Here is a 57671-nt window from a genome sequence, read left to right as displayed (position 1 = left end):
TGGCGCGACTGGAACCGGAGAGGGCGATACGTCTTGCATGAGCCGAGCGCAGGGTGCGGACGATGTTGATACGCGAGGGGTTGCCCTCGTTGCTGATGCCGGCGCGTACGGTCTTGAAGGTTTCTGCACCGGTGAGGTGGCGCTTGACCAGGTTGGGCAGCTCCAGATCCTCGAACATGAAGTCGAGGAATTCCTCCTGAGTGATCTGGAACACGAACTCGTCCATGCCTTCGCCGGAGTTGCTCGCCTTGCCGCTGCCACGGCCACCGCCGCCACCCTGAGGGCGCGGGATGCGTTCGCCAGTGGTGAATTCCTTGTTGCCCGGGTGAACGGTGGTCTGCCTGCCGCCGCGGCCGTGATGCAGCACCGGCTCATCGATATCGCGACCGGGAATGCTGATCTGCTCGCCGTGCTCCATGTCGGTGATGGAGCGCCGGCTGACGGCCTCCTCTACCGCCTTCTTGATGTGCTCACGGTAGCGCCGCAGAAAACGCTGGCGGTTCACCGTGCTCTTGTTTTTGCCGTTGAGGCGTCGGTCGATCACGTAGCTCATGACGTCTCCCTAGCCCGCCCGTAGCCACAGGCGGGCAGCGAATGACCCGGCACGCGGCGCGCGCCGGACAGGGCTTACTGAGACTTGCGAACCCGCAGGTACCACTCCGATAGCAGGCGTACCTGCTTCTCGGTGTAGCCGCGCTCGACCATGCGTTTGACGAAGTCGTTGTGCTTCTGCTGATCCTCCTTGCTGCCCTTGGCGTTGAAGCTGATGACCGGGAGCAGGTCCTCGGTGTTGGAGAACATCTTCTTCTCGATCACCACCCGCAGTTTCTCGTAGCTGAGCCAGGTGGGGTTCTTGCCATTGTTGTTGGCGCGGGCGCGCAGCACGAAGTTGACGATCTCGTTGCGGAAGTCCTTCGGGTTGCTGATGCCGGCCGGCTTCTCGATCTTCTCCAGCTCCTCGTTGAGGGCGACGCGGTTGAGGATCTCGCCGGTTTCCGGATCGCGGTATTCCTGATCCTGAATCCAGAAGTCGGCGTACAGCACGTAGCGGTCGAAGATGTTCTGCCCGTACTCGCTGTAGGACTCCAGGTAAGCGGTCTGGATTTCCTTGCCGATGAACTCGATGTAGCGCGGTGCCAGGTATTCCTTGATGTAGCGCAGGTAGCGCTCGCGTACTTCGGCAGGGAACTGTTCCTGCTCGATCTGCTGCTCCAGCACGTAGAGCAGGTGTACCGGGTTGGCGGCCACTTCGTGCGGGTCGAAGTTGAACACCTTGGACAGAATCTTGAAGGCGAAGCGGGTCGACAGACCGTTCATGCCCTCGTCGACGCCGGCGCTGTCACGGTACTCCTGGATCGATTTAGCTTTCGGGTCGGTGTCCTTGAGATTCTCGCCGTCGTAGACGCGCATCTTCGAGTAGATGTTGGAGTTCTCCGGCTCTTTCAGGCGTGACAGGGTGGAGAACTGGGCAAGCATCTTCAGGGTGTCCGGCGCGCAATGGGCCTTGGCCAGCGAGCTGTTGATCAACAGCTTGTCGTAGATCTTGATCTCGTCAGTCACGCGCAGGCAGTAGGGCACCTTGACGATGTAGATACGGTCGATGAACGCCTCGTTGTTCTTGTTGTTACGGAAGCTGTGCCACTCGGACTCGTTGGAGTGGGCCAGCAGGATGCCGCTGTAGGGGATCGCGCCGAGGCCTTCGGTGCTGTTGTAGTTGCCTTCCTGGGTGGCGGTCAGCAGCGGGTGTAGCACCTTGATCGGCGCCTTGAACATCTCGACGAATTCCATCAGGCCCTGGTTGGCCCGGCACAGCGCGCCCGAGTAGCTGTAGGCATCGGCGTCGTTCTGCGGGTATTCCTCCAGCTTGCGGATGTCCACCTTGCCGACCAGGGCGGAGATATCCTGGTTGTTCTCGTCGCCCGGCTCGGTCTTGGCCACGGCGATCTGGTTGAGGATCGACGGGTAGAGTTTGACCACGCGGAACTGGCTGATGTCGCCGCCGAACTCCTGCAGGCGCTTGGTGGCCCACGGCGACATGATCGAGCTGACGTAACGGCGCGGGATGCCGTAGTCCTCTTCGAGAATGGCGCCGTCTTCAGTGGCGTTGAACAGCCCCAGCGGCGACTCGAATACCGGTGAGCCCTTGATGGCGTAGAAGGGCACCTTCTCCATCAGTTGCTTGAGCTTCTCGGCCAGCGAGGATTTACCGCCACCCACCGGGCCGAGCAGATAAAGGATCTGCTTCTTCTCTTCCAGGCCCTGCGCAGCGTGGCGGAAGTAGGAGACGATCTGGTCGATGCACTCCTCCATGCCGTGGAAGTCGGCAAAGGCCGGATAGCGGCGGATGACCTTGTTGGAGAAGATGCGTGACAGCCGAGAGTCGCTGGAGGTGTCCAGCAACTCAGGTTCACCAATGGCCATCAGCAGGCGTTCGGCCGCAGTGGCGTAGGCGCTGCGATCCTGTTTGCACAGTTCGAGGTACTCCTGCAGCGAGTACTCCTCCTGGCGGGTCGCCTCGAAACGTTGTTGGAAGTGACTGAAAATGCTCATGACTTCACCTCGCTCGATGCTGAAAGCTGGCTCGGGATCGGTCGTGCGTGCAGGTGCTGGGTAACCCCGGCTTGGATACAAGTCGGGAAGAATCCCCCAAAACCCAAAAGTCGTTACCGATGGCCCGATGCCGGTTTGCCGGCTCTACCTTCAGTGGGATGGCCTGAGTAACAGAATAGTTCGTTCTGCAGAGCGTCAAGGGCGGGACAACGATAACGGGATGTTACCGTGCGTCGGGAAATGGCGGCAGGCCAGGGCGGGCGCGGCCTGCCGGCTGAAGAAATTTATTCTTCGCTGCTTTGCGCGGTTTCGCTCGGGTAAGTGGCGTGCCACAACTCGAAACCACCATCGAGGCTATACACCTCGGAAAAACCCTGGCCGACCAGGTAGGCCGCGGCGCCCTGGCTGGAGTTGCCGTGGTAGCAGGAAACGATCAGTGGCGCGTCGAGGTCGGCCTGAGAGATGAAGTCATGCAGCGAGTGGTTGTCCAGGTGGCGCGAGCCGCTGATATGACCATTGGCGAAGCTCTGTGGGTCGCGAATGTCGACCACGACGGCGCCCTGGGTGCGCAGTTCTTGCGCCTGTTGCGGGGAGATACGCTTGAATTCGCTCATGTTCGGGGACCTTTACCAGGTGGGTGGCGGGCTTATTCTTTGGGACAGGTGCAGCGGTGAAGTGCGCCGCTATCGACATCGAGCAGGGTCATCGCGCCGCCCCAGACGCAGCCGGTATCCAGCGCGTAGAGGCCTGGTTCCGGGCAGTTGCCCTCCAGTGCTGCCCAGTGGCCGAAGATGATCTTCTCGCCGCGCATCTTGCGCTGTGGGTAGCTGAACCAGGGTGCGAAGCCGGACGGTGCGCTGCCGACGCCTTCCTTGCTCTTGAGGTCCAGGGTGCCGTCGGCCTTGCAGAAGCGCATGCGGGTGAAATAGTTGGTGATCACCCGCAGGCGGGTCACACCGTGCAGTTCCTTGTTCCACTTGGCCGGCTCGTTACCGTACATGCCATCGAGAAACAGCGGCAGACGAGCATCGTCACGCAGTGCTTCTTCGACTTCAGCGGCGCGGCGCAGCGCTTTGCTCAGCGTCCAGTGCGGCGGGATGCCGGCATGCACCAGGGTCACCTTGCGCTCGGCGTCGTGGTGCACCAGTTTCTGCATGCGCAGCCAGTCGAGCAGGTCGTTGCGATCCGGCGCATCGAGAATCTCGCGCAGGGTATCGCCCTTCTTCAGGCGCTCGATGTTGTGCGCCACCGCCAGCAAGTGCAGGTCGTGGTTGCCCAGCACGCAGGTGACCGCCTGGCGGATGGAGTAGAGAAAACGCAGGGTTTCCAGCGACTGCGGGCCGCGGTTGACCAGGTCGCCCACCAGCCACAGTTGGTCATGCGCGGGATCGAAAGACACTTGCTCGAGCAGGCACTGGAGCGGTTTGAGGCAACCCTGCAAGTCGCCGACGGCATACACCGCCATCAGTGAAGAGCCCCTGGCACAGCCAGACGGAACGGCGTGATGGTCGCATCGAAGCGTTTGCCGTCTTCGGCGAGCATCTGGTAGCTGCCCTGCATGGTGCCGACCTGGGTGGTCATGACCGTTCCGCTGCTGTAGGTGTGGCTGGCGCCGGGCTCGATATGCGGTTGCTGGCCGATCACGCCGGCGCCGCGCACTTCCTGCACGCGACCGTCGCCGTCGGTGATGATCCAGTGGCGCGACAACAGCTGGGCTGGCAGCTCGCCGTTGTTGACGATGGTCACGGTGTAGGAAAACGCGTAGCGGTTCTCCGCCGGCTGCGACTGCGCGGCCAGGTAGCGGGTAGTGACGCTGACGTCGATCTGATAACGAGGGTCGGACATGCGAATGATCCGTTGGGCGTGATTGCAGTTCAGTCCTGCGCAGCAGAGGGCTGTAGAGCCAGTTGGTCGGCCAGGCGGACAAAGGCGGCCAGATCCAGTTGCTCGGGGCGCAGGCTGCCGTCGACACCCGCAGCCTCGATGGCCTCGGCCGGCATCAACTGCTTGAGCGTGTTGCGCAGGGTCTTGCGGCGCTGGTTGAAGGCCTCGCGCACGACGCGCTCGAGCAGACGGTGGTCTTTGGCTGGATGCGGCAGGGTCTCATGCGGCACCAGGCGCACGATGGCCGAGTCGACCTTGGGCGGCGGGTTGAAGGCGCCGGGGCCGACGTTGAACAGGTGTTCCACGCGGCAGTGGTACTGCACCATGATCGACAGGCGGCCCCAGTCGCCGCCGCCCGGGCCTGCGGCCATGCGCTCGACCACTTCTTTTTGCAGCATGAAGTGCATGTCGCGAATCAGCGGCGCGTTGTCCAGCAGGTGAAAAATCAGCGGCGTGGAGATGTTGTAGGGCAGGTTGCCGACCACGCGCAGGCTGCGTGGCGGCGCGTCGAGGCGGGCGAAGTCGAATTTCAGTGCGTCGCCCTGATTCAGGCGAAAACGCGGATTGTCGCCGAACTTGTTTTGCAGGATGGGGATCAGATCGAGGTCGAGCTCGATCACGTCGAGCTGCGCGCCGCTGCCGAGCAAACCCTCGGTAATGGCGCCCTGGCCTGGGCCGATCTCCAGCAGGCGTTCATCTTCCTTGGCGCGAATGGCGCGCAGGATGCGGTCGATCACCCCGGCATCATGCAGGAAGTTCTGGCCGAAGCGCTTGCGCGCGCGGTGTTGGTATTCGGACATGTACGGCTCCGCGCAACGCCCCGAGTCGTGTTGCTCGAGGCTGGATGCAAAAAAGAAAGTCGCACAGTCTACCAGCGAATGGCGTCGCGGGCGCGGGCCGTGGCCTCAGCGGCTCATGTCGTGCCGCTGGCGGCCATCTGGTAGGCGGTCTCCAGCGCCACTTGCAGGCTACCGATATCGACCTTGCCAGTGCCGGCCAGGTCCATCGCGGTGCCATGATCTACCGAGGTGCGGATGATCGGCAGACCCAGGGTGACATTCAACGCGGCGCCGAAGCCCTTGAACTTGAGCACTGGCAGGCCCTGGTCGTGGTACATGGCCAATACCGCATCGGCCTGTTCGAGATACTTCGGGGTGAACAGGGTGTCGGCCGGCAGCGGGCCGATCAGGTTCATGCCTTCCGTGCGCAGACGTTCCAGCGTCGGCTCGATGATCTCGATTTCCTCGCGACCCAGATGGCCGCCTTCGCCGGCGTGCGGATTGAGGCCGCAGACCAGAATGCGCGGCTGGGCGATACCGAACTTGGTTTGCAGGTCTGCATGGAGGATGCGGGTGACGCGTTCCAGACGCTCGGCGGTGATGGCGGCTGCGACATCCTTCAAGGGCAGGTGGGTGGTGACCAGCGCCACGCGCAAGCCGCGGGTCGCCAGCATCATCACAACCTGCTCGGTATGGGTCAGCTCGGCGAGAAACTCGGTGTGGCCGGAGAAGGCGATTCCCGCTTCGTTGATCACACCTTTGTGTACGGGGGCGGTGATCATTCCGGCAAAGGTGCCGTCCAGGCAGCCTAGGCCTGCGCGGGTGAGGGTTTCCAGTACGTAGGCGGCGTTGGCGGGTGTCAGTTTGCCTGGGGTTGCCGGGGCAGCCAGCGGCGTATCCCAGACATAAAGAGCGCCCGCTGCTGCGGGCTTTTCTGGCCAGTGCTGCGGGCCGACGGTCAGCAACTCGATAGTCAGCCCCAATTGCTTTGCGCGGTCCGCCAGTAGCTCGCGACTGGCGATGGCGACCAGTGGCGCAGGCTGGGCCTGTTGGGCCAGCAGCAGGCAGAGATCGGGGCCGATGCCGGCGGGCTCGCCTGGGGTGATGGCAAAGCATTGCTGCGAAGTCATGGTCGCTCTCTGTGTGGGCGCGGGGGCGTCAGTTTACGCTGCCGGGCCAATAACGAAAAAGCCCGGCACAGGGCCGGGCTTTCGTACGCGATGACGCTGTTACAGCTTGGTCTCGACGTAGGCTTCGTCGCGGATCTGGCGCAGCCAGGCCTGCAGTTCCTCGTCGTACTTGCGGTTGCGCAGCACGTTAACGGCTTGTTGCTCACGGAACTGTGCGCTGCTGTCAGTGGCGCGGCGGCCCATGACTTCCAGCACGTGCCAGCCGTAAGGGCTCTTGAACGGCTTGGACAGCTCACCGCTTGGGGTGTTGTTCATCACCTCGCGGAATTCGGGCACCAAGGCGTTCGGGTCGATCCAGTTCAGGTCGCCGCCGTTGAGCGCAGAGCCTGGGTCTTCGGAGAAACTCTTCGCCAGCTCGGCGAAATCCTCGCCATCGACGATACGCTGATACAGACGCTCGACCAGACGACGAGTTTCTTCTTCGCTGCGAATTTCGCTGGGCTTGATCAGGATGTGGCGCACGTGCACTTCGTCGCGCACCTGGGTGTCGCCGCCGCGCTTTTCGATCAGTTTGAGGATGATGAAACCGCCCGGCGTACGCACCGGCTCGGTAACCTCTCCCGGGTTCAGTTGGCTGATCATGTTGTCGAACGGCGGAGGCAACTGACCCGCTTTACGCCAGCCCATTTCACCGCCTTCCAGGGCGTTCTCGCTGGCAGAGCGAGAGACGGCTAGTTGGGCGAAGTCCGCGCCTTGCTGCAGTTGCTGATAAACCTCCTGCGCCTGACGGTCGGCCGTCTGGATTTCGCTGGAGGACGCACCTTCGGAAACCGGAATCAGGATGTTGGCCAGACGGAATTCTTCCGACAGCTGCATCTTGCCCAGGTCGGAAGCGAGGAAGTTCTGCACTTCCTGATCGGTAACCTGAATGCGTTCGGCAACGCGGCGCTGGCGCACACGGCTGATGACCATCTCGCGACGCACCTGATCACGCGCATCGGCATAGGACAGGCCGTCGCGTGCCAGTGCTTCACGGAACTGCTCCAGGCTCATGCCATTGCGCTGAGCGATGGTGCCCATGGCCTGGTTCAGTTCTTCGTCTGTGATGCGAATGCCGGAGCGGTCGCCGATCTGCAGCTGGATGTTCTCGATGATCAGGCGCTCGAGCACCTGCTGGCTGAGTACGTTGCCAGGAGGTAGGGAGCCGCCGCGCTTGTCGATGGTTTGCTGCACTTCACGCAGGCGAGCGTCGAGTTGGCTCTGCATAACCACGTCGTTGTCGACGATGGCCACGACGCGATCCAGTGGGCGAACCTGGGCCTGAGCCGTTGCCGCCAGCAGTGCTGCGCCCAACAGCAAGGGGCGCAGGCGATCAGAAAGCTTGGTCTTCACGTTCACGGTAACCTTGAATGCCTTGGTCGAGGAAAGTTTCCACCTTGTTGCCAACAACGCCGCCGAGGCCCTTGAGGACGATCTGCAGGAAGATGCCGCGGTCCGGCTCGTCGTTGCGCGATGGGTCGAGGCTGACTTCGTCGTAATCGATCCAGTAGCGGTTGATCAGGCGCAGCTTCCAGCAGCAGCTGTCGTATTCGAAACCACCGAAGGCTTCGAGAGTACGGTTGCGGCCATAGTCGTACTGCCAGCGCGAGATCAGGCTCCACTGCGGAGCCAGCGGCCAGATGACGGAGAAGTCATGCTGGTCGATCTTGTAGTAGTTCTTGATGTAGTTGGGGTTCGCCGAGCCGTCGGCAAGGGTCTCGTTACCGTAGTCCGGGTTGGTGGTCCAGGTACCGCTGTCACGGTCATAGCGCACGGTGTCGTTACGATAGCGATAGCCGAAGTTGACGATCTTGCCCGGATTGGCTTCTGGCTGGTAGTGGAACATCGCGCTGCCCGAGCGGGTGGCGTGCTGGTCCGGATCCCAGTTGAAGGTGGACGAGAAGCGCCAGTCGCGGTTGAAGCGATACAGGTACGCTAACGCATAAGGCGACACGTCCGCGGTGGCTTCCTGGCGGGTGCGGTAATCGATGCCTGGCAGTTGTACCTTGCGGTCTTCGAAGTAGAAGGCCTGACCAATGCTGAAACGCTGACGCTCGAAGCCGTTCGGCTCGATCCAGCGGCTGGTCACACCCAGCGACAACTTGTTCTCGTCGCCGATGCGATCTTTGCCGCTGAAGCGGTTCTCGCGCCACAGCGAGGCGTAGCTGAAGGTCGGTTCGCCAGTATCGAATACCGGGATATCGGTCTGGTCTTCTTCCGGAACATAGAGGTAGAAGGCGCGCGGTTCCAGGGTCTGACGGAAATCTTTACCGAACAGCTGGGTGTTGCGGTCGAAGTATAGGCCGCTGTCGAGGCTGAACAGGCCGACGCCACGACTCTGCGTACCCTTGTACTCCTGCTCGGCAAGAAGGGTGTTCTTGCCCTGCTGATCCAGGCTGAGGTCGTAGTTGGTCTGCAGGTACTTGACCTGCGGCTTGATGTAGCCCCAGGACCAGTCCAGCGGCAGGCTAACACCAGGCTCGAGGTGCAGACGCTCGCCATCAGCTCTTGCCAGGCCAGCCAGTCGTTCGTCGTACCAGAGGTCTTGCGGGCGCCCCGTCACACCGTCTTTGTCGACGAAGAAGCCTGAGCGCAGGTTGCGATCGAAACGCACGTATTCGGTGCCATAGGTGAAGTCCAGACCGCCCGGATTGAAGGGCAGCTTGCCGTCCAAGGTGATCTGCGGCAGGCGGTCGTATGGCGTTACATCGGTGATATTGGCCAGCTTGTATGCATGCAGGTTCAAGCGTGCGGTGTAGCTATCGCCGCGATAGGTCAGGGTGCCGCGCTGGTTTACATAGGTTTGGGTTTCGATGCCCAGATCGGTATTCAGATCCTGGAAGTAGTAGGGGTCGCTGATGTCGGTGTAGTCGACTTCGGCGAGCAGACGAGAGTTCAGGCCCTGTTTGTGTTGCCAGCTGTACATCCAGCGCTGGTCTTCGTACTCGGACTGAAGCTTGCGCTCGTCTTCGCTATCGTTCAGCCATGCGCCGCCGACCTGGCCTTCGCTGCTCTCGGTCAGATAGCGGAACTCACCTTCCATCAGCAGGCCGCGTTTGGCCATATAGGTCGGATACAGCGTGGCGTCGTAGTTCGGCGCCAGGTTGAAGTAGTACGGTGTTTGTAGCGAGAAACCGTTGCTGCTCGACGTGCCGATGCTCGGCGGCAGAAAGCCGGACTGGCGACGGTCGTCGATCGGGAAGTAGATGTACGGGGTGTAGAACACCGGAATGTCCTTGACCCGCAGCGTCACGTTGGTGGCGGTGCCGAAGCCAGTCGCCGGGTTCAAGGTGACGTTGTTGCCCTTCAGGTGCCAGGCGTTGTCGCCCGGCTCGCAACGGGTGTAGGTGCCATCCTTGAGGCGGATGATCGCGGTCTCTTCGCGCTTGGCGTAGAGCGCGCTACCGCGCACGTGGGCCTGGTGCATCACGTATTCGGCATTGTCGATACGGGCTTCACCATTATCCAGCTGCAGTTCGGCGCGGTCGCCGACCACCAGCATGCCCTTGTCACGCAGGCGTACGTTGCCGACCAGTTCGCCACGGTTTTCCGTCTGGTGCAGGCTGGCTTCGTCGGCCTCGACTTGCATGCCGGATTGGCGCAGGACGACATCACCGGCGAGGGTAGCGATCTGCTTTTCCTGCTCGAAGCGCGAGGCTTTGGCAGAAACGAACATCGGCGACTCGTCCAGCGGCGTGGTGTCATCCATGCCCGGACGCAGCGGCTCGACATAGGCGCCTGCGCAGTAAGGGCCAGCCTCGGCCAACTGCGCGGCAGTCAACTTATCGCGCGGGACCCAGTCCAAGTGACTGTAATCGGGGCTGCGCGAGGTGAGGGCACGGCCCTTGCTCTCGGTGACCAGCACCGGGGCAGCATCCTGCTTGGCTACCGCCTCGCTGGTGGTGCCACCCGAGCTGACAGCATCGCGGCTGTGCACCGGGCGCGGAGGCAGGGCGCTGGCCGCCGATTTCGGCGCGCAGGCCCAGCCGCCCGTGGGCGATGCCTGGCAATCGTATTGCTCGGCGGCAAAGGACTGTAGGCTGAACGCGGGCTGTAAGGCCAGGAGGCTGCCGGTGACCAGCAGCGGGAATTTCTTGCGGAACGCGGGGTATTTTACTGCCATCTTGTTAGTCCGGGCTTCCTGCGCGCTATCGGCCCAGGGGCCGCACGCCTCTCGATGGGCTGAAAAAGATGCTGGATAATAAAGCATGACCCGCGCAACGGCTAGCGCCGTCGGAGACCCCTTGATGTCTGAACACGATGTACGTCTGCAACAGCTGCAAACCTGGCTCGCCGAGCAACTGCCCCTCCTGTTCGCAGCACGCGACTGGGGAGCGGTCCCGGAGGCCGAGCTCACTCCCGCCAGCAGCGACGCCAGCTTTCGCCGCTATTTTCGTTGGCAGGCCGGTGAGCGCAGCCTGATTCTGATGGATGCGCCACCGCCTCAGGAGAACTGCGAACCGTTCGTCCGTATTGCGGCCCTGCTGGCCAGTGCAGGTGTGCATGTGCCACAGGTATTGGCTGCCGATCTTGAGCAGGGCTTCCTGATTCTCGATGACTTGGGCCGCCAGACCTATCTGGACGTGATCAACGAGCACAACGCCGACCAATTGTTCGACGATGCTATCGAGGCCTTGCTGCAGCAGCAGCGCTTGCCGCTCGACAGCCATCTGCCGCATTACGATGAGGCGTTGCTGCGCCGTGAGTTGCAGTTGTTTCCCGAGTGGTACGTGCAGCGTCATCTGGGATACAGATTTACCGCCGAGCAGGAGGCCGCCTGGCAGCGCATCAGCAGGCTGTTGATCGACAGCGCCCTGGAACAACCCAAGGTAGTGGTGCATCGCGACTTCATGCCGCGCAACCTGATGCAGAGCGCGCCGAACCCCGGCGTGCTGGATTTTCAGGATGCCGTCAATGGCCCGGTCACCTACGACATCACCTGTTTGTTCAAGGATGCATTCCTCAGTTGGCCCGAGGCGCGCGTGCAGGACTGGCTGCGCGGGTATTGGGAGCGCGCCAAGGCGGTGGGTATTCCGGTGCAGGCATCGCTCGACGACTTTCTGCGGGCCAGCGACCTGATGGGCGTGCAGCGCCACCTCAAGGTCATCGGCATCTTCGCGCGCATCTGTCACCGCGATGGCAAGCCCAAGTACCTGGGCGACGTACCGCGTTTCTTCTCTTATATAGACGCCGTTTTGGCACGTCGGCCGGAGCTCGCCGAGCTGGGTGAGCTGTTCGCCAGCCTGGTGCAAGATCAAGGGGCACGTGCATGAAGGCGATGATCCTCGCGGCGGGCAAGGGCGAGCGCATGCGGCCATTGACCCTGCATACGCCCAAGCCGCTGGTAAAGGCGGCGGGTGTGCCGTTGATCGAGTACCACATCCGGGCGTTGGCGGCTGCGGGCTTCACCGAGCTGGTGATCAACCATGCCTGGCTAGGCCAGCAGATCGAGGATTACCTGGGCGATGGTGGGCGCTTTGGCGTGCGTATCGTCTATTCCGCCGAAGGCGAGCCGCTGGAGACCGGTGGCGGCATCTTCAAGGCGCTGCCGCTGCTGGGTGCTGAGCCGTTTCTGGTGGTCAATGGCGATGTCTTCACCGACTACGCTTTCGCCGCGCTGCGCCAGTCGCTCGTCGGTCTGGCGCATCTGGTGCTGGTGGATAACCCGGCCCATCACCCGCAGGGCGATTTCATTCTCGCGGCAGGTCAGGTCCATGACGGCGAGGCGACAGGCGAGCGGCTGACCTACAGCGGTCTCGCCGTGCTGCATCCGCGTCTGTTCGCCGGCTCTGCGCCGGGCGCCTTCAAGCTGGCGCCGCTGCTGCGTGAGGCCATGGCGGCAGGGCAGGTCAGTGGTGAGCACTATGGTGGCTGTTGGGTCGACGTCGGTACGCACGAGCGCCTGGCTGAAGTCGAACGCTTGCTGCAGGAGGCACGTTAGGTGTTGTGGCCGGCCACCATGCTCGGGGCGGCGGCCGGGCTCGCTCTGGCCAGCATTCCGGGTGCACTGCTTGGCGGTCTACTTGGGCAGGTGCTGGACCGTCGCCTGCGCCTGCACGGCTGGGACAATCTGCGTGAGCGTCTGGGCGGTCGTGCTGCGCCGACGGATGACGACTTGTTGTTTCTGATGCTGGGACGTCTGGCCAAGAGTGACGGCCGGGTGGTACAGAGCCATATCCAGCAGGCGCGTTCGGAAATGCAGCGGCTGGGGTTGGACGCGGTGGCTCAGCGTCGTGCCATCGAAGCCTTCGCCCGTGGCAAGACCGGGCGTGACAACCTGCGTGCCCCGCTGCAGCGTCAGCGCGAGCGTGCCGATGCCATGCTGCGAGCTTGCTGGCGCATGGCCTGGGTCGATGGAAGGGTGTCGGCCAGTGAGCATGAGTTGATCCTGCTCTGGGGCAAGTGGCTCGGCTGGGACAGCGCCCGACTCGATAGCCTGGGCGAGGAGTACGCGCCACGTCGCAGCCAGCAACCTGCGCCGGCGGGCGGTAGTTATCAGGAGGCGTTGCGACTGCTAGGTGTCAATGAAGGCAGCGAGCCTGAGCAGATCAAACGCGCCTACCGGCGCCTGCTCAGCCGGCATCACCCGGACAAACTGGCTGGCTCGGGCGCCTCGCCTGAGCGCATTCGTGAAGCCACCGACACCACGCGTCAGCTGCATCAGGCCTATGCGTTGATTCGCCAGCGTCGCGGAATCCGTTAGCTGCCCGCAGCGCGAATATGCAGTTTCAACCAGCCACGTAGACGGCGGTACAGCTGCTCCTCCTGGACATCCAGGTTGCCCGGCAGCGCCTTCATCGCTACCTGTACATAGGTGGGCAGCTTAGCCCGCTTGCTGGCTTGCAGACGTTTCAGGGCAGCCGTGCGGTCGGTGGCCTGATCCTTGTAGAAGAAGTCGCCAGTGGCCACCGGCAGTTGGGCGACCAGTTCGTCCAGCGGTGGGGCGAACCCTGCTGGTACATCCGCCGCCACCATCAGCAGGTTCTGGACATTCGCGGGCTTGCGTTCGCTCAGGTAGCGCGCGGCCCAGTAGGAGCCGCTGCCGTGGCCAAGCAGGACGATTTCCTTGGCCTGCTGTTGGCTGGCGAAGGCGATGGCGGCATCGATGCGCGCCATCACGCGTTCGACATGGGCCTGGCGCCGTTGATCCGGGCTGATTGTGCCGCTGTCCGTGGTCTGTGTGGCTTGTGTTTCCGGTGGCTGTGGCGGGCTATCGGCAGCGGGAGCTGTCTCGGTACTTGCAGAATCAGCGGGCGCCGCTGCGGTTTCGGCGCTTGCATCACGTAGCGGCAGCGGGTCTCCGTCCGGGTCCGGTAGTGTCAGGCTCAGACTGTGCCAGCCGGCGTCAGGCAGCTTGCGTCGTAGCGGGCCCACTGCGGCGGCGCCGTCGGCGTTTTCCACGTCACCGGGTAGCAGAATCACCGCACCGCTGGGTTCGCCGACGTTGGCCGGCAGCCATAGTGCGAGGAAACTTTCGGCGCCGGCCTGCAGCATCTGCTGCTCACGTTTGTCCAGGCGCTGCTCCAGCGTCAGCGCATCGCTGACGCTACGCTCGGGTAGAGACGGCCGCTCGTTCGAGGCCGGCGTATCGGCTTCGCCAGGCGTGGCGCTCTGGGCATCCCCGGTCGGTTCCTGGGCCCAGCTCGTGGTGGCGCAGAGCAGACAGAAACCGAGCAGTGCGAGTGAGTTCAGGCGCATCGATGAAGCTCCTTGGGGTCTGCTACAGAGCCTAATGCCGAGCTTCGCTTTTGTCAGGCCATTAGCGAAAGACTGGAGTAAGGTAAGCAATCGCGTCAGCGGATTCACCGTGCATGAAGTCCCTTCTCCGTTCCCTTATTTACCTGTTGATAGTGGCGACATCCGGCGTCTGGGCTGAGAGCGCGCGCATGCCATTGCGCCCGGCTTTCGACGCAGAGCAGCGTGCCTGGCTCAAGGAGCATCCAGTGCTGCGCGTGGGTCTGATCCAGCAGGCGCCCTGGGTGCAGCGCGGACAGAACCGGCAGCTGACGGGCGCCAATGTCGAGCTGATGCAGCGCTTGCTCGAAGGCATGGGTGTCGCGCCCGAATGGCGCCTGTATACGAGCCAGGAGGCGCTGGATCAGGCCGCCAACGCCGGTGAAGTGGACCTGGCGCCGGGGCTGCAGCAGACGCCGGCTGGTCTGCGTATCTGGCATTACTCCATGCCCTACCTGCGTGTGCCGCATCTGGTAGTTGGCGAGCGCAGTGGCAGCGGTGCGGTGGATCTCGATCAATTGCCGCTGGAGCAGACGGTGGCGTTGCGCACGCCGAGCCAGGCTGCCGAATACCTGGAACGCACCCACACCAACCTGCGTCTGCGTGCGACTCCGTCGGAGCGCGCCGCCTTGCTGCTGGTGCTCAACCAGGAAGTCAGCTACGCCGTGCTGGATGAAGCGAGCCTCAGCCTGCTGCTCCGCGAATCGCGTTTCTCCAGCTTGAGCATCGTCGGTGATATCGGCCTGCCGCAGCTGCTGCGCCTGGCTACGCGGCGTGACCAGCCGCTTCTGTCCGGTATTGTCGACCGGACTTTGCAAGCGCTGCCTGCCCGTGAACTGGAGGAGTTGCGCGATACCTGGATGCCGCTGCGCTATCCGCAATCCACCGACTTCGTCGGCTTCTGGAAGACCCTGGCGTTATTTTTCGCCCTGATTCTGATGCTCGGTGCGACAGCGCTTTATCGGCAGCGGCAGCAGACACGTTCGCTGGAGCGTGGGCTGTTGGCTGCACGCGGCGAACTGGATCGCCATCAGCAGGCCGCCGAGGCATTGCGCCTGAGCCAGTTCTCTATCGATCACAGCACGGTAGGTATTCTTTGGGTCAACTGGGATAGCCACCTGCGCTACGCCAACCGCGCCGCCGAACGCATGCTCGGCTACGCCCCCGGCGAGTTGGTGGACAAGCCATTGAGTCAGTTGGAGCCCGGCCTGCATATGGACCGCTGGCTTAACCTGTGGAAACGCGTGCGCGAGCAGGATGACGGCTCACCCAGCTTCGAGGTGGACTGCCTGCGTGCCGATGGCAGTCGCATGCCGGCTGACGTTTCGCTGAGTTTTCTGCGCTATCGCCAGGCCGAGTATCTGGTGGTGTTTCTCAGCGACGTGACCGAGCGCCGCCGTGCCCGCGCCGCGCTGGAGGAGAGCGAGGCGCGGTTCAAGGGTATCGCCGGTAACGTGCCTGGCCTGGTGTTTCGTCTGGAGCGGGCTGGGCCGGGAGCGGTGGTCAACTTCGCCTACATCAGCGAGGCCAGTCAGGAGATGGTCGGCTGGCCGGCGCAGGAGCTGCAGCGCGAGGAGCGTGGCATTCGCAGTCTGGTGCATCCGCAGGACCTGAGCAGCTACCTGAACAGCCAGACCCTGGCGCTGGAAGGTGAGAGCGACTGGTACTGGCAGGGGCGCATCCTCACCGCCGAGCAGGAGGTACTGTGGGCCGACATCCGCACCACCGCGCGACCGCTGGGTAACGGCCGGGTGGTGTGGGACGGCATCCTCTGGGATATCACCGAGAACAAGCTGGCCGAGCTGGCGCTGGCCGATTCGCGCGCGCGTCTGCGCGAATTGTCGGCGCACCTGGAAAGCGTGCGCGAGGAAGAGAAGGCGCGCATTGCCCGTGAAGTGCATGACGAGCTGGGCCAGGTGCTGACCGTACTCAAGCTGGAGACAGCGATGTGCGAGCTGGTTTGCGCCGGGCAGATTCCTGAATTGGACGAGCGCCTTAATAGCATGAAGCGCCTGATCGCCCAGTTGTTCCAGCTGGTGCGTGATGTGGCCACGGCGCTGCGCCCGCCGATTCTCGATGCCGGCATTGCCTCGGCCATCGAGTGGCAGGTGCGGCGCTTCGAGGAGCGCACGCAGATTCCCTGCCTGGTCGAAGTGCCCGAGCACCTGCCGCGCTTGCCGGACGCCCAGGCCATCGGCATGTTCCGCATCCTTCAGGAGGCGCTGACCAACATCATGCGCCACGCTGGCGCGCACAGCGTCGAGGTGCGTTTGTGGCAGGAGGGCGGCAGCCTGTGTCTGTCGGTGGTCGACGATGGCAAGGGCTTCGATCCGGCGCTGCGCAAGCCGGGACAATCCTTCGGCCTGGTCGGTATGCAGGAGCGCATGCTCATGCTCGGTGGCCAGTTGCAGATTGACAGCCTGCCGGGCGAGGGCACTACCCTGTGCGCGCGCATCAATCTGGAAGAGGAGATCGCAGCGTGATTCGGGTACTGGTGGCCGAAGACCACACCATCGTGCGGGAAGGCATCAAGCAGCTGATCGGCATGGCGCGTGATCTCGAGGTTGCCGGCGAGGCCTGCAATGGCGAGCAACTGATAGAGGTGCTGCGGCGCACGCCTTGCGACGTGGTGCTGCTGGATATCTCCATGCCCGGCGTCAACGGTCTGGAGGCCATTCCGCGTATCCGTGCTCTGACCGAGGCGCCGGCTATCCTGGTGCTGTCGATGCACGACGAGGCGCAGATGGCGGCGCGTGCGCTCAAGGCCGGTGCCGCCGGTTATGCCACCAAGGACAGCGATCCGGCGCTGCTGATCACGGCGATTCGCAAGGTGGCCAGCGGTGGTCGTTATATCGACCCGGCGTTGGCCGACCGCATGGTCTTCGAGGTCGGTCTGACCGATTCTCGGCCGCCCCATGCGCAGTTGTCCGAGCGCGAGTTCTCGGTGTTCGAGCGTTTGGTGCGGGGCGAGGGCGTCAACGATATCGCTCTGCACCTGGCGATCAGCAACAAGACCGTGAGCACGCACAAGGCGCGCCTGATGCAGAAGCTCGGCGCGCATTCGATGGCAGATCTGGTGCGTTACGCCATGGAGCATCGCCTGGTCTGAGCGACCGCTTTCGTAGGAGCGGCTGGGCGGCACTCCGCTTCAGCCACGATGAATCGCCCACCGGAGCTTCGCGGCTGAAGCCGCTCCCACGGTTTTCATGCACTGTATAACCGATGCGATCACTCGGAATTTGTAGGGCAATTCCTACAGCAGATTCTCCTCGCGCCTGATATCAGCTTGTCATCCCGCCCGATTTTTCACCCTGTCTCGCCGACCTAATCTTGGCTCATCGGCCTGAGACAAGAACAAGGGTGTGGTGTGATGGCAAACGATGTACTGGTGAGCTTCCGTGGCGTGCAGAAGAGCTATGACGGCGAAACGCTGATCGTCAAAGACCTCAACCTGGATATCCGCAAGGGTGAGTTTCTGACCCTGCTCGGCCCGTCCGGTTCCGGCAAGACCACCAGCCTGATGATGCTGGCCGGGTTCGAGACGCCGACCGCTGGTGAAATCCTCCTCGATGGCCGCTCGCTGAACAAACTGCCGCCGCACAAGCGCGACATCGGCATGGTGTTCCAGAATTACGCGCTGTTCCCGCACATGACCGTGGCCGAGAACCTGGCCTTCCCGCTGAGCGTGCGCGGCATGTCGCGCACCGATATCAGCGAGCGGGTCAAGCGCGCTCTGTCCATGGTGCAGCTCGACAGCTTCCGCAACCGTTATCCGGGCCAGCTTTCCGGTGGCCAGCAGCAGCGTGTGGCCCTGGCCCGTGCGCTGGTGTTCGAGCCGCAACTGGTGCTGATGGACGAACCGCTCGGCGCGCTGGACAAGCAACTGCGCGAGCACATGCAGATGGAGATCAAGCACCTGCACCAGCGCCTGGGCGTAACCGTGGTCTACGTCACCCACGATCAGGGCGAGGCGCTGACCATGTCCGACCGCGTGGCCGTGTTCCATCAGGGCGAGATCCAGCAGATCGCCCCACCGCGCGAACTCTACGAAGCGCCGCACAACACCTTCGTCGCCCAGTTCATCGGCGAGAACAATCGTCTGGCTGGCGAGCTGGTCAGCCGCGATGGCGAGCAGTGCGTGGTGCGCCTGGCGCGCGGTGAGGAGGTGCGCGCCACGGCGGTCAACGTCGGCGCCGTTGGCGAGGCCGTGAGCCTGTCGATTCGTCCCGAGCGCATTCGCCTCAACGGCCACAGCGAGGCCTGCCCGAACCGCTTCTCCGGGCGTATCGCCGAGTTCATTTACCTGGGCGACCACGTGCGCATCCGCATGGAGGTCTGCGGCAAGTCCGATTTCTACGTCAAGCAACCCGTGGCCGAGCTCGATCCGGCGCTGACGGTTGGTGACCTGGTTCCGCTCGGCTGGTCTGTCGAGCATGTCCGCGCGCTGGATCCACTCCACATCGAGTGAGCCTTTCGCGCAGTGCTTCACCTTTACCCCGTAACACAGAGGAGCTGATAAGAATGACGAAATCCCTGAAGCTCGCGGCGTTGGCCCTGGGCGTTAGCTGTGCCATGCCGGCACTGGCGGTGGATCTGACAGCGGTATCCTTCGGCGGCGCGAACAAGGCGGCGCAGGTCAAGGCGTTCTACGAACCCTTCGAGAAGGAAACCGGCAACAAGGTGCTGGGCGGCGAATACAACGGTGAAATGGCCAAGGTCAAAGCCATGGTCGATACCCGTAGCGTGAGCTGGGATCTGGTGGAGGTGGAGTCGCCGGAACTGGCCCGCGGTTGTGACGAAGGCCTGTTCGAGGAGCTCGATCCGGCCCAGTTCGGCGATGAGTCCAACTTCATCGACGGCGCCATCCAGCCGTGCGGCGTGGGCTTCTTCGTCTGGTCCACGGTATTGGCCTACAACGCCGACAAACTGAGCGCCGCACCGACCAGTTGGTCCGATTTCTGGGATGTAGCGAAATTCCCAGGCAAGCGTGGCCTGCGCAAGGGCGCCAAGTACACCCTGGAATTCGCCCTGATGGCCGATGGCGTGCCGGTCAAGGATGTGTACAAGGTGCTGGCCACCAAGGAAGGCCAGGATCGCGCATTCAAGAAGCTCGATGAGCTGAAGCCGAACATCCAGTGGTGGGAAGCTGGCGCCCAGCCGCCGCAGTACCTGGCCTCCGGCGACGTGGTGATGAGCTCGGCCTACAACGGTCGTATCGCTGCCGTGCAGGGCGAGAGCAACCTGCAGGTGGTGTGGAACGGCGGTATCTATGACTTCGATTCCTGGGCCATCCCGCGTGGCGCCAAGAATGCCGAACTGGCCAAGGAATTCATCGCCTTCTCGGTCAAGCCTGAAGCGCAGAAGACCTACTCCGAGAATATCGCCTACGGCCCGGCCAACAAGCAGGCCATCGAGCTGCTGGCGCCGGAGCGTCTGAACCTGATGCCGACCACCCCGGAAAACATCGCCAACCAGGTGGCCATCGACGTGACCTTCTGGGCTGACTACGGCGAGCAGCTGGAGCAACGTTTCAACGCCTGGGCCGCGCGCTAAGTCGCCTATCCGGCCCCGCCTCATGGCGGGGCCGTCTGAATTCCTTTCTTGCTTGCGGAGTTGTCCATGGCCGCCGTACTGCCTGCCAATGATTTGCCCGGGCCGAGCCTGAAGCAGCGACTGGCCCGTGCCGAGCGTTTCAATCGCCTGAAATCCAAGGCGCTGATCCTGCCGTTGTTGCTGTTCCTTCTGCTGACCTTCCTGCTGCCCATCGGCGCGTTGCTCATGCGCAGTGTGGACAACCCGGAAGTGGTCGGCAGCCTGCCGCGCACCGTCGAGGCGATTGCTGCCTGGGATGGCCGTGGCCTGCCGGATGAGGCGGTATACCGGGCGATTGCCAGCGATATGCTCGAGGCGCGGCGCAATCAGAGCCTTGGCGATCTGTCCAAGCGCCTGAACATGGAACTGGCGGGCTTCCGTAGCCTGGTCAGCGCGACCGCACGCAAGCTGCCGCTGCGCGAGGAGCCGGCGTCCTACCAGGAAGCCTTCCTCGACATGGACGAGCGCTGGGGTGACCCCGCCTATTGGCAGGTGATCCGCCGCAATGCGTCGTCGGTCACGCCGTACTATCTGCTGGCCGCGCTCGATCACCGCATCGACGACCTCGGCGAACTGGCCAAGGCCACCCCGGATCAGGCCATCTACCTGGATATCTTCGCCCGCACCTTCTGGATGAGCCTGGTGATCACCGCCATCTGCCTGGTGCTGGCCTATCCGCTGGCCTACCTGCTGGCCAACCTGCCGACGCGGCAGGGCAACCTGCTGATGATTCTGGTGTTGCTGCCGTTCTGGACCTCGATCCTGGTGCGCGTCGCGGCCTGGATCGTGCTCTTGCAGTCCGGAGGGCTGATCAACAGCGCGCTGATATCGTTGGGGATCATCGAGCAACCACTGCAACTGGTGTTCAACCGCAGCGGTGTGTACGTGGCCATGGTCCACATCATGCTGCCGTTCATGATCCTGCCGATCTACAGCGTGATGAAGGGTATCTCGCCCAGCTATATGCGTGCGGCGGTGTCGCTCGGTTGCCACCCGTTCGCCAGTTTCTGGCGGGTGTACTTCCCGCAGACGCTGGCCGGAGTCGGTGCCGGCTGCCTGCTGGTGTTCATCCTGTCGATCGGCTACTACATCACCCCGGCGCTGCTGGGCAGCCCGAACGACCAGATGATCAGCTACTTCGTCGCCTTCTACACCAACACCACCATCAACTGGGGCATGGCCACGGCCCTCGGCGGCCTGCTGCTGGCCGCGACGCTTGTGCTCTACGTGGTGTACAGCTGGCTGGTCGGCGCCAGCAAACTGCGCCTGGGTTAAAAAGCGGTCTGCGCAGCAGACCATCTGATGACCCTCGCCCATTTATGGGAGAGGGTGCCCGAAGGGCGGGAGAGGGTGCTTGTTTCGGCACCCCCGTCTCTCGGTAACCGAACTCGGGAGGAGGGCACAAGAAGAGCGCCCTCTCCCCCAGCCCCTCTCCCATAAATGGGAGAGGGGAGCTAAATGCTAAATGGAGTCACAGCCATGCTCAGTCCCTACATGTCACCCGTCGAGCGCCTCTGGTACTACGGCCTGCGCATTCTTTGCGGCCTGGTGCTGCTGTTTCTGATCCTGCCGGTGCTGGTGATCGTGCCGTTGTCGTTCAACTCAGGCACCTTCCTGGTCTACCCGCTGCAGGGCTTCTCGCTGCGCTGGTACGAGGACTTCTTCATGTCTGCCGACTGGATGCGTTCGCTGAAGAACAGCCTGATCATCGCCCCGGCCGCCACTCTGCTGGCCATGGTCTTCGGCACCCTGGCGGCCATCGGTCTGACCCGTGGCGAATTCCGTGGCAAGGCGCTGGTGATGAGCCTGCTGATCTCGCCGATGATCGTCCCGGTGGTGATCATCGGTGTCGCCAGCTACCTGTTCTTCGCGCCGCTGGGCATGGGCAACAGCTACCTGTCGCTGATCCTCGTGCATGCCGTGCTCGGCGTGCCGTTCGTGATCATCACCGTGTCGGCCACGCTGCAGGGCTTCAACCACAACCTGGTGCGCGCCGCCGCCAGCCTCGGGGCCTCGCCACTGACGGCGTTTCGCCGGGTGACCCTGCCGCTGATCGCTCCGGGCGTGATTTCGGGTGCGTTGTTCGCCTTCGCCACCTCGTTCGACGAAGTGGTGGTGACCCTGTTCCTCGCCGGCCCCGAGCAGGCCACCCTGCCGCGGCAGATGTTCAGCGGCATCCGCGAGAACCTGTCGCCGACCATCGCTGCCGCAGCGACTCTGCTGATCGGTTTCTCCGTCCTGCTGCTGCTGACTCTGGAGTGGCTGCGTGGGCGCAGCGAGAAGCTGCGAACTTCGACGCCGGAATAAATCGCTGTAGCTGCATGCTCAGGGCCTCGCCGGAAACCGGCGGGGCCTTGTTCGTTTCCGGGCGTAGAATGTGTAGTTTCTCCTTCGTAACAAGGCGGCCAGATGGACTTCGATGATCCCGGGTTTCGCGAGCTGATCGACGCGTTGCACGATGGCGTCTACATCACCGACGCCGATGGCATCACCCTCAAGGTCAACAGTGCCTATGAGCGCCTGACCGGGCTGCGTGCCGAGGATGTCGTCGGCCAGCACATGCAGGCGCTGGTAGAGCAGGGTGTGATCTCGCAGTCGGTGTCCTTGCGTGTGCTCAAGGAAGGTAAGGCGCTGTCGCTGATGCAGAGCGTCAGCCAGGGCAAACGCCTGCTGGTCAGTGGTACGCCGATCTTCGCCGCTGATGGACGCGTGCGCTACGTGGTCAGTACCGTGCGCGACATGACTGAGCTGCTGCGCATGAAGCACGAGCGCGACGAGCTGCAGCAACTGAAGCAGCTGCGCAACAGCACGGCCAAGCTGCATGCCGGTCAGCGTGACGACCTGCTCGATGCCTCGCCGGTCGCCGACAAGCCCGCTTCGGGGCGCGTCTTCATGCAGGCGCGGCAGGTCGCGGCCAGCGACGTGAAGGTGCTGTTGCAGGGTGAGACCGGTGTCGGCAAGACCCTGATCGCCCAGTACATCCACAAGAGCAGCCCGCGCGCGGCGCAGCCGTTTCTGGCGCTGAACTGCGGTGCGCTGCCGGAGAACCTGATCGAGGCCGAGTTGTTCGGCTATGTGCCAGGCGCGTTCACCGGCGCCGGCAGCAAGGGCAAGCGCGGTCTGCTGGAGCTGGCGCACCAGGGCACGGTTTTTCTCGATGAGATCGGTGATCTGCCATTGCCGCTGCAGGTCAAGCTGCTCAAGGTTATCGAGGAGAGCCGCTTCATCCCGGTCGGTGGTCTGGAGTTGAAGGAGGTGGATGTACGCATCATCACCGCCACTCACCACGACTTGCGCACGATGGTCGCCGAGGGCCGCTTTCGCGCCGACCTCTACTACCGCCTCAACGTCGTGCCGATCCACATTCCGGCGCTGCGCGAGCGTTCCGAGGAAATTCAGCCGTTGCTGGATTTCTACCTGGCCGAATTCAATCAGCGTTATGGTCGAGTGCTGAGCTGGGAGCTCGAGGCGCTCGACGCGCTGACCGACTACGCCTGGCCCGGCAACATCCGTGAGCTGATCAATCTGGTCGAGCGCCTGGTGGTGACCTGCAGTGGTGAACGCATCGAACTGTGCGATCTGCCGGAGGAAATGCGCGTCGCTCGCAGCGATGTCGACGACCTACTGCCATTGCGCAAGCAGGTGGAGAACCTCGAGCGGCGCCTCATCCGCCGTGCGCTGATGCAGCACAAGACCACCCGTGAAGCGGCCAAGGTGCTCGGTCTGAGCCAGGCGACGCTGGTGCAGAAGATGAAGCGCTGGGAGCAGGGTTGATTGGAAAATGGATCGTAATAGGCTCTTCTGATTGATTTTCTGATCAAGTGCAGCCCGCAGCGCGCTGTGACAAATCGACGCAAGCCTTCTACCACGCCGCTTTCGGCGAGCTGGCACAGGAATGGCTATGGCAAGCCCCGAACCCGTTCAGCATAACAACGCAAAAGGGGCCTGCTGATGAACACTGCCGCATTCAAGATCGCCAATAAGCTGCTGACCGGCCAGGGGGCCGTGGAGCAACTGGCGCTCGAACTGCCTCGATTGAATATCACCAATCCGCTGATCGTTACCGACGCCATCCTGATCAAGTCCGGTACGGTCGAGCATGTCCTCAAGCAGCTCGGTGAGCGCCGCTATGGCATCTATGAAGGTGTAGAGCCGGAGCCGGAGATCGCCATCGTCGAAGCCTGCGCCAAGGTTTACCGCGACGGCGGTCACGATGGCCTGATCGGTGTCGGTGGCGGCAGCGCCATCGACATCGCCAAGGCAGTGGCTGGCTATGTCGGGCATGACGGTGCACTGGAAGAGCTGTTCGGTGTCGATCAGATCAAGCGCAAGGGCCCGCCGCTGATTGCCATTCCGACCACCGCCGGCACTGGCTCGGAAGTGACCAACGTGTCGATCCTCTCCGACAAGAAGGCGCAACTGAAAAAGGGCATCGTCAGCGATTACCTGCTGCCGGACGTCGCCCTGGTCAGTCCGCTGATGACTCTGACCTGCCCGCGCGGCGTGACCGCTGCCAGCGGCGTCGATGCATTGGTGCACGCGGTGGAGTCCTACCTGTCGGTCAATGCCTCGCCGATCACCGATGCCCTGGCCATTGGCGCGATCAAGCTGATCGCCAAGGCGCTGCCCAAGGCCTATGCCAATCCGGCTGACCTGCTCGCTCGCGAAGACATGGCGACCGCCAGCCTGATGGCCGGTATGGCCTTCGGCAATGCCGGCGTGGGCGCGGTGCATGCGCTGGCGTATCCCCTGGGCGGACGTTTCAACATCGCTCATGGCGTCAGCAATGCCTTGCTGCTGCCCTACGTGATGGCCTGGAACAAGCTGGCCTGCGTCGAGCGCATGGCCGAGATCGCCACTGCTCTCGGTGTGCAAACCCATGGCCTGAGCGACAAGGCCGCCGCCGACCTGGCCGTCGAGGCCATGGCCGAGCTGTGCGCCGACGTCGACATCCCCAAGGGCATGCGCAGCTTCGGTGTGCCGGAAGACGCCATTCCGGCTATGGCCGAGGAAGCGAGCAAGATCGATCGACTGATGCGCAACAATCCGCGGCGCCTGACTGCTGGCGACATCGAACAGATCTACCGCGCTGCCTACTGATTATCGCAACGAAGATGAAAGGCCCCAGTGTGCTGGGGCCGGCTGAAATACAACTCTAATAAAGCTGGGTGACTCAAATGTCCGAACTGCATCAACAAGACCTTGGTGTGGAAGCCCCCTACTGGCCGGTGGGGCCATTCAAGGTGCGTCTGCCTTTCATTCATTACCGCTTCGAGATCTCCGACTACATGCAGGGCCTGCTCATGTGCGCGGTGGATCTGGCGGCGATTCCGCTGATGACCGAGTTCCTCGGCATGCCCTTCGAGGTGGCGCTGGCAGTTGTCATGCTCAATGGCCTGCTGTACCTGACTCACCATTTGCTGGGCGACCCGGTCGTTCCGGGCTGGATCACCCCGGCGATCCCACTGCTGATGGCCTATTGCAGCCAGTTCCCGGAGGGCCCGGAGCGGGTGCATGCGCTGATTGCCTTCCAGTTGATGCTTGGGGTGTTCTCGATAGGCCTGGGCATGACGGGTATGGCGCGCAAGGTGGTGTCATTGGTGCCCTCTGCGCTCAAGGCCGGCATCATCATGGGCGCCGGCCTTAGCGCGGTGGTGACGGTATTCAAGGAAGGCGGTCGTTTCGATAGCTTCCCCTGGACCATTTCCATCGCCATCGGCATCGCCTTTTACCTGGTGTTTTCCATCCATTTCCAGGAGCTGAAGAAGCGCAATCGCTTCTGGTGGAACTTCGCCAAGCTGGGCATCTTCCCGATCATCCTGCTGGCGGTGATCGTCGCGCCGATTTTCGGCGAGGCACCTTGGCCCAGCATCGAGTGGGGTATCAGCCAGCCGGACTTCGTCACCCTGTGGAACGAATACACCGTGTTCGGCCTCGGCATGCCGCCACTCATGATGTTCGTCACCGCCATTCCCACCGTGTTCGCCGCCTATCTGGTGGTGTTCGGTGACGTGCTTGGCGCCAAGGCAATCCTCGGTGAAGCCGACCATGTACGGCGTGACGAGAAGGTCGACTTCAACCCCAACCGCTCGCACCTGATCTTTGGTGGGCGCAATGCCTTCATGAGCATCTTCGGGCCGGACGTGGCCATGTGTGGTCCGCAGTGGTCCGCCATGCAGGTGGTGATCACCGAACGCTTCAAGGGTGGCGCCAAGGCGATGAAATCGATCTACGGCGGGGTCGGCTCATTCCGTTGGGGCACCAATACCGGTCTGCTGTTGTTGCCGGTGGTGACGCTGGTGCAGCCGATTCTCGGTGTGGCGCTGGCGCTGACCCTGCTGATCCAGGGCTACGTGAGCGTGCGCCTGGGCATCATGGAGGCACGCAGCCAGCGTGACCTGGGCATCGCCGGGGTGATCGGCGCAGTACTGGCGATCAAGGGCGCCGGCTGGGCCTTCGCCATCGGCGTTGGTCTGTGTGCGCTGATCTACGGAGCACGGATGTTCCGCGGCGAGAACGACCAGACCTTCACCAAGGATCTGCCGCCAGCCGAGTGAGGCCTTCAATCCCTAATTCAGCCGAGGGGGATCTCTTCCCTCGGCAGCAGGAGAAAAATCATGCAACTGAACGATCCCGATCTGCTGCGCCACCAGGCCTATATCGACGGCCAGTGGTGCGACGCCAGCAATGGCGATGTGACTGAAATCTTCAACCCTGCCAACGGCGAGTCGCTGGGCGTCGTACCGAACATCGGTGGCGCGCAGACCCGTCAGGCTATCGAGGCGGCGCAGGCTGCCCAGCCAGCCTGGCGTGCGTTGACGGCCAAGGAGCGCGCGGCGCGGCTGCGCAAATGGTACGAGTTGATGCTGGCCAATCAGGAAGATCTGGCGCGGATCATGACGGCCGAGCAGGGCAAGCCGCTGACCGAGGCGCGCGGTGAGGTGCTTTACGCGGCATCCTTCATCGAGTGGTTCGCCGAAGAAGCCAAGCGCGTCTACGGCGATACCATTCCCGGTCATCAACCGGACAAGCGCCTGATCGTGACCAAGGAACCCATTGGCGTGACCGCGGCGATAACGCCCTGGAACTTCCCGGCGGCGATGATCACCCGCAAGGCCGGTCCGGCATTGGCCGCTGGCTGCGCCATGGTGCTCAAGCCGGCGCCGCAGACACCGTTCAGTGCCCTGGCGCTGGCGGTGCTGGCCGAGCGCGCGGGCATTCCGGCCGGGCTGTTCAGCGTACTGCCGGCCGATGCCGAGCGTTCTCGCGAAGTCGGCGCCGAGCTGTGCGCCAACCCCATCGTGCGCAAGTTGTCGTTCACCGGCTCCACCGGCGTTGGCATCAAATTGATGGAGCAATGCGCTCCGACCCTGAAGAAACTTTCGCTGGAGCTGGGCGGCAATGCGCCGTTCATTGTCTTCGAGGATGCCGATCTCGACGCAGCGGTCGAAGGCGCGCTGGTGGCCAAGTACCGCAATGCTGGGCAGACCTGCGTCTGCGCCAACCGCCTGTATGTACACGATGCGGTCTACGACGCCTTTGCTGAAAAACTGGCTGCGGCTGTGGCCAAACTGCGGGTTGGCCCGGGTGATGAAGCAGGCGTTGTAATTGGCCCGCTGATCGACGGCAATGCCGTGGCCAAGGTGCAGGCTCATCTGGCCGATGCGCTGGAGAAGGGCGCCAAGGTGCTTCAGGGCGGCAAGGCGCACGAGTTGGGCGGGCATTTCTTCGAGCCCACGGTCATCACTGGCGTCACCGTGGATATGCGCGTGGCCCGTGAAGAGACCTTCGGCCCGCTGGCGCCGCTGTTCCGCTTCAGTGATGAAGCCGAGGTAGTGCGCCAAGCCAACGACACCGAGTTCGGCCTGGCCGGCTACTTCTATACCCGCGATCTGGGTCGCACCTTCCGTGTAGCCGAAGCGCTGGAGTATGGGATGGTCGGTATCAATACCGGGCTGATCTCCAACGAAGTGGCGCCATTTGGCGGTATGAAGGCTTCAGGGCTCGGCCGCGAAGGCTCCAAGTACGGCCTGGATGAGTACCTGGAGATCAAGTACCTCTGCCTCGGCGGTATCTGAATCAGGTCGCTATTGTGGGAGGGGCTTTAGCCGCGACCGGCTTGGCACAAAGCCAGACGCTCGCCGCTAAAGCGCCTCCCACGATCCCCGTCCTGTCTCCTGCGCTTGTCGATCAAGGGCGCCACAGCCGCTACAATGCGCGCCACCGTGACCCAAGCCCTTAGAGGTGCGCCATGCAACCCTTCGCCATCGCCCCGTCGATCCTTTCCGCCGACTTCGCCCGTCTGGGTGAGGAAGTGGACAACGTGCTCGCCGCCGGGGCGGACATCGTGCATTTCGATGTCATGGACAACCACTACGTGCCCAACCTGACCATCGGTCCGATGGTCTGCTCGGCGCTGCGCAAGTACGGCATCACTGCGCCCATCGACGCACACCTGATGGTCAAACCGGTGGATCGCATCATCGGCGACTTCATCGAGGCCGGCGCTTCCTACATCACCTTCCACCCGGAAGCCTCCGAGCACATCGACCGTTCGCTGCAACTGATCAAGGCCGGTGGCGCCAAGGCGGGCCTGGTGTTTAATCCGGCCACCCCGCTGGACGTGCTCAAGTACGTGATGGACAAGGTCGACATGATCCTGCTGATGAGCGTCAACCCCGGCTTCGGCGGGCAGAAGTTCATCCCCGGCACCCTCGACAAGCTGCGTGAAGCCCGCGCGCTGATCGACGCCAGCGGTCGCGAGATCCGCCTGGAGATCGACGGCGGCGTCAACGTGCAGAACATTCGCGAGATCGCCGAGGCGGGCGCCGACACCTTCGTCGCCGGTTCGGCGATCTTCAATCAGCCGGATTACAAGGCGGTGATCGATGCCATGCGCGCCGAGCTGGCCCAGGTGCGTGGATGAAACCGCTGCGCGCGCTGTGCGCCGGTGAGCTGCCGCGCCTGGTGATGTTCGACCTGGATGGCACGCTCATCGACTCGGTGCCTGATTTGGCTGAAGCCGTCGACCGCATGCTGGTCGAATTGGGGCGTGCGCCTGCTGGCGTTGAAAAGGTCCGTGACTGGGTCGGCAATGGCGCACGGGTGTTGGTGCGCCGCGCCCTGGCCGGTGGTCTGGATCATGCCGCCGTGGGTGACGCCGAGACGGAAGAGGCGCTGGCGCGCTTTCTCGATATCTACGCCGACTGCCACAACCTGACCGCACTCTATCCTGGTGTGCACGAGCTGCTCGAGGCGCTCAGCACTGCAGCTGTGGAGCTGGCGGTGGTGACCAACAAGCCGGAGCGTTTCGTCGCGCCGTTGCTGGAGCAGGTGGGTCTCGGCGGTTATTTCCGCTGGATCATCGGCGGCGATACCCTGCCGCAGCAGAAGCCGGACCCTGCGGCGCTGCTGCAGGTGATGCATCTGGCTGGGGTCGAGGCGGCGCAGTCGCTGTTCATCGGTGACTCGCGCAACGACGTGCTGGCTGCACGCGCTGCGGGCGTACCGTGCATCGCAGTGAGCTACGGCTATAACCATGGCCGGCCGATTGCCGAAGAAAAACCGGGGCTGGTAGTCGATAGTCTCGCCGAACTGCTGTGATAGTTGCTTAGCCCGAGCGGCTGCGCTACCGTGGCCGCTCCCCTTATTCCCCCGCCTGTTGAGATCGCACCGTGGTGGTTAGCTGCAAACTCTGGATGAAAGTGATCAAGGCTCTGGCCCGTTGGCGCTGGCGCGCCTGATCTCGTCCTGCCGCCGCTGCGCGGCCGTTTGCACCCGACCGTTTACCCCGAGCCATGAGGCTGATCATGACCCATGAAGAATTCCTGCGTTTAGCCGCTGAAGGCTACAACCGCATTCCGCTTGCCTGCGAAACCATCGCCGACTTCGACACGCCGCTGTCGATCTACCTGAAACTGGCCGATGCGCCCAACTCCTACCTGCTGGAGTCCGTGCAGGGCGGCGAAAAATGGGGCCGTTACTCGATCATCGGCCTGCCGGCGCGCACCGTGCTGCGTGTGCACGGTCATGACGTGGTGATCACCACTGACGGCGTCGAAGTCGAGCGCCACGAATGTGCCGACCCGCTGGCCTTCGTCGAGCAGTTCAAGGCGCGTTACAAGGTGCCGACCATCGCCGGTCTGCCGCGTTTCAACGGTGGCCTGGTCGGTTACTTCGCTTACGACAGCGTGCGTTACGTCGAGCCCAAGCTGGCCGCCGGGGTGAATCCTGATGCGCTGGGCACGCCGGACATCCTGCTCAACGTCTCCGATGCCGTGGTGGTGTTCGATAACCTGGCCGGCAAGATGCACGCCATCGTGCTGGCCGATCCGGCTGAGAGCGACGGCTTCGAGCGTGGTCAGCAGCAATTGCAGGACATCCTGCACAAGCTGCGTCAGCCGTTCACCCCGCGCCTGGGTGTGGATCTGAACAAGCCGGCAGGCGCCGAACCGGCGTTTCGCTCCAGCTTCAGCCGCGAGGACTACGAACGCTCGGTCAGCGCCATCAAGGATTACATCCTCGCTGGCGACTGCATGCAGGTGGTGATTTCCCAGCGTATGTCGATTCCGTTCAAGGCCGCGCCCATCGACCTGTACCGTGCGCTGCGCTGCATCAACCCGACGCCGTACATGTACTTCTTCAACTTCGGCGACTTCCACGTCGTCGGCTCGTCGCCGGAAGTGCTGGTGCGCGTCGAAGACAACCTGGTCACCGTGCGGCCCATCGCCGGCACTCGCCCGCGCGGCGCCACCGAGGAGCAGGACCTGGCGCTGGAAGAAGATCTGCTGGCCGATGCCAAGGAAGTCGCCGAGCACCTGATGCTCATCGACCTGGGCCGCAACGACACTGGCCGCGTCTCGGAAATCGGCTCGGTGAAACTGACCGAGAAGATGGTCATCGAGCGCTACTCCAACGTCATGCACATCGTTTCCAACGTCACCGGCGAGCTGAAAAAAGGCCTGACTTCGATGGACGCCCTGCGCGCCATCCTGCCGGCCGGCACCCTGTCCGGGGCGCCGAAGATCCGCGCGATGGAAATCATCGACGAGCTGGAGCCGGTCAAGCGCGGCGTCTATGGCGGCGCGGTCGGTTACTACGCCTGGAACGGCAACATGGACACCGCCATCGCCATCCGCACCGCGGTGATCAAGGACGGCGAACTGCACGTGCAGGCCGGCGCCGGCATCGTCGCCGACTCGGTGCCCGCGCTGGAGTGGGAAGAAACCCTGAACAAGCGCCGCGCCATGTTCCGCGCCGTTGCGCTCGCCGAACAGACTGCCGTCCAGGCCCAGGAATAAGAGGAGCCGTGCCATGCTTTTGATGATCGACAACTACGACTCCTTCACCTACAACGTCGTGCAGTACCTGGGTGAGCTGGGTGCCGACGTTCATGTGATCCGCAACGACGAGCTGAGCATCGCCGAAATCGAAGCGCTCAAGCCCGAACGCATTGTCGTCTCGCCTGGCCCGTGCACGCCGACCGAGGCGGGCGTGTCCATCGAGGCCATCCTGCATTTCGCCGGCAAGCTGCCGATCCTCGGTGTCTGCCTCGGCCACCAGAGTATCGGTCAGGCCTACGGCGGCGACGTGGTGCGCGCGCGTCAGGTGATGCATGGCAAGACCAGCCCGGTGTTCCACGAAGACAAGGGCGTATTCGCGGGCCTGAACAACCCGCTCACCGTGACCCGCTATCATTCCTTGGTGGTCAAGCGCGAAACCTTGCCGGATTGCCTGGAAATCACTGCCTGGACCCAGCATGAAGACGGCTCGGTCGACGAGATCATGGGCCTGCGCCACAAGACCCTGAACATCGAGGGCGTGCAGTTTCACCCTGAGTCCATCCTCACCGAGCAGGGCCACGAACTGTTCGCCAACTTCCTCAAGCAGACCGGAGGCGTGCGCGCATGAATATCAAGGAAGCCCTCAACCGCATCGTCGCCCAGCTCGACCTGACCACCGAGGAAATGCAGGCGGTCATGCGCGAGATCATGACCGGCCAGTGCACCGAGGCGCAGATCGGCGCCTTTCTCATGGGCATGCGCATGAAGAGCGAAACCATCGACGAGATCGTCGGTGCCGCCAGCGTCATGCGTGAGCTGGCCTCGCCAGTGGAAATCGACGCCGAGCGCCTGGTCGACACCTGCGGCACCGGTGGCGACGGCATGAACATCTTCAACGTCTCCACCGCGGCGGCCTTCGTCGTCGCGGCGGCGGGCGGCAAGGTGGCCAAGCACGGCAACCGTGCGGTGTCCGGCAAGAGCGGCAGCGCCGATCTGCTCGAGGCCGCCGGTGTCTACCTGGGGCTCAAGCCCGAGCAGGTGGCGCGCTGCGTTGAAAGTGTCGGGGTTGGCTTCATGTTCGCCCCGTCGCATCACGGCGCGATGAAGCATGCCATTGGCCCGCGTCGCGAGCTGGGCCTGCGCACCATCTTCAACATGCTCGGCCCGATGACCAATCCGGCTGGCGCCAAGCATCAGGTCATCGGTGTGTTCAGCCAGGCGCTGTGCCGGCCGATGGCCGAAGTGCTGCAGCGTCTGGGCAGCGAGCACGTGCTGGTGGTGCATGCGCAGGATGGCCTGGACGAGGTCAGCCTGGCCGCGCCGACCTTCGTCGCCGAGCTGAAGAATGGCGTGGTCAGCGAGTACCGTATCCAGCCCGAGGATTTCGGCATCAAGAGCCAGAGTCTGATCGGTCTGACCGTCGACAATGCCGAACAGTCGCTGGAACTGATTCGCGACGCCCTAGGCCGGCGCAAGACCGATAATGGCCAGAAAGCTGCCGATATGATCGTGCTCAACGCTGGCGCGGCTCTCTACGCTGCGGATCATGCCAGCAGCATGCGTGAAGGCATGCAACTGGCGCACGACGCCCTGCACACCGGCCTGGCGCGCGAGAAACTGGAGGAGCTGGTGTCCTTTACCGCGGTATTCAAACAGGAGAACGAAGGGTGAGCGTACCAACCGTACTGGAGAAGATCGTCGCCCGTAAGTTCGAGGAAGTGGCCGCGCGCCGTGCCCAGGTCAGCCTGGCCGAGGTCGAGGCTGCTGCACGCGGTGCCGACGCTCCGCGAGGCTTCGCCCGCGCGCTGCTGGAGCAGGCGGCGCGCAAGCAGCCGGCGGTGATCGCCGAGATCAAGAAGGCTTCGCCGAGCAAGGGTGTGCTGCGCGCCGACTTCGTCCCGGCAGATATCGCCCGCAGCTACGAGGCAGGTGGCGCCACCTGCCTGTCGGTGCTGACCGATATCGATTTCTTTCAGGGCGCCGACCAGTACCTGCAACAGGCCCGCGCGGCCTGTGCGCTGCCGGTGATCCGCAAGGATTTCATGGTCGATCCGTACCAGATCGTCGAAGCTCGCGCACTGGGCGCCGACTGCGTGCTGCTGATCGTGTCCTGCCTGGATGACGTGCGCATGGCCGAGCTGGCCTCTGTTGCCAAGGATGTCGGCCTCGACGTGCTGGTCGAGGTGCATGACGGCGCCGAACTGGAGCGGGCGCTGAATACGTTGGACACACCATTGGTGGGGATCAACAACCGCAACCTGCATACCTTCGATGTCAGCCTGGAAACCACCCTCGACCTGCTGCCGCGCATTCCGCGTGATCGCCTGGTGGTGACCGAGAGCGGCATTCTCAACCGCGCTGATGTCGAGCTGATGGAGATCAACGAGGTCTACGCCTTCCTCGTCGGCGAAGCCTTCATGCGCGCGGAAAGTCCCGGCAGCGAATTGCAGCGCCTGTTCTTTCCCGAGCGCGGACGGCCAGCCGTGATCGGCACTGACCCCGAATAGCACGCATGAAAAAGCCGGCGATCAAGCCGGCTTTTTATTGGGCTGGTTTCAGCGGGTGCCGAAGACCACCATGGTCTTGCCTTTGACGTGCACCAGGCCCTGTTCCTCCAGCGACTTGAGTACACGGCCGACCATCTCGCGCGAGCAGCCGACGATGCGGCCGATTTCCTGACGGGTGATCTTGATCTGCATGCCATCCGGATGGGTCATGGCATCTGGCTGCTTACACAGGTCGAGCAGAGTGCGCGCGACGCGGCCTGTGACATCGAGAAAGGCCAGGTCGCCGACCTTGCGCGTGGTATTGCGCAGGCGCTCAGCCATCTGGCTACCGAGGGCGAACAGGATTTCAGGGTCTTGCTGAGTCAGTTCGCGGAACTTGGCGTAGCTGATTTCCGCTACTTCGCATTCGGTCTTGGCGCGCACCCAGGCGCTGCGTTCTTTCTCTGAACCATCCTTCTCGAACAGCCCCATCTCGCCGAAAAAATCGCCAGAGTTCAGATAGGCGATGATCATTTCACGCCCGTCGTCGTCCTCGATGAGGATGGTGACCGAGCCCTTGACGATGAAGAACAGGGTTTCGCAGCGATCACCTGCATAGATGATGGTGCTTTTGGCGGTGTAACGACGGCGATGACAATGTGCAAGAAGCTTGTCGAGGTTCTTGATTTTAGGTGTAAGGGTAATAGCAACCATGCCCGAGTCCCGAATATGAAAAATGAAGGCCTTTGTCCAACGGCAATTTCTTATTTGTTATCCAGCAAGTGTGCCAGCAATCCGACGTCAGCTTAACAGACACGCTATGAGTGGGGTCTTTTTTGCGACCTGGGTAACATAACCCGGCGGAACTTTAGCGTAATTGACGCACATCGGACTGCCGCCCGGCTGTGCTAATCTGCCGGACTTTTCCACTCTGGGAGCCAAGAACGATGAAAGCGCGTGTGCAATGGGCCGGTGAAGCTCTGTTCCTCGGCGAGTCCGGTAGTGGCCATGCCGTGGTGATGGACGGCCCGCCCGATGCCGGTGGGCGTAACCTTGGTGTCCGGCCAATGGAGATGCTGTTGATTGGCCTCGGTGGCTGCAGCAACTTCGATGTGGTCAGCATTCTGCGCAAGGGCCGCCAGCCGGTAGAAAGCTGCGAAGTGTTCCTCGATGCCGAGCGTGCAGGCGAGGAGCCCAAGGTGTTCACCAAGATTCACCTGCACTTCGTGGTCAAGGGCCGCGGGCTGAAAGAGGCTCAGGTGAAGCGGGCGGTGGAATTGTCGGCGGAGAAGTACTGCTCGGCCTCGATCATGCTGGGCCGTGCCGGTGTGGACATCAGTCACGACTACCAGATCGTCGAGCTGGGCTGAGGCCCGCTGGAAATGACGAGGGCGCCGATTGGCGCCCTCGTTCGTTTCAGATGCGGTAGGTGCTCTTGGTCATGACCTTCGACAGCAAGGTCATGCCGAACTTGACCGGGGCCGGGAAGCGTACGCCGCCGGCTGCCATGGCACTGTTGGCATGTTGCTGTTCGTCGACGCGCATCTGCTCGAGGATGGCGCGCGACTTGGTGTCGTGCTCGGGTAGTTGTTCCAGATGCTCATCCAGGTGTTTGCACACCTGGTCTTCAGTGGCGGCGACGAAGCCCAGGCTGACGCGATCACTGACCAGGCCGGCGACGGCGCCAACACCAAAGGACAGGCCATAGAACAGCGGGTTTAGCACGCTCGGGTGGCTACCCAGTTCGCGGATGCGCTGCTCGCACCAGGCCAGGTGGTCGATTTCCTCGTCGGCCGCATGCTCCATGGCACTGCGTACTTCCGGCAGTTTGGCGGTCAGCGCCTGACCCTGATAGAGCGCCTGGGCGCAGACCTCGCCGGTGTGGTTGATGCGCATCAGGCCGGCGACGTGGCGCGACTCCTCGCTGCTCAGCTCGCTGTCGTTCTGCACGATGGCGGGCGAGGGGCGGCCCGAGGCACCGCTGAATGGCAGCAGCGTGCGCAGCGCGGCATCGGCTTGCAGCAGCAGGCGGTCGACGGGGGAATACTGGCGTTCGCTGGCCATAAGGCACCTCCAGAAGAAACAACTTGGCTAGTTTACTGCAAAGTCGCCAGATCGTCCGCGCTCAGGGCAGCTCGCGCAGCACGCGAAACCCCAGCGCATAGTCGCGGTGATGCGGTTGCTTGAGGTCGCGCATGCTGCTGCGCAGATAGACCGGGCCGCTGTTCCAGGCGCCGCCGCGCACTACGCGCGGGCTGTTGTCGAGCAAGCTGGCACTCTGCGTTTCGCTACCATCGAAGCGCTGGGTGAAGTTCGAGGCCGTCCATTCCCAGACATTGCCCGCGGTGTCATGCAAGCCGAAGCCGTTGGCCGGGAACTGGCCGACAGCTGCCGTCTTGTTGCGTAACAGGCGCGAGCTGGCGCAGCCGCGGCAGTGAGCGCGTGGCGCCTGCTCGCTACTGTCGAGCTGGTCGCCCCACCAGTAGTAGCTCTGGCTGCCGCCACGTGCCGCATACTCCCACTCGGCTTCGGTCGGCAGGCGATAGCGCGCGCCTGTCTCGCGTGACAACCACTGGGTGTAGGCGTGAGCGTCGCGCCAGGACACATGAATCACCGGGCGCTGCGCCGAAAGGCCCCAGCCCTCGTTGTCAGGCATGGGCAATTCGTTGGCGTCGGCGTACTTCTGCCAGTCGGCGAAGGTGACCTCGTAGCGGCCGATGGCGAACGGTTGATCGAACGCAATCGCTCGTGGCGGGCGCTCGTTGTCATTGCCGCGACCGCTGGCATCGCCCATACGAAACTCTCCAGCCGGAATCACCACCATCTCGGGGCCTCGGGCACCGCCGGGCAACGGGTCGCTGATGGTTTCGATGGCGACGGCCGGCAGGTTTACCAGCAGGCCGGCTGCGATGGTCATGGATACTGTGATGTGACGCGCGTTCAGCACTTGCACGGCGTGATGCCTCCGGCGACGATCTGCGTGTTCAGGCGGCCCATGCTGTAAGTTCTCAAATCTGTGAAAACGCGGATGGTAACCCTGCGTGCCTGGCTGGCCAAATCTCACAAGGAGTCGGTGTTGAAGAACGATATTCATGATCTTGGGCTGGTGCTGGACTCCAAGGTCAAGCTGGTGGTGATCGAGTCCTGGGACGAGCTGCGCGTGCTGGAAACCCTGACTGGTCTGGCGATCAAGCGCGGTCTCGGCCTGCATACCTGGTCAGTGACCGAGGGCCTGCAGCGGCTGGGCTTCGGTGGCGCGTCGGTGGACGAGTCACCGACCCTTGAGCCGGAAGCGGCGCTGCGCATGATCAAGGCCGATCTGCAGCCGAACCTCTACGTGATGTGCGACCTGCATCCCTTCCTTGATGACAACCCCAGGCTGGTGCGCTTGCTCAAGGAAATCGCCATGAGCGAGGCCGCGCACAAGCCGACGCTGGTGCTGGTGTCGCATGCGCTCAAACTGCCTGCTGAAGTACAGCGTTTCGCGGCACGTTTCAGTCTCGCGCTGCCGTCGGAAGACGAACTGCTGGGCATCGTGCGTGACGAGGCGACGCGTTGGAGCGAAGGCAATCGCGGCGCTCGCGTGCGCACCGATAACCGCACACTGCAGCAGGTGGTGAAGAATCTGCGCGGACTGAGCCATGCCGAGGCACGCGCGCTGGCGCGCAACGTGATCTGCGACGACGGCGCGATCACTCAGGAAGACATCCCCGAACTGAACAAGACCAAGTTCCAGTTGCTGGATCTGGAGGGCGTGCTCAGCTTCGAATACGACACTGCACGCTTCGCCGAAGTCGGCGGGTTGATCAATCTCAAACGCTGGCTGGCTGAACGTCAGGCTGGCTTTCTCGAGGGCAAGCTCCTCGATGCGCCGAAAGGCGTGATGCTGGTCGGGGTACAGGGCGGCGGCAAGAGCCTGGCGGCCAAGGCAGTGGCCGGACTCTGGGGCTTGCCGCTATTGCGTCTGGATTTCGCCTGCCTGTACAACAAGTTCTTCGGCGAGACCGAGCGCAACCTGCGCGAGGCATTGCGTCTGGCCGAGCAGATGGCACCCTGCGTGCTGTGGATGGACGAGGTAGAGAAAGGGCTTGCCAGTGGCGACCACGATGGCGGTGTGAGCCAGCGGGTACTCGGCACCCTGCTGACCTGGATGGCCGAGCGTAAGGCGCCAGTGTTCGTGGTGGCTACGGCCAATGCCATCGACCGTCTGCCGCCGGAACTGGTCCGCAAGGGGCGCTTCGACGAGCTGTTCTTCGTCGACTTGCCCAGTGCCGAGGTGCGGGCCGACATCTTCCGTATCCACCTGCAGCGTCGTGAACTGGAGCCAGGCACCTTCGATCTCGCGCAACTGGCTGCTGCCAGCGAGGGCTACTCTGGCGCCGAGATCGAGCAGGCGGTGGTCAGCGCGCTCTACGCGGGTCAGGCGCAGCAGCAGGCGGTCGATCAGGGGTTGCTGCTACGCGCACTACAAAGCACGGCGCCGCTGTCGGTGGTAATGGCCGAGCGATTGATGGCGCTGCGGGAGTGGGCAGATGGGCGGACGGTCAATGCCGGCTGAACAGCCGATCAGGCGCCGGTGAAGGGACGGGTCAGGCGACCACTGAGCTTGCGCACCAGCCAGCGCGGTCCGAGACGTGGACTCAGGGCCAGCAGGCGGTTGCGCCAGCCAGGGATGATGATGGCGCGGTTCTTTTCCAGTGCGCGAACCGTGATCAGCGCGACCTCCTCGGCGCTCATCATCAGCTTGCTGCCGGCGATCCGCGCGACGTCCATCTGCGCGGCGCGGAAGAAGGCGCTGTGGGTCGGGCCAGGACAGAGTACTGACACGCGCACGCCGCGGCCTCTCAGCTCCTCGCGCAAACCCTCGGAAAAATTCAGTACATAGGCCTTGCTGGCGTAGTAGCTGCTCATCCAGGGGCCGGGCTGAAAGGCCGCGACCGAGGCGACGTTGAGAATCTGCCCGCTGCCGTGCTCGGCCATGCGCTGACCGAGTGCGTGACACAGGCGGGTCAATGCCAGCACGTTGACTTCCAGTTGCTCCAGCTCGCGACTCCAGTCCTGTTCCAGGAACGGACCTGCGCAGCCAAGGCCGGCGTTGTTCACCAGCAGGTCGACGTGCCATTGGCCTTCCTCCAGCTCCAGCAGCAGGCCGGACAGTTGCAGCGGCTCGCTCAGGTCGCAGAGTCGAAACAGCACCTCGACGCCGAAGCGCTGGGCCAACTCGCAGGCGATGCTTTCCAGCGCATCACGCCGGCGCGCCACCAGGATCAGGTTGCGCCCCCGGCGTGCCAGGGCTTCGGCCAAGGCCAGGCCAATGCCGCTGGACGCGCCGGTGATCAATGCATAGCTGCGCATGGTCGGGAATTACTGCTCCTGATACTCGGCGGCGCGCTCGACATAGCCCTGATACTGGGGAATGGCGATGGCAGCGACGATGCCGCTGATGGGGATGAGCAGGAACAACCAGGCCAGTACCTTGACTGCGGTGCTGTTGGGGGGCGGTGGCGGGCCGTAGCGGTTGACGCCTTGAGTGCCCGGGATGATCAGCATCAGCAGGGCGAACACGCTGCCGACTACCGGGATCAGGTGCACCAGCAGCAACCAGCCGGACCAACCGATATCATGCAGACGCTGCACGCCGATGAAGATACCGATCACCACCGCGGCAATACTGACGATGCCCAGCGCCAGCATGGCCAGGGTCGAGGACATCGCTGCAATGCCGGTACCGATCAACATGATCGGGATGAAGCACAGTGTCATCGCCATTAGCCAGCCGAGGTAACGCACGCGGCCGATCCGGCCGCTGACGCCGAGGACCTTGAGCTCGGAGTACTGCGGCAATTGTTCGGCGACATTCGCCTGTGGCGGCGCATAGGGCGATGCAGTCGCTGCGGCAGGCGCTGTGGCTGGAGCAGCTTCGGCCAGTTGAGCCTGACGGGCGAGGTATTTCTCGATGATGATGCCGCAGGCGGAGCACTCGCTCGCCTTGGCTTGCTGATGACCACACTTGGGGCAGGTCATGTGCGGTGCAGCAGCGTCCACAGCCTGCTCGGTTTCAGCCTCGGTCGGTACCAGGCTCAGGCTGGCGGCCTGATCCAGCTCCATGCGCACGTTGGCACCCGCCTTCTGCAGGGCGCTGAGGTACTGCCCTGCCTCGCTTTCGCTCAGATCACGCTTGAGCGCCACCGGCGTTCCGCTGAACAGGCTGTCGATACGAGCAAGGTCGCTCTTGAACAGGCGTGCCAGGTTTGTCTTGACCATTTCCAATGACGCCTCGGGCATCAGTTGGCCGTCGAACACGATCTTGTAACGCGGTGGGTTCATGCGAGCTTCCTTGTCGGCGGGAAGGGTGGGGGAGCAAAGTGCCCGGTCAATGCGGGCGAGGCATAAGCCTAGAGTGCCGCGAGGCCAATATACAAGCGGCCTGAAGCGCCATGGGCTGGCATTTTTCAGGCGTTGCCTATTGTGCTCCAGCGGCCGACCAGTTGGCCGCGGCGTAGTAGACGTATTTCGCTGAAATCACCCAGCACACCCTCGCTGATCGCGGGGCGCAGAAATACCCAGTCGTTGCTCGTCAGTTGTGTCCCGTTACCACCGATCAGGCGCTCTTGATTGGCGCTACGGCCATACAGGTCGTCGTAGTCGAGCCCCGCAGGTGAAACAGGCTGCGCCGGCCAGCGACCGCCGTAGAGGTAGTAGGCATGCTCGCGGTTGGGGTTCCAGGCACTGATCAAAGGTTGCAGCGGTTGCAGATAGGGCAGGGCGCCGTCGACTGCCTTGAGCACGGGGCTGGCGATCCACAGGGCTGGCTGATGCTCCTTGAGCAGTGGCGTGTCGAACTCCGCGGGCTTGAGTAGGGCTGAACCGACAGCGACTTCATTGAGCGAAGTCTCCTGCTTGCAGTGCAGCGAGTAGGTCAGGCTGCCAGCGCCGTTGAGCAGCGGTTTTGCCGGCCAAAGATCGCTGAATTGCTGGGCGCTGCTGATGAATAGTCGATAGCGCTCATCGGTCTCACTGAATGCTCGCGATTGGTTCTGCCAGGGCGGGCTGTGCGCGACATGCGCGTCATAACCCATCAGCCCCTGCAGTCGCAGTGCCGGCTGCTGGCGAAGCAGCTGCAGCGCCTGAGCCAACGCCTGCGGCGTGGCGAAACCGCCGCGCTCCAAGCCAACGTCGATTTCCAGCGCGATGCGCAGCGGTCGCCCTAGCGCCTTGGCCAGCTCACTGTACTGCACCAGACGTTGCTGGCTGTCGATCAGCCAAGTCACCTGGTGGTCGGGATCGAAATCCAGATGATGCGCAAGCTGGCGATAGAAGTTCAGGGCTGCAGCTACCGGCAAAGGTTTGCCAAGCAGCAGATCGGCCTGTGGAAAGCTCCTGGCCAGGCGATTGAGCTGTGGCTGATGAAAGACCATGAAACGCTGGGTCTGCAGGCGCTTGGCCAGGTATTCCAGCAGGCCGGTGCTGGACAGCGACTTGGCGACCAGGCGCAGCTGGAGGCGGCCGCCCAGTCTTGCGGCCAGCAGGTCGGCGTTGGCGTCTAGGCGATCAAGGTCGAGCAGCAGGGTAGGGATGCCCTCGCTATCACGTTGCAACTGCCGGTTGAGCTCGGCGAAGTAGGCGTCATACTCACGACCGCGATCAGTTGGGCGCAGCGCCCAACCGCCGAGTAGGCCGAGCGCGCTCAGACCGAGCAGGTGGCGGCGTTTCATCGCGGCCAGTATTGCCCCAACTGCTGACTGCGCGTCAGTGCGGCGCGATATTCGCGGTCGAGGCGCGCTATCAGCTCCTCCACCGATGGCAGGTCGTCAATGCCGCCGACCCCCTGGCCGGCCGACCACACGGTCTTCCAGGCCTTGGCTTCTTCATCCATCGGCTTGAGCTTCTCGCCGTAGTTGATATCGGCCTTGTTCTGCAGCTGCTTCAAGTCGTAGCCGGCCTGTTCCAGGCTCTGGCGCATGAAGCTTGCCGGTACACCGGACACAGCCGGCGTATGGATGATATCGGCGGCCCGGGCGCCGAGAATCATGTGCTTGTAGTCTTCGGAGGCATTGTTTTGCTGGGTGGCGATAAAGCGGGTGCCCATATAGGCCAGGTCGGCGCCGAGCAGTTGTGCAGCGAGGATCTCGTGGCCGTGGTTGAGGCAGCCTGACAGCAGCACAGTCTTGTCGAAGAATTGACGAATCTCGGCCAGCAGGGCGAACGGGCTCCAGGTGCCGGCGTGGCCGCCCGCGCCAGCTGCCACGGCGATCAGACCGTCCACGCCAGCCTCTGCAGCTTTTTCGGCATGGCGGCGGGTGGTCACGTCATGGAACACCAGGCCGCCGTAGCTGTGCACCGCATCGACCACTTCCTTCACCGCGCCCAGGCTGGTGATGACGATCGGCACGCGGCGTTCGACGCAGATGGCCAGATCCGCCTGTAGGCGTGGGTTGCTTTCATGCACGATCAAGTTGACGGCGTAGGGTGCAGCATTGCTCGCCAGGCTGGCTTCGATCTCGTCGAGCCAGGCGGCGAAACCGGCGCTCTCGCGCTGGTTCAGCGCCGGAAAGCTGCCGACAATACCGCTGTTGCAGCAGGCGCTGACCAGCGCCGGGTTGGACACCAGAAACATCGGTGCAGCTACCAAAGGCAGGCGCAGGCGTTCTTCGAGCAGGGCAGGCAGAGACATGGCGAGTTCCTTAGAAGGGGCGGACAACGACCAGGATGACGATGCCCAGCAGTGCCAGTACCGGGGCTTCATTGAACCAACGATAGAACACGTGACTGCGGCTGTTCTCGCCGCGAGCAAAGCGCTTGAGCTGAGCTCCGCACAGGTGGTGATAGATCACCAGGGCCACCACCAGCGTAAGCTTGGCGTGCATCCAGCCTTGCGTGAAGTAGTACGCCGAGTTGAGGCTGAGTAACCAGATGCCCAGTCCCAGCGTGGCGATCATCGAGGGAATCATGATGCCGCGATACAGCTTGCGCTCCATGATGCAGAATCGTTCGTGGCTGGCGGCGTCGCTGCTCATGGCGTGATAGACGAACAGACGCGGTAGATAGAACAGGCCGGCGAACCAGCAGACCATGGCGATGATGTGCAGAGCCTTGAGCCAGTGATAGAGCATTTTCGCTTCCCGCGCTGAAAAATGGCCTCGATAGTAGAGGCAGCTGACGCCCTGCGTCACCTCCGTGGTTGGAGCTTGGCCGATGCGGCTTTATCATCGGCAGCTTTCCAATGGCTTTTGCAAAGGGGCATGTGATGATCAAGGTCGGTATCGTCGGCGGCACGGGCTACACCGGTGTCGAACTGCTGCGTCTGCTGGCGCAACACCCGCAGGCAGAGGTGACCGTGATCACTTCCCGTTCCGAGGCCGGCCTGCGCGTTGATGAGATGTACCCCAACCTGCGCGGTCACTACCCGAATCTGGCTTTCAGCGTGCCGGACGTTGCCACGTTGGGCGCCTGTGACGTGGTGTTCTTCGCCACCCCGCACGGCGTGGCTCACGCGCTGGCGGGTGAACTGCTGGCCGCAGGCACGCGAGTGATCGATCTGTCCGCCGACTTTCGTTTGCAGGACGCCGAGGAGTGGGCCAAGTGGTATGGCCAGCCTCATGGCGCGCCCGAGCTGCTGAGTGAGGCGGTATACGGTCTGCCCGAGGTCAACCGCGAGGCGATCAAGACCGCGCGCCTGATCGCCGTACCCGGCTGCTACCCGACTGCTACTCAGCTCGGCCTGATTCCGCTGCTGGAAGCCGGCTTGGCCGATGTCGGCAGCCTGATCGCCGACTGCAAGAGCGGCGTCAGCGGTGCGGGCCGCGGAGCCAGCGTTGGTTCGTTGTTCTGTGAGGCTGGCGAAAGCATGAAGGCCTACTCGGTGAAGGGCCATCGTCACCTCCCGGAAATTCGTCAGGGACTGCGCCAGGCAGCAGGCAGCGACGTTGGTCTGACCTTCGTTCCACACCTGACGCCGATGATTCGCGGCATTCACTCGACCCTTTATGCACGCGTGGCCGATACCTCGGTCGATCTTCAGGCGCTGTTCGAGAAGCGTTACGCCGGCGAGCCGTTCGTCGATGTCATGCCGGCGGGCAGCCACCCGGAAACCCGTAGCGTGCGCGGAGGCAATGTTTGCCGCATCGCCGTGCACCGTCCGCAAGGCGGCGATCTGGTGGTGGTGCTCTCGGTGATCGACAACCTGGTCAAGGGCGCATCCGGTCAGGCGGTGCAGAACATGAACATTCTTTTCGGTCTCGACGAGCGCCTCGGCCTGTCGCACGCGGCCCTGCTGCCGTGATACCTGGCTGGGAGGTCCGCCTCAGCGATCCGCGCCGTGAGCGCAGGCGTCGCTGGCTGCAACTGCTGCTGGTGCTCGCTGTGCCGGCGGCCTTTGCCCTGGGTTGGTACTGGCCGCAAGGGCAGCCTCCTCAGGCGGCCGAGGAGCCACACGCGCTGTTGACTCGTGTTGCCGAGCAGGAGCAGGAGCTGGAACTGTTGCGCCAGCGTCTGGCTGTGGTCGGTAGTAGCGACAAAGTCACTCAGCAAGCCATGGAGCAGAATCGTCGCACCATCAAGTTGCTGGAGGAGCAGATCTTCAAGCAACAGCAGGACCTGGCCTTCTACAAAGGTGTGCTGGCACCTGCCAGCCGTCGTGAAGGCATTCGCATTCGTGCCTTTGAGTTGCAAGCCACGGACGTGCCGCTACGATTCCGCTACAAATTGCTGATGAGCCGAGTCGGCGCCAGTGATGACGCATTGCAGGGGCGTTTGCGCATTACCATCGAAGGGCAGCAGAACGGTAAGCCGGCTGCGCTGGAGCTGTCGGCGCTGTCCGATGAGGTCAGCGAGAGCAGCATTGCGTTCTCCTTCAAGCACTTCCAGTCCTTCCCCGAGGCGGGTCGTTTTGGCGAACTACAACTACCTGAGGGCTTCGAGCCGCGTCAGGTCAAGGTTCAGGCGGAGGTCGAGGGCGACAAGCCGCTGAGCCGTACATTCGAATGGATAAAATCAGGAGCGATAGCCACTCATGTGGAGTAAAGACAAGACCAAACCCGACTTGCAGCGTTTCAGCGGTAAGACCAGCCTGATTGCCGCTGGCGCTGAGCTGGTAGGCGACATGCGCTTTCAGGGCGCAGTGCAAGTGGATGGTCGGGTCACCGGTAATCTGCTGGCTACCGAAGGTCTGGTGCGCGTGAGCGCGGGCGGCCTGGTTGAAGGTGAGATACGTGCGCCCCATATAGTGATCGATGGCGAGGTGAATGGTGATGTGTTCGCCAGCGGCCATCTGGAACTAGGCTCGCGCTCCCGGGTTCGCGGTAACCTGCATTACGGCCTGATGGAGATGGCCATGGGGGCGCAGATCGAAGGGCGCCTCTGTCACCTCAAGGATGGTGAGCGGCCACTCGAGCTTCCGGCGACGCTGGAAATCGAGCAATAGTTGACCAATTTCGTCGGGCAAGCGGATAATGCACGCCCAAAGCAGTATGGCGCATAGCGCCGGGAGTCCAGAATGAGCGTCGAAACCTTCACCCCTGCCCCCTTGCACTTCACCCAGGGCGCGGCCGGCAAGGTGAAGAACCTGGTCGATGAAGAGGGCAATCCGCGCCTGAAGCTGCGCGTGTTCGTCACGGGCGGCGGCTGCTCGGGCTTTCAGTACGGTTTCACCTTCGATGAGGAAGTAGCCGAGGATGACACCATCGTCGAGCGTGAAGGTGTAAGCCTGGTGGTCGATGCCATGAGCTTCCAGTATCTGGCGGGCTCCGAGGTGGACTATCAGGAGGGGCTGGAGGGTTCGCGCTTCGTGATCAAGAACCCCAACGCCACCACCACCTGTGGTTGCGGGTCGTCCTTCTCGATCTGAATGCTTCGCCTGATGACAGACGCCGCGCTCTATGCGCGGCGTTTTCGTTTTCAGGCCGGGTAGATGGCGCCGAGCACGCGCAAGCCTCTGGCTCCGGTCACGCTCGGGCGATTGCCAGCAATACCCTCAAGGGCGCAATGTGCCAGCCAGGCGAAAGCCATGGCTTCGACCCAGTCCGGGTCAACACCTGCAGCTGCGGTGCTGCTGACTTCGGTTTCAGGCAGCATCTCGCTCAGGCGCTTCATCAGACAAGCGTTGTGAGCGCCGCCACCACACACCAGCAGGACATCGGTGTGAGCTTGCGCGTTGCGCAAAGCGCTGACGATGCTATGTGCAGTGAGTTCCACCAGGGTCGCCTGTACATCTTCGTTGGCCAGGCGCGGTGATCCATGCAAATGGGCCAGCAGCCAGTCGAGGTTGAATAGCTCGCGGCCGGTACTCTTCGGCCCCTGGGTGGCGAAGAAGGGATCGCTCAGTAGGCGCGACAGTAGCTCTGCGTCTACCTTGCCGCTGGATGCCCAGGCGCCATCACGGTCATAGGTCAGGCCCTGGCAATACTGAATCCAGGCATCGAGCAGAACGTTACCAGGGCCGCTGTCGAATCCCAGAACCTCCTGGCCGGGTGAAAGCAGGCTGAGGTTGCTGAAGCCGCCGACATTGAGCACGGCGACATGACGTTGACTGTTGCCGAACAGGTCGTGGTGAAAAGCAGGGACCAAGGGAGCCCCTTGTCCGCCTGCTGCCACATCGCGGCGACGAAAATCGCCGACCACGCAAATCCCGGTGAGCTCGGCCAGCAGTGCCGGGTTGCCGATCTGTATGGTGAAGCCGCGGGCAGGCTCATGGCGCACGGTCTGGCCATGGCTGCCGATGGCGCGAATCTGTTGCGCGGTCAGGTTCTGTTGCTGCAGGAGTTCGTTGATGGCGGCAGCGGCCAATTCGACCCAGCGCTGTTCTGCGATAGCTGCGCGCGCCAGCTCATCATCGCCCGAGGTGCACAGCGCCAGCAGGTCGCTACGCAGTTGTTCTGGCATGGGGCGGTAGAGCGTTGCGAGGAGTTTGGGGCGCTGATCCTGATCGATCAGCGCGATGTCCAGCCCGTCCAGGCTGGTGCCAGACATCACACCAATATAGAGGGGCACGGCTTACTGCTGGTTAGCGGCTAGCATGGTGGTCTTTTCCTGGTCCATGCGCGCCATCAGCGGCTTGCTCAGTTGCATGAAGCGCTGCTTCTCGCTCGCTGCAATCGGGTCGGCCATCGGCAGCTTCTGGCTGAGTGGATCTACGTGTACGCCGTTGACCTGGAATTCATAGTGCAGGTGAGGGCCGGTGGAGAGCCCGGTGGTGCCGATGTAACCGATGATCTGGCCTTGCTTGACGTTCGAACCATTGCGAACACCTTTGGCAAAACCCTGCATGTGTGCGTAAAGAGTGCGGTAGCGCTGGCCGTGCTGGATGATCACGGTATTACCGTAGCCGCCGTTGCGACCTGCCAGTGTTACGCGACCGTCACCGGCAGCCTTGATCGGCGTGCCACGTGGCGCGGCATAGTCGACACCCTTGTGGGCGCGAATCTTGTTCAGGATCGGGTGCTTGCGCCCAGTGGAGAAGCGCGAGCTGATGCGAGCGAAGTCCACCGGCGTACGGATGAATGCCTTGCGCATACTCTCGCCATCGGCGTTGTAGTAGCTGGTGATGCCCTGCTTGCTGGTATAGCGCACGGCGGTGTAAGTCTTGCCGCGGTTGGTGAAGCGCGCCGAGAGAATATTGCCGGTGCCGACACGTTTGCCGTTGACCACCTTCTCTTCGTAGATCACTTCGAACTCGTCCCCTTCGCGAATATCCATGGCGAAGTCGATGTCGTAACCAAATACGTTGGCCAGGTCCATGGTCAGGCTATGCGACAGGCCTGCACGTTTGGCGGAGAGGAACAGCGAGCTGTTGATCACGCCACGGCTGTAAGCGGTGACCACCTCAGGCTTGACCTGATCGCGCTGGAAATCGAAGCCTTTATCGGTGCGGCTCAGGCGAATGGTTTCCAGGTCGCTGAGCTTGCTCTGCAGGCTTTTCAGCTTGCCGTCTTCGTCCAGTTCGAAGTCCAGCACCTGGCCCACTTTAAGGCGGCTGAATTGTTTGGCCTCTTTATTACTGTTCAGGGCCTCATGCAGATCGTTGGCGCTCAGACCGACCTTGGCGAACACGGTAGAAAGCGTATCGCCATTACTGACCGTGATGTTGTGGTGGTTGGGATCGGAGGGAGGAGAGGAGTCAGCTGTTTCTAGGAGGTCTTCGTCAGCGTCTTGTGCGCTGTTTTCGGCGGTGTCGGTGCCTTGCTCTATCTCGGCGAATGGCGAGGCGGCGCCTGGCACTGGTAGTCCCGCTCGGAGGTCATCCTTTTCCTGCAGCACCATCTCGGCATCGTTGCCCAGATCCAGGTCTATGAAGGTTTTCTGTGCCTCGACCTCACGCGAAGGAAAAACCAGGAGGGCAAGGCTGAGCAGCGCGGCCACGCCGCTCGCTGCAAGAATATGGGTCTTTGGATAGAGTGGCGGCGCTTTAGATGTAGAGGTCATAGGGCTGCTTTTGAAGTGAAAAGATGAAGATTAAAAGAAGAGCATGATGAATATGCACTAACTGTATAAAATATAACCAAAACCGCCGGGAGGCAACCCTGCAGATGATGATCGGCGCATGCTCTGCCTTACGCTGAGCAAAACTTGTGATTTGTCGGCGTTCTTGTATGGTTGGTTCCCTTTTGAACAAGGTCATTGTGAGTCATTTTATGAAGTCGGTTGAAGAGCAGCTGGCGCTGATCAAGCGCGGTGCGGAAGAGGTTCTGGTTGAGGCTGAGCTGGTCGAAAAGCTCAAGCGTGGTCAGCCGCTGCGGATCAAGGCGGGTTTCGACCCTACTGCTCCAGATCTGCATCTCGGCCATACCGTCCTTATTAATAAGCTGCGTCAGTTCCAGGAGCTCGGCCACCAGGTGATCTTCCTGATTGGGGATTTCACCGGAATGATCGGTGACCCCAGTGGCAAGAGCGCTACTCGTCCGCCGTTGACCCGTGAGCAGGTTCTGGATAATGCCGAGACCTATAAACAGCAGGTCTTCAAGATTCTCGACCCGGCCAAGACCGAGGTGGCCTTCAACTCCACCTGGATGGACCAGATGGGGCCTGCCGATTTCATTCGTCTGACGTCGCAATACACAGTGGCGCGCATGCTGGAGCGTGATGACTTCGACAAGCGCTACAGCAGCAACCAGCCGATCGCCATTCACGAGTTTCTCTATCCGCTGGTGCAGGGCTATGACTCCGTAGCGCTGAAGGCTGATGTCGAACTGGGCGGCACCGATCAGAAGTTCAATCTGCTGATGGGGCGCGAGTTGCAGAGAGCCTATGGGCAAGCGTCGCAGTGCATCGTCACCATGCCGTTGCTGGAAGGTCTCGATGGCGTGAAGAAGATGTCCAAGTCTCTGGGCAACTACGTGGGCATCCAGGAGGCGCCGGGTGTGATGTACAACAAACTCGTGTCCATGCCTGATGCGCTGATGTGGCGATACTTCGAGCTGCTCAGCTTCCGCTCCATGGAGGAGATCGAGCAGTTCAAGCGCGATGTCGAGCAGGGCGCGAACCCGCGTGATATCAAGATCAAGCTGGCCGAAGAGCTTGTGGCGCGCTTTCATGGTGAAGAGGCTGCGGCCAATGCTCACCGTTCCGCTGGCAACCGTATGAAGGATGGCGAGCTGCCGGAAGATCTGCCCGAGGTCGAACTGGTATCGGCTGAAGATATGCCGATCTCGTCCGTCCTTAATAAGGCAGGCTTGGTGAAAAATGCTGCGGTCGCCCGCGACCTGTTGGGGTCGGGGGGCGTGCGCGTCGATGGTGAAGTGGTTGATCGCACCTTCCTGTTCAAGCTGGGTTCTGCTCATGTCTGTCAGGCCGGCAAGAAGGCCTTTGCGCGTATCACCCTCAAGGCTGAGTAATAAAACTGCAATTAAAGCTTGACGCGCATTCTGCTGGATGTAGAATGCGCGCCACTTCAGCGATGAAGCGCTTCAAAAACTTCTTATTAATCAATAAGTTAAGTTGAATGAAGGGCTTGCAAAGCTGGATCTGGCGTGTAGAATGTGCGCCGGTCGACAGGGCGGTGGTTTAGTCCTGTTGGTGGTTCGGTCGAATGGATCGAAAGCGGTAGAAAAGAGGTGTTGACAGCGGTTTTGAACGCTGTAGAATGCGCCTCCCGCTGGAGAGAAGAGGTTCAGATCGAAGGCGCAAGTGGTTGAGTAGAAAGAAGTTTCTCCGGAAACAAATTCGAAAAACAGCTTGACAGGTAGAGGGGCTGCTGTAGAATGCGCGCCTCGGTTGAGRCGAAAGGCTTAACCAACTGTTCTTTAACAACTGAATCAAGCAATTCGTGTGGGTGCTTGTGAGGTAAGACTGATAGTCAACTGATTATCAGCATCACAAAGCAACACTCGTTAATTCGAGAGTTACCTTTCATTAATTTGAAAGTTTTGCGATTGCTGAGCCAAGTTTAGGGTTTTCTCAAAACCCAAGCAGTATTGAACTGAAGAGTTTGATCATGGCTCAGATTGAACGCTGGCGGCAGGCCTAACACATGCAAGTCGAGCGGATGAGAGGAGCTTGCTCCTTGATTTAGCGGCGGACGGGTGAGTAATGCCTAGGAATCTGCCTGGTAGTGGGGGATAACGTCCGGAAACGGGCGCTAATACCGCATACGTCCTACGGGAGAAAGCAGGGGACCTTCGGGCCTTGCGCTATCAGATGAGCCTAGGTCGGATTAGCTAGTTGGTGAGGTAATGGCTCACCAAGGCGACGATCCGTAACTGGTCTGAGAGGATGATCAGTCACACTGGAACTGAGACACGGTCCAGACTCCTACGGGAGGCAGCAGTGGGGAATATTGGACAATGGGCGAAAGCCTGATCCAGCCATGCCGCGTGTGTGAAGAAGGTCTTCGGATTGTAAAGCACTTTAAGTTGGGAGGAAGGGCAGTAAGTTAATACCTTGCTGTTTTGACGTTACCGACAGAATAAGCACCGGCTAACTTCGTGCCAGCAGCCGCGGTAATACGAAGGGTGCAAGCGTTAATCGGAATTACTGGGCGTAAAGCGCGCGTAGGTGGTTCGTTAAGTTGGATGTGAAAGCCCCGGGCTCAACCTGGGAACTGCATCCAAAACTGGCGAGCTAGAGTACGGTAGAGGGTGGTGGAATTTCCTGTGTAGCGGTGAAATGCGTAGATATAGGAAGGAACACCAGTGGCGAAGGCGACCACCTGGACTGATACTGACACTGAGGTGCGAAAGCGTGGGGAGCAAACAGGATTAGATACCCTGGTAGTCCACGCCGTAAACGATGTCAACTAGCCGTTGGGTTCCTTGAGAACTTAGTGGCGCAGCTAACGCATTAAGTTGACCGCCTGGGGAGTACGGCCGCAAGGTTAAAACTCAAATGAATTGACGGGGGCCCGCACAAGCGGTGGAGCATGTGGTTTAATTCGAAGCAACGCGAAGAACCTTACCTGGCCTTGACATGCTGAGAACTTTCCAGAGATGGATTGGTGCCTTCGGGAACTCAGACACAGGTGCTGCATGGCTGTCGTCAGCTCGTGTCGTGAGATGTTGGGTTAAGTCCCGTAACGAGCGCAACCCTTGTCCTTAGTTACCAGCACGTTATGGTGGGCACTCTAAGGAGACTGCCGGTGACAAACCGGAGGAAGGTGGGGATGACGTCAAGTCATCATGGCCCTTACGGCCAGGGCTACACACGTGCTACAATGGTCGGTACAAAGGGTTGCCAAGCCGCGAGGTGGAGCTAATCCCATAAAACCGATCGTAGTCCGGATCGCAGTCTGCAACTCGACTGCGTGAAGTCGGAATCGCTAGTAATCGTGAATCAGAATGTCACGGTGAATACGTTCCCGGGCCTTGTACACACCGCCCGTCACACCATGGGAGTGGGTTGCTCCAGAAGTAGCTAGTCTAACCTTCGGGGGGACGGTTACCACGGAGTGATTCATGACTGGGGTGAAGTCGTAACAAGGTAGCCGTAGGGGAACCTGCGGCTGGATCACCTCCTTAATCGAAGACATCAGCTTCTTCATAAGTTCCCACACGAATTGCTTGATTCATAGTCGAAGACGATGCTGTAACGCGACCCTGTTATAGGTCTGTAGCTCAGTTGGTTAGAGCGCACCCCTGATAAGGGTGAGGTCGGCAGTTCAAATCTGCCCAGACCTACCAATTGCTTGGTGCAGAAGAATACGGGGCCATAGCTCAGCTGGGAGAGCGCCTGCCTTGCACGCAGGAGGTCAGCGGTTCGATCCCGCTTGGCTCCACCACTCTCTACGCGGTTACGGTGAGAAGAGAAAGAGTTCAGAAATGAGCGCTTCAGGTTTGACCTGTTGAGTGCTGATTTCTGGTCTTTTGACCGGTACGAATATCGTTCTTTAAAAATTTGGATATGTGATAGAAGTGACTGATTAATTGCTTTCACTGGCAATTGATCTGGTCAAGGTAAAATTTGTAGTTCTCAAGACGCAAATTTTCGGCGAATGTCGTCTTCACGATTGAGACAGTAACCAGATTGCTTGGGGTTATATGGTCAAGTGAAGAAGCGCATACGGTGGATGCCTTGGCAGTCAGAGGCGATGAAAGACGTGGTAGCCTGCGAAAAGCTTTGGGGAGTCGGCAAACAGACTGTGATCCAGAGATCTCTGAATGGGGGAACCCACCCGGCATAAGCCGGGTATCTTGTACTGAATCCATAGGTGCAAGAGGCGAACCAGGGGAACTGAAACATCTAAGTACCCTGAGGAAAAGAAATCAACCGAGATTCCCTAAGTAGTGGCGAGCGAACGGGGACTAGCCCTTAAGTTGATTTGAGTGTAGTGGAAGGCTCTGGAAAGTGCCGCCGTAGTGGGTGATAGCCCCGTACACGAAACGCTCTTATCAATGAAATCGAGTAGGACGGGGCACGAGAAACCTTGTCTGAACATGGGGGGACCATCCTCCAAGGCTAAATACTACTGACTGACCGATAGTGAACCAGTACCGTGAGGGAAAGGCGAAAAGAACCCCGGAGAGGGGAGTGAAATAGAACCTGAAACCGTATGCGTACAAGCAGTGGGAGCCTACTTTGTTGGGTGACTGCGTACCTTTTGTATAATGGGTCAGCGACTTATATTCAGTGGCGAGCTTAACCGAATAGGGGAGGCGTAGCGAAAGCGAGTCTTAATAGGGCGCTTTAGTCGCTGGGTATAGACCCGAAACCGGGCGATCTATCCATGGGCAGGTTGAAGGTTAGGTAACACTGACTGGAGGACCGAACCGACTACCGTTGAAAAGTTAGCGGATGACCTGTGGATCGGAGTGAAAGGCTAATCAAGCTCGGAGATAGCTGGTTCTCCTCGAAAGCTATTTAGGTAGCGCCTCGTGTATCACTGCTGGGGGTAGAGCACTGTTTCGGCTAGGGGGTCATCCCGACTTACCAAACCGATGCAAACTCCGAATACCAGCAAGTGTCAGCACGGGAGACACACGGCGGGTGCTAACGTCCGTCGTGAAAAGGGAAACAACCCAGACCGTCAGCTAAGGTCCCAAAGTTATGGTTAAGTGGGAAACGATGTGGGAAGGCTTAGACAGCTAGGAGGTTGGCTTAGAAGCAGCCATCCTTTAAAGAAAGCGTAATAGCTCACTAGTCGAGTCGGCCTGCGCGGAAGATGTAACGGGGCTCAAACCATACACCGAAGCTACGGGTTCATCCTTTGGATGAGCGGTAGAGGAGCGTTCTGTAAGCCTGTGAAGGTGAGTTGAGAAGCTTGCTGGAGGTATCAGAAGTGCGAATGCTGACATGAGTAACGACAATGCGAGTGAAAAACTCGCACGCCGAAAGACCAAGGTTTCCTGCGCAACGTTAATCGACGCAGGGTTAGTCGGCCCCTAAGGCGAGGCAGAAATGCGTAGTCGATGGGAAACGGGTTAATATTCCCGTACTTCTAGTTACTGCGATGGAGGGACGGAGAAGGCTAGGCCAGCACGGCGTTGGTTGTCCGTGTTTAAGGTGGTAGGCTGATTTCTTAGGTAAATCCGGGAGATCAAGGCCGAGAGCTGATGACGAGCGTTCTTTTAGAATGCGAAGTGGTTGATGCCATGCTTCCAGGAAAAGCTTCTAAGCTTCAGGTAACTAGGAACCGTACCCCAAACCGACACAGGTGGTTAGGTAGAGAATACCAAGGCGCTTGAGAGAACTCGGGTGAAGGAACTAGGCAAAATGGCACCGTAACTTCGGGAGAAGGTGCGCCGGTGAGGGTGAAGTATTTACTACGTAAGCCCATGCCGGTCGAAGATACCAGGCCGCTGCGACTGTTTATTAAAAACACAGCACTCTGCAAACACGAAAGTGGACGTATAGGGTGTGACGCCTGCCCGGTGCCGGAAGGTTAATTGATGGGGTTAGCGCAAGCGAAGCTCTTGATCGAAGCCCCGGTAAACGGCGGCCGTAACTATAACGGTCCTAAGGTAGCGAAATTCCTTGTCGGGTAAGTTCCGACCTGCACGAATGGCGTAACGATGGCGGCGCTGTCTCCACCCGAGACTCAGTGAAATTGAAATCGCTGTGAAGATGCAGTGTATCCGCGGCTAGACGGAAAGACCCCGTGAACCTTTACTATAGCTTTGCACTGGACTTTGAGCTTGCTTGTGTAGGATAGGTGGGAGGCTTTGAAGTGGGGACGCCAGTTCTCATGGAGCCATCCTTGAAATACCACCCTGGCAACCTTGAGGTTCTAACTCTGGTCCGTTATCCGGATCGAGGACAGTGTATGGTGGGTAGTTTGACTGGGGCGGTCTCCTCCCAAAGAGTAACGGAGGAGTACGAAGGTGCGCTCAGACCGGTCGGAAATCGGTCGTAGAGTATAAAGGCAAAAGCGCGCTTGACTGCGAGACAGACACGTCGAGCAGGTACGAAAGTAGGTCTTAGTGATCCGGTGGTTCTGTATGGAAGGGCCATCGCTCAACGGATAAAAGGTACTCCGGGGATAACAGGCTGATACCGCCCAAGAGTTCATATCGACGGCGGTGTTTGGCACCTCGATGTCGGCTCATCACATCCTGGGGCTGAAGCCGGTCCCAAGGGTATGGCTGTTCGCCATTTAAAGTGGTACGCGAGCTGGGTTTAGAACGTCGTGAGACAGTTCGGTCCCTATCTGCCGTGGACGTTTGAGATTTGAGAGGGGCTGACCTTAGTACGAGAGGACCGGGTTGGACGAACCTCTGGTGTTCCGGTTGTCACGCCAGTGGCATTGCCGGGTAGCTATGTTCGGAAAAGATAACCGCTGAAAGCATCTAAGCGGGAAACTTGCCTCAAGATGAGATCTCACTGGAGCCTTGAGCTCCCTAAAGGGCCGTCGAAGACTACGACGTTGATAGGTTGGGTGTGTAAGCGCTGTGAGGCGTTGAGCTAACCAATACTAATTGCCCGTGAGGCTTGACCATATAACACCCAAACAATCTGCCCTCAAAGCAGAGGGTGTCGATGGTGAAGTCGACAGAAAGCCGAAAATTTGCAAGAACTACAAATCATCTATCACGTATCCAAGGGGTAGCGCCTAACCGCGAGATCCCAACCGAATTGCTTGACGACCATAGAGCGTTGGAACCACCTGATCCCATCCCGAACTCAGTAGTGAAACGACGCATCGCCGATGGTAGTGTGGTGCTTCACCATGTGAGAGTAGGTCATCGTCAAGCTCCTATACGAAACCCCAGATCGCGAAAGCGGTCTGGGGTTTCTTCTTTGTGGCGTGGAAAACAGAGCGAAAAGTCGTTCCTGCAAGCGCGTAGGGTGCGCTGTGCGTACCGACCAAGACGCGGTGATCGCGGTGGGCACGGCGCACCCTACGGTTGATCCGCTGACGCTTCGCGAGCAGAGCTCGCTCCTACGGGGCATCAGCGCTCGCCTCAGATTTAAGTATCTGCTCGCTATGGTCGTCTTGTTCTGATGAATCACAGGCCATCAATGCGCGACTTCCTTCTGAATGATCTCGATTGATAACTCCTGATCCTTGCGATCCAACCAGACGTGGCGAGCACTAAGGCATTCTCCTATGCGTCAATCGAGTCGTATCACCTTCCGCTCCACCTTCCGCATCAAGATCAGCGATCGCGAAAGCGATACGCTGATCGGCTACGCAGGTGATGTTTCCGAGTGCGGGATGAAACTGCTGAGTGATACACCGGTGGAGCCCGGGAGTGAACTGAAGCTGCGCGTGCGCATGCGTGATCGCCAGGGGGAGATGCGCCAGGTGGATGTGGATATGGTCTGTCAGTGGTCGCAGGAGAATACCCGCACGGGCTTCTTCGAAGCCGGGCTGGCCTTGCAGGACGAGACAGCCGAGTACGTCCGGCTGATCGAAGGCATGCGTAAAGTGCGCAAGGAAAAGGCTTAGGCAGGAGGGGTGGCAGGGCGATGAAGAAATCGTCCTGGCGCGCAATTTTCTTATGAGGTCGGGATGATGGATGCGAAGCACGCATCCATCAGGGTGTTGAAACCTTTGCCAGTCAGCCCAGCGTACCGAGGATACTAACGCCCACTCGATCCGGGATTTCGTTCTGCGACAGCACATGCAGGCCGGGGCTGAACACCCGCGCATATCGTGCCAGCAGCGGACGTAGCTGCGGCATCACGGTAAGGATCGGTGGATGGCCGTCCTTGCGCAGCTTCTCTTTCACCACCGGCATGGTGTTCTGCAACTGGTTGAGCAGGCTGGGTTCCACCGGAATGTTGTCGAGGCTTACCGGGCCAGCCTGCTGGGCGATGGCCAGGGCATTGAGCAGGGTGTTTTCCAGCGCATTCTCGAGGATGAACACCGACAGCTCCTGACGCTCGCCGGCGATCATGCCGACAATGCTGCGGCGCAGCGCGTAGCGCACGTCCGAGGCCAGCAGTACCGGGTCCTTGGTCGACTCGCTTGCTTCCAGCAGCGTGGTAGCGATGGTGACGATGTCCTTGAGTGGCACCTGCTCTTGCAACAGCTGGCGGTAGACGCGGTGCTGCTGGGTATAGCTGAGCTGGTTCTTCAGGCTCTCGGCCAGTTTCGGCGCCTGCACCTGCAGGCGTTGCATCAGATGATCGACGTCGTCGTGCTTGAACACATCCGGTAGATGCTCACGGATCACCTTGTTCAGGTGCGTGGCGATGACGCTGGCACAATCGATCACCTGGTAGCCGAGATTCAGCGCACGCGCCTTGTCCTCCGGCTGAATCCATACCACCTGCATGCGGTAGGCCGGGTCGACGCCGAGAATGCCGTCGATCTCGCCATAGAGCTCTGGTGACGGGATAGCCATCATGCGATCGGCATGCAGCTCGGCGCTGTCGATCTTCTCGCCATTGATCTGGATACTGTACTGCGAGGCTTTCAGGCGCAGGCTGTCGCGGATATGCACTTCCGGCAGCAGGAAGCCGAGGCTTTCCGACAGGGTCTGACGGACGCCGCGCACGCGCTGAGTCAGGGGCGCGCCGGCGGCTTCGTTGACCAGACCGACCAATTTGTAGCCCAGCGACACGGACAGACGCTCGACCAGCGGGATGTCCTCCCACACCATGTTTTGCGCACGTTCCTGTTCCATCGCCTTGCCCAATGCCTCGACCTGTTCGAGGCTGGCGGCTTCCTTGGGCGGGCCATTGCGCGAAATCATCCAGGCAATGAACGCCACCAGCGCGGCGAAGCTGATAAACGCCAGGTGCGGCATGCCGGGCACCAGCGCCAGGGTGAACAGAATACCGGCCACGGTATAGAGCAGCGCCGGCTGGGCCAGCAACTGGCGGTGTACCTGGTCGGTAATCTCCGAGGATTCGTTGATCCGTGTGACGATTATCGCCGCCGCCGTGGACAGCAGCAGCGCCGGTATCTGCGCCACCAGGCCATCACCGATGGTCAGCAGGGCGTACTGCTGGAAGGCCTGGCCTGCGCCCAGGTCGTAGACGAACAGGCCGATGGCGAAGCCGCCGAACAGGTTGATCAACAGGATCAGAATGCCGGCGATGGCATCACCACGGACGAACTTCGAGGCGCCGTCCATGGCCCCGTAGAAGTCGGCTTCCTTGGCCACTTCGGCACGGCGGCGCTTGGCTTCGTGCTGCTCGATCAGGCCGGCATTGAGGTCGGCGTCGATGGCCATCTGCTTGCCCGGCAATGCGTCGAGGGTGAAGCGTGCGGTGACCTCGGAGATTCGCTCGCCGCCCTTGGTGACGACGATGAAGTTGATGATCATCAGGATCACGAACACCACCAGGCCAACGATGAAGTTGCCGCCGATCACTACCTCG

At 61.5% G+C, this 57671-nt stretch carries 48 protein-coding genes, 2 tRNA genes and 3 rRNA genes (2 of these 53 cut by a window edge); 32 read left to right on the top strand and 21 right to left on the bottom strand.

Translation table 11 applies throughout. The features are described 5' to 3' along the window. The 9 genes from RTH74_RS12930 to RTH74_RS12890 form a co-directional block, all read right to left on the bottom strand. A protein-coding gene (locus RTH74_RS12930) for a YeaH/YhbH family protein (protein ID WP_106733204.1) crosses the window boundary here: on the bottom strand, nucleotides 1-553 show its start. The gene continues 719 nt to the left of window position 1, outside the view; 553 of the gene's 1272 nt are visible here — the first part of the coding sequence; its start codon is at nucleotides 551-553; its stop codon lies beyond the left edge, outside the window. A gap of 74 nt (nucleotides 554-627) precedes the next feature. Beyond that, entirely contained in the window at nucleotides 628-2550 is a 1923-nt protein-coding gene (locus RTH74_RS12925; protein ID WP_106733203.1) for a PrkA family serine protein kinase, read from the bottom strand. A 284-nt stretch (nucleotides 2551-2834) separates the two neighbouring features. Beyond that, nucleotides 2835-3164, bottom strand: a complete 330-nt coding sequence (glpE, locus tag RTH74_RS12920) for a thiosulfate sulfurtransferase GlpE (protein WP_316914921.1) — start codon at nucleotides 3162-3164, stop codon at nucleotides 2835-2837. A gap of 32 nt (nucleotides 3165-3196) precedes the next feature. Then, complete coding sequence (locus RTH74_RS12915; RefSeq protein ID WP_099525833.1) at nucleotides 3197-4015, bottom strand: symmetrical bis(5'-nucleosyl)-tetraphosphatase; 819 nt, start codon at nucleotides 4013-4015, stop codon at nucleotides 3197-3199. Further along, nucleotides 4015-4395, bottom strand: coding sequence for a Co2+/Mg2+ efflux protein ApaG (gene apaG, locus RTH74_RS12910; RefSeq protein ID WP_316914920.1), 381 nt, complete (start codon nucleotides 4393-4395; stop codon nucleotides 4015-4017). Before apaG ends, RTH74_RS12915 begins: the two co-directional genes overlap by 1 nt. A 29-nt stretch (nucleotides 4396-4424) precedes the next feature. Then, entirely contained in the window at nucleotides 4425-5234 is an 810-nt protein-coding gene (rsmA, locus tag RTH74_RS12905) for a 16S rRNA (adenine(1518)-N(6)/adenine(1519)-N(6))-dimethyltransferase RsmA (protein WP_017675672.1), read from the bottom strand. Between the two features lie 113 nt (nucleotides 5235-5347). Beyond that, on the bottom strand, nucleotides 5348-6343 hold the full coding sequence (gene pdxA / locus RTH74_RS12900; protein ID WP_316914919.1) for a 4-hydroxythreonine-4-phosphate dehydrogenase PdxA: 996 nt from the start codon (nucleotides 6341-6343) through the stop codon (nucleotides 5348-5350). Between the two features lie 99 nt (nucleotides 6344-6442). Further along, entirely contained in the window at nucleotides 6443-7735 is a 1293-nt protein-coding gene (locus RTH74_RS12895; protein WP_316914918.1) for a peptidylprolyl isomerase, read from the bottom strand. Next, complete coding sequence (locus RTH74_RS12890) at nucleotides 7716-10505, bottom strand: LPS-assembly protein LptD (protein WP_316914917.1); 2790 nt, start codon at nucleotides 10503-10505, stop codon at nucleotides 7716-7718. The genes RTH74_RS12895 and RTH74_RS12890 overlap by 20 nt, the downstream gene beginning before the upstream one ends. Before the next feature lie 124 nt (nucleotides 10506-10629). Between RTH74_RS12890 and RTH74_RS12885 the strand changes: the two genes are divergently transcribed. From RTH74_RS12885 to RTH74_RS12875, 3 genes are read left to right on the top strand one after another with little or no spacing between them, the layout of a single operon-like run. After that, a complete protein-coding gene (locus tag RTH74_RS12885; protein WP_316914916.1) occupies nucleotides 10630-11655 on the top strand; it encodes a phosphotransferase in 1026 nt (341 codons plus the stop codon). After that, a complete protein-coding gene (murU, locus tag RTH74_RS12880; RefSeq protein ID WP_316914915.1) occupies nucleotides 11652-12323 on the top strand; it encodes an N-acetylmuramate alpha-1-phosphate uridylyltransferase MurU in 672 nt (223 codons plus the stop codon). Before RTH74_RS12885 ends, murU begins: the two co-directional genes overlap by 4 nt. Then, entirely contained in the window at nucleotides 12324-13085 is a 762-nt protein-coding gene (locus RTH74_RS12875; RefSeq protein ID WP_125879580.1) for a DnaJ domain-containing protein, read from the top strand. It abuts the gene before it with no gap. Here RTH74_RS12875 and RTH74_RS12870 read toward each other — a convergent pair. Further along, on the bottom strand, nucleotides 13082-14080 hold the full coding sequence (locus RTH74_RS12870) for an alpha/beta hydrolase family protein (protein WP_316914914.1): 999 nt from the start codon (nucleotides 14078-14080) through the stop codon (nucleotides 13082-13084). The genes RTH74_RS12875 and RTH74_RS12870 overlap by 4 nt on opposite strands. 113 nt (nucleotides 14081-14193) lie before the next feature. On the opposite strand from RTH74_RS12870, the gene RTH74_RS12865 reads away from it, so the two are divergent. The 16 genes from RTH74_RS12865 (at nucleotide 14194) to trpC (ending at nucleotide 33497) form a co-directional block, all read left to right on the top strand. Continuing rightward, nucleotides 14194-16599 (top strand): PAS domain S-box protein, encoded by a 2406-nt coding sequence (locus RTH74_RS12865; protein ID WP_316914913.1) that lies wholly within the window; start codon nucleotides 14194-14196, stop codon nucleotides 16597-16599. Next, complete coding sequence (locus RTH74_RS12860) at nucleotides 16596-17225, top strand: response regulator transcription factor (protein ID WP_072425039.1); 630 nt, start codon at nucleotides 16596-16598, stop codon at nucleotides 17223-17225. The genes RTH74_RS12865 and RTH74_RS12860 overlap by 4 nt, the downstream gene beginning before the upstream one ends. Nucleotides 17226-17486: 261 nt before the next feature. Then, complete coding sequence (locus tag RTH74_RS12855; RefSeq protein WP_106733191.1) at nucleotides 17487-18584, top strand: ABC transporter ATP-binding protein; 1098 nt, start codon at nucleotides 17487-17489, stop codon at nucleotides 18582-18584. Nucleotides 18585-18637: 53 nt separating this feature from the next. After that, the gene (locus RTH74_RS12850) at nucleotides 18638-19669 is read left to right on the top strand and encodes an ABC transporter substrate-binding protein (protein WP_316914912.1); all 1032 of its coding nucleotides are present in this window, start codon (nucleotides 18638-18640) and stop codon (nucleotides 19667-19669) included. 66 nt (nucleotides 19670-19735) lie between these two features. Next, nucleotides 19736-20983: an ABC transporter permease gene (locus RTH74_RS12845; RefSeq protein WP_099525821.1), complete on the top strand. Its 1248-nt coding sequence runs from the start codon at nucleotides 19736-19738 to the stop codon at nucleotides 20981-20983. A 204-nt stretch (nucleotides 20984-21187) separates the two neighbouring features. Next, nucleotides 21188-22015: an ABC transporter permease gene (locus RTH74_RS12840; protein WP_017675659.1), complete on the top strand. Its 828-nt coding sequence runs from the start codon at nucleotides 21188-21190 to the stop codon at nucleotides 22013-22015. 102 nt (nucleotides 22016-22117) lie between these two features. Then, entirely contained in the window at nucleotides 22118-23482 is a 1365-nt protein-coding gene (locus tag RTH74_RS12835) for a sigma 54-interacting transcriptional regulator (RefSeq protein ID WP_316914911.1), read from the top strand. Nucleotides 23483-23659: 177 nt separating this feature from the next. Further along, nucleotides 23660-24808 carry an iron-containing alcohol dehydrogenase gene (locus RTH74_RS12830; RefSeq protein WP_316914910.1) on the top strand — a complete coding sequence of 383 codons (1149 nt, stop codon included), beginning with the start codon at nucleotides 23660-23662 and terminating at the stop codon, nucleotides 24806-24808. 77 nt (nucleotides 24809-24885) lie between these two features. Further along, complete coding sequence (locus RTH74_RS12825; RefSeq protein ID WP_017675656.1) at nucleotides 24886-26265, top strand: membrane protein; 1380 nt, start codon at nucleotides 24886-24888, stop codon at nucleotides 26263-26265. A gap of 60 nt (nucleotides 26266-26325) precedes the next feature. Continuing rightward, nucleotides 26326-27786, top strand: a complete 1461-nt coding sequence (gabD, locus tag RTH74_RS12820; protein ID WP_316914909.1) for an NADP-dependent succinate-semialdehyde dehydrogenase — start codon at nucleotides 26326-26328, stop codon at nucleotides 27784-27786. A gap of 173 nt (nucleotides 27787-27959) precedes the next feature. Next, nucleotides 27960-28634: a ribulose-phosphate 3-epimerase gene (gene rpe, locus RTH74_RS12815; RefSeq protein ID WP_013717380.1), complete on the top strand. Its 675-nt coding sequence runs from the start codon at nucleotides 27960-27962 to the stop codon at nucleotides 28632-28634. Next, the gene (locus RTH74_RS12810) at nucleotides 28631-29311 is read left to right on the top strand and encodes a phosphoglycolate phosphatase (RefSeq protein WP_316914908.1); all 681 of its coding nucleotides are present in this window, start codon (nucleotides 28631-28633) and stop codon (nucleotides 29309-29311) included. The genes rpe and RTH74_RS12810 overlap by 4 nt, the downstream gene beginning before the upstream one ends. Nucleotides 29312-29517: 206 nt before the next feature. Then, nucleotides 29518-31008 (top strand): anthranilate synthase component I, encoded by a 1491-nt coding sequence (gene trpE, locus RTH74_RS12805; protein WP_316914907.1) that lies wholly within the window; start codon nucleotides 29518-29520, stop codon nucleotides 31006-31008. A 13-nt stretch (nucleotides 31009-31021) separates the two neighbouring features. Further along, on the top strand, nucleotides 31022-31618 hold the full coding sequence (locus RTH74_RS12800; RefSeq protein ID WP_179543870.1) for an aminodeoxychorismate/anthranilate synthase component II: 597 nt from the start codon (nucleotides 31022-31024) through the stop codon (nucleotides 31616-31618). Next, on the top strand, nucleotides 31615-32661 hold the full coding sequence (trpD, locus tag RTH74_RS12795) for an anthranilate phosphoribosyltransferase (protein ID WP_316914906.1): 1047 nt from the start codon (nucleotides 31615-31617) through the stop codon (nucleotides 32659-32661). The genes RTH74_RS12800 and trpD overlap by 4 nt, the downstream gene beginning before the upstream one ends. Further along, nucleotides 32658-33497: an indole-3-glycerol phosphate synthase TrpC gene (gene trpC / locus RTH74_RS12790; protein ID WP_316914905.1), complete on the top strand. Its 840-nt coding sequence runs from the start codon at nucleotides 32658-32660 to the stop codon at nucleotides 33495-33497. The genes trpD and trpC overlap by 4 nt, the downstream gene beginning before the upstream one ends. A 48-nt stretch (nucleotides 33498-33545) precedes the next feature. Here trpC and crp read toward each other — a convergent pair whose 3' ends face one another. Continuing rightward, complete coding sequence (crp, locus tag RTH74_RS12785; protein WP_017675648.1) at nucleotides 33546-34190, bottom strand: cAMP-activated global transcriptional regulator CRP; 645 nt, start codon at nucleotides 34188-34190, stop codon at nucleotides 33546-33548. 233 nt (nucleotides 34191-34423) lie between these two features. Between crp and RTH74_RS12780 the strand changes: the two genes are divergently transcribed. Further along, nucleotides 34424-34846 carry an OsmC family protein gene (locus RTH74_RS12780; RefSeq protein WP_316914904.1) on the top strand — a complete coding sequence of 141 codons (423 nt, stop codon included), beginning with the start codon at nucleotides 34424-34426 and terminating at the stop codon, nucleotides 34844-34846. Nucleotides 34847-34892: 46 nt separating this feature from the next. Here the strand turns inward: RTH74_RS12780 and coq7 are convergent, their stop codons facing one another. After that, nucleotides 34893-35540: a 2-polyprenyl-3-methyl-6-methoxy-1,4-benzoquinone monooxygenase gene (coq7, locus tag RTH74_RS12775; protein WP_099525810.1), complete on the bottom strand. Its 648-nt coding sequence runs from the start codon at nucleotides 35538-35540 to the stop codon at nucleotides 34893-34895. Between the two features lie 61 nt (nucleotides 35541-35601). Continuing rightward, nucleotides 35602-36429 (bottom strand): formylglycine-generating enzyme family protein, encoded by an 828-nt coding sequence (locus RTH74_RS12770; protein ID WP_316914903.1) that lies wholly within the window; start codon nucleotides 36427-36429, stop codon nucleotides 35602-35604. Nucleotides 36430-36552: 123 nt separating this feature from the next. Between RTH74_RS12770 and RTH74_RS12765 the strand changes: the two genes are divergently transcribed. Further along, a complete protein-coding gene (locus RTH74_RS12765) occupies nucleotides 36553-38034 on the top strand; it encodes an AAA family ATPase (RefSeq protein ID WP_316915088.1) in 1482 nt (493 codons plus the stop codon). A gap of 8 nt (nucleotides 38035-38042) precedes the next feature. On the opposite strand, the gene RTH74_RS12760 is transcribed toward RTH74_RS12765, so the two are convergent. The 5 genes from RTH74_RS12760 to hemJ all read right to left on the bottom strand — a co-directional run bounded on the left by RTH74_RS12760 (nucleotide 38043) and on the right by hemJ (nucleotide 42589). Next, on the bottom strand, nucleotides 38043-38831 hold the full coding sequence (locus tag RTH74_RS12760) for an SDR family NAD(P)-dependent oxidoreductase (RefSeq protein WP_125834910.1): 789 nt from the start codon (nucleotides 38829-38831) through the stop codon (nucleotides 38043-38045). A 9-nt stretch (nucleotides 38832-38840) separates the two neighbouring features. Continuing rightward, a complete protein-coding gene (locus RTH74_RS12755; RefSeq protein ID WP_316914902.1) occupies nucleotides 38841-39803 on the bottom strand; it encodes a DUF805 domain-containing protein in 963 nt (320 codons plus the stop codon). A gap of 125 nt (nucleotides 39804-39928) precedes the next feature. Then, on the bottom strand, nucleotides 39929-41191 hold the full coding sequence (locus RTH74_RS12750) for an alanine racemase (protein WP_316914901.1): 1263 nt from the start codon (nucleotides 41189-41191) through the stop codon (nucleotides 39929-39931). Next, nucleotides 41188-42150 (bottom strand): nitronate monooxygenase family protein, encoded by a 963-nt coding sequence (locus tag RTH74_RS12745; protein ID WP_316914900.1) that lies wholly within the window; start codon nucleotides 42148-42150, stop codon nucleotides 41188-41190. The genes RTH74_RS12750 and RTH74_RS12745 overlap by 4 nt, the downstream gene beginning before the upstream one ends. A gap of 10 nt (nucleotides 42151-42160) precedes the next feature. Beyond that, a complete protein-coding gene (gene hemJ / locus RTH74_RS12740; RefSeq protein WP_316914899.1) occupies nucleotides 42161-42589 on the bottom strand; it encodes a protoporphyrinogen oxidase HemJ in 429 nt (142 codons plus the stop codon). A gap of 134 nt (nucleotides 42590-42723) precedes the next feature. On the opposite strand from hemJ, the gene argC reads away from it, so the two are divergent. From argC to erpA, 4 genes are all read left to right on the top strand, one after another. Further along, nucleotides 42724-43758: an N-acetyl-gamma-glutamyl-phosphate reductase gene (gene argC, locus RTH74_RS12735; RefSeq protein WP_106733174.1), complete on the top strand. Its 1035-nt coding sequence runs from the start codon at nucleotides 42724-42726 to the stop codon at nucleotides 43756-43758. Further along, nucleotides 43755-44498, top strand: coding sequence for a DUF6776 family protein (locus RTH74_RS12730; protein ID WP_316914898.1), 744 nt, complete (start codon nucleotides 43755-43757; stop codon nucleotides 44496-44498). Before argC ends, RTH74_RS12730 begins: the two co-directional genes overlap by 4 nt. Beyond that, entirely contained in the window at nucleotides 44488-44898 is a 411-nt protein-coding gene (locus tag RTH74_RS12725; protein WP_099525803.1) for a bactofilin family protein, read from the top strand. The genes RTH74_RS12730 and RTH74_RS12725 overlap by 11 nt, the downstream gene beginning before the upstream one ends. 72 nt (nucleotides 44899-44970) lie before the next feature. Further along, nucleotides 44971-45321 (top strand): iron-sulfur cluster insertion protein ErpA, encoded by a 351-nt coding sequence (gene erpA / locus RTH74_RS12720; RefSeq protein WP_099525802.1) that lies wholly within the window; start codon nucleotides 44971-44973, stop codon nucleotides 45319-45321. Nucleotides 45322-45371: 50 nt separating this feature from the next. On the opposite strand, the gene RTH74_RS12715 is transcribed toward erpA, so the two are convergent. Continuing rightward, nucleotides 45372-46463: an anhydro-N-acetylmuramic acid kinase gene (locus RTH74_RS12715; protein ID WP_316914897.1), complete on the bottom strand. Its 1092-nt coding sequence runs from the start codon at nucleotides 46461-46463 to the stop codon at nucleotides 45372-45374. Between the two features lie 3 nt (nucleotides 46464-46466). Next, nucleotides 46467-47894, bottom strand: coding sequence for a peptidoglycan DD-metalloendopeptidase family protein (locus RTH74_RS12710; protein ID WP_316914896.1), 1428 nt, complete (start codon nucleotides 47892-47894; stop codon nucleotides 46467-46469). A 209-nt stretch (nucleotides 47895-48103) separates the two neighbouring features. Between RTH74_RS12710 and tyrS the strand changes: the two genes are divergently transcribed. From tyrS to RTH74_RS12675, 7 genes are all read left to right on the top strand, one after another. Continuing rightward, complete coding sequence (gene tyrS, locus RTH74_RS12705; protein ID WP_084342442.1) at nucleotides 48104-49303, top strand: tyrosine--tRNA ligase; 1200 nt, start codon at nucleotides 48104-48106, stop codon at nucleotides 49301-49303. A 581-nt stretch (nucleotides 49304-49884) separates the two neighbouring features. Beyond that, nucleotides 49885-51421, top strand: a 16S ribosomal RNA gene (locus tag RTH74_RS12700). 85 nt (nucleotides 51422-51506) lie between these two features. Then, nucleotides 51507-51583, top strand: a tRNA-Ile gene (locus RTH74_RS12695). Nucleotides 51584-51605: 22 nt separating this feature from the next. Further along, nucleotides 51606-51681: transfer RNA gene (locus RTH74_RS12690), tRNA-Ala, on the top strand. Between the two features lie 261 nt (nucleotides 51682-51942). After that, a 23S ribosomal RNA gene (locus RTH74_RS12685) occupies nucleotides 51943-54835 on the top strand. 139 nt (nucleotides 54836-54974) lie between these two features. Beyond that, nucleotides 54975-55090: ribosomal RNA gene (gene rrf, locus RTH74_RS12680) — 5S ribosomal RNA — on the top strand. The 16S, 23S and 5S rRNA genes sit together here with 2 tRNA genes alongside, the layout of an rRNA operon. A 356-nt stretch (nucleotides 55091-55446) precedes the next feature. Then, complete coding sequence (locus RTH74_RS12675; protein WP_106735116.1) at nucleotides 55447-55788, top strand: PilZ domain-containing protein; 342 nt, start codon at nucleotides 55447-55449, stop codon at nucleotides 55786-55788. A gap of 112 nt (nucleotides 55789-55900) precedes the next feature. Here the strand turns inward: RTH74_RS12675 and flhA are convergent, their stop codons facing one another. Then, a protein-coding gene (gene flhA / locus RTH74_RS12670) for a flagellar biosynthesis protein FlhA (protein ID WP_179543587.1) crosses the window boundary here: on the bottom strand, nucleotides 55901-57671 show its 3' portion. The gene runs 326 nt beyond the window's last position; 1771 of the gene's 2097 nt are visible here — the last part of the coding sequence; its start codon lies off the right edge, out of view; it ends in the stop codon at nucleotides 55901-55903.

The organism is Pseudomonas sp. zfem001, assembly GCF_032621725.1.
GTDB classification, from domain to species: Bacteria; Pseudomonadota; Gammaproteobacteria; order Pseudomonadales; family Pseudomonadaceae; genus Aquipseudomonas; species Aquipseudomonas sediminis.
This window is presented reverse-complemented; position numbering and strand designations above follow the sequence as displayed.

Coding starts and splice junctions, on each gene's coding strand:
- RTH74_RS12840 (WP_017675659.1), top strand. CDS start 21,188: ATGCTCAGTCCCTACATGTCACCCGTCGAGCGCCTCTGGTACTACGGC.
- crp (WP_017675648.1), bottom strand. CDS start 34,190: ATGGTTGCTATTACCCTTACACCTAAAATCAAGAACCTCGACAAGCTT.
- RTH74_RS12915 (WP_099525833.1), bottom strand. CDS start 4,015: ATGGCGGTGTATGCCGTCGGCGACTTGCAGGGTTGCCTCAAACCGCTC.
- RTH74_RS12710 (WP_316914896.1), bottom strand. CDS start 47,894: ATGACCTCTACATCTAAAGCGCCGCCACTCTATCCAAAGACCCATATT.
- rpe (WP_013717380.1), top strand. CDS start 27,960: ATGCAACCCTTCGCCATCGCCCCGTCGATCCTTTCCGCCGACTTCGCC.
- RTH74_RS12810 (WP_316914908.1), top strand. CDS start 28,631: ATGAAACCGCTGCGCGCGCTGTGCGCCGGTGAGCTGCCGCGCCTGGTG.
- argC (WP_106733174.1), top strand. CDS start 42,724: ATGATCAAGGTCGGTATCGTCGGCGGCACGGGCTACACCGGTGTCGAA.
- RTH74_RS12885 (WP_316914916.1), top strand. CDS start 10,630: ATGTCTGAACACGATGTACGTCTGCAACAGCTGCAAACCTGGCTCGCC.
- hemJ (WP_316914899.1), bottom strand. CDS start 42,589: ATGCTCTATCACTGGCTCAAGGCTCTGCACATCATCGCCATGGTCTGC.
- glpE (WP_316914921.1), bottom strand. CDS start 3,164: ATGAGCGAATTCAAGCGTATCTCCCCGCAACAGGCGCAAGAACTGCGC.
- rsmA (WP_017675672.1), bottom strand. CDS start 5,234: ATGTCCGAATACCAACACCGCGCGCGCAAGCGCTTCGGCCAGAACTTC.
- RTH74_RS12835 (WP_316914911.1), top strand. CDS start 22,118: ATGGACTTCGATGATCCCGGGTTTCGCGAGCTGATCGACGCGTTGCAC.
- murU (WP_316914915.1), top strand. CDS start 11,652: ATGAAGGCGATGATCCTCGCGGCGGGCAAGGGCGAGCGCATGCGGCCA.
- RTH74_RS12855 (WP_106733191.1), top strand. CDS start 17,487: ATGGCAAACGATGTACTGGTGAGCTTCCGTGGCGTGCAGAAGAGCTAT.
- RTH74_RS12850 (WP_316914912.1), top strand. CDS start 18,638: ATGACGAAATCCCTGAAGCTCGCGGCGTTGGCCCTGGGCGTTAGCTGT.
- RTH74_RS12890 (WP_316914917.1), bottom strand. CDS start 10,505: ATGGCAGTAAAATACCCCGCGTTCCGCAAGAAATTCCCGCTGCTGGTC.
- RTH74_RS12760 (WP_125834910.1), bottom strand. CDS start 38,831: ATGCGCAGCTATGCATTGATCACCGGCGCGTCCAGCGGCATTGGCCTG.
- tyrS (WP_084342442.1), top strand. CDS start 48,104: ATGAAGTCGGTTGAAGAGCAGCTGGCGCTGATCAAGCGCGGTGCGGAA.
- RTH74_RS12750 (WP_316914901.1), bottom strand. CDS start 41,191: ATGAAACGCCGCCACCTGCTCGGTCTGAGCGCGCTCGGCCTACTCGGC.
- RTH74_RS12780 (WP_316914904.1), top strand. CDS start 34,424: ATGAAAGCGCGTGTGCAATGGGCCGGTGAAGCTCTGTTCCTCGGCGAG.
- trpE (WP_316914907.1), top strand. CDS start 29,518: ATGACCCATGAAGAATTCCTGCGTTTAGCCGCTGAAGGCTACAACCGC.
- RTH74_RS12755 (WP_316914902.1), bottom strand. CDS start 39,803: ATGAACCCACCGCGTTACAAGATCGTGTTCGACGGCCAACTGATGCCC.
- apaG (WP_316914920.1), bottom strand. CDS start 4,395: ATGTCCGACCCTCGTTATCAGATCGACGTCAGCGTCACTACCCGCTAC.
- pdxA (WP_316914919.1), bottom strand. CDS start 6,343: ATGACTTCGCAGCAATGCTTTGCCATCACCCCAGGCGAGCCCGCCGGC.
- RTH74_RS12870 (WP_316914914.1), bottom strand. CDS start 14,080: ATGCGCCTGAACTCACTCGCACTGCTCGGTTTCTGTCTGCTCTGCGCC.
- RTH74_RS12825 (WP_017675656.1), top strand. CDS start 24,886: ATGTCCGAACTGCATCAACAAGACCTTGGTGTGGAAGCCCCCTACTGG.
- coq7 (WP_099525810.1), bottom strand. CDS start 35,540: ATGGCCAGCGAACGCCAGTATTCCCCCGTCGACCGCCTGCTGCTGCAA.
- RTH74_RS12830 (WP_316914910.1), top strand. CDS start 23,660: ATGAACACTGCCGCATTCAAGATCGCCAATAAGCTGCTGACCGGCCAG.
- RTH74_RS12725 (WP_099525803.1), top strand. CDS start 44,488: ATGTGGAGTAAAGACAAGACCAAACCCGACTTGCAGCGTTTCAGCGGT.
- RTH74_RS12800 (WP_179543870.1), top strand. CDS start 31,022: ATGCTTTTGATGATCGACAACTACGACTCCTTCACCTACAACGTCGTG.
- RTH74_RS12745 (WP_316914900.1), bottom strand. CDS start 42,150: ATGTCTCTGCCTGCCCTGCTCGAAGAACGCCTGCGCCTGCCTTTGGTA.
- gabD (WP_316914909.1), top strand. CDS start 26,326: ATGCAACTGAACGATCCCGATCTGCTGCGCCACCAGGCCTATATCGAC.
- trpD (WP_316914906.1), top strand. CDS start 31,615: ATGAATATCAAGGAAGCCCTCAACCGCATCGTCGCCCAGCTCGACCTG.
- RTH74_RS12865 (WP_316914913.1), top strand. CDS start 14,194: ATGAAGTCCCTTCTCCGTTCCCTTATTTACCTGTTGATAGTGGCGACA.
- RTH74_RS12925 (WP_106733203.1), bottom strand. CDS start 2,550: ATGAGCATTTTCAGTCACTTCCAACAACGTTTCGAGGCGACCCGCCAG.
- erpA (WP_099525802.1), top strand. CDS start 44,971: ATGAGCGTCGAAACCTTCACCCCTGCCCCCTTGCACTTCACCCAGGGC.
- RTH74_RS12675 (WP_106735116.1), top strand. CDS start 55,447: ATGCGTCAATCGAGTCGTATCACCTTCCGCTCCACCTTCCGCATCAAG.
- RTH74_RS12845 (WP_099525821.1), top strand. CDS start 19,736: ATGGCCGCCGTACTGCCTGCCAATGATTTGCCCGGGCCGAGCCTGAAG.